This is a genomic window from Nonomuraea sp. NPDC003201, from assembly GCF_053590415.1.
In genome coordinates this window covers 1-56652 of the sequence record NZ_JBSFTC010000028.1, presented here as the reverse complement: position 1 = coordinate 56652, position 56652 = coordinate 1, and the positions used below count along the sequence as shown (strand labels likewise).

Here is a 56652-nt window from a genome sequence, read left to right as displayed (position 1 = left end):
GTCGCCCGAGGTGGAGTGGGCTCGAAGTGGCTGATCGCTTGGGGTGGTTGAGGCGTTGCGTCGCCCGGGGTGAAGTGGCTTGGGGTGGTCGATCGCTTGGGTGACTGACGCGCCGCCGCACACCCGCCCGATGGGGGCATGGTGTGCGCGGGTTGGGGTCGTATGAGAAGGGGGGCCTGCCGGGCGCAGAGCTAGCGGGGGGAGTCGAAGGGGGCGAGGAGGGTGCGGAGGAGGCCGGAGAGGGCGCGCTGATCGTCGGAGCCGAGGCCGGACAGGAGCTCGTGTTCCCGCCGCAACAAGTCCGCGAAGGCGGCGTCCACGCGGGCGAGGCCCGGGTCCGTCAAGGACACCAGGACGCCGCGCCGGTCCTCGGGGTCGGGCCGGCGGCGCACCAGGCCCGCCTGGGCGAGCCGGTCGATGCGGTTGGTCATCGTCCCCGAGGTGACGAGCGTGGCCCGCAGCAGGGTGCCGGGGCTGAGCTCGTACGGCTTGCCGGCCCGCCGCAGCGCCGTCAGAACGTCGAACTCCCACGGCTCCAGGTCGTGCTCGGCGAACGCCGCCCGCCTGGCCCGGTCGAGATGCTTGGCCAGTCGTGACACCCTAGAGAGAACCTGGAGCGGCTCGACGTCGAGGTCGGGGCGCTCCGCGCGCCAAGCCGCGACGAGGCGGTCCACCTCGTCTCTAGCATCCTCCGTCATGACACAAGAGTGTACTGTCTTGACATCGAGATATCTCTCTCGATATCAATTATCTTCATGTCAAGAGATATTTGGGACCCGGTAACGTACGCGGTCTACGCCGATGAGCGGTCGCGGCCGTTCATCGAGCTGATCTCCAGAGTGGGGGCGGTCGACCCCGATTATGTCGTGGATGCGGGCTGCGGCAGTGGTGAACTCACCGTTGAGCTGGCCAATCGCTGGCCCCGCGCGACCGTGGAGGGCTACGACTCCTCGCCCGCGATGATCACCAAGGCCCGCGGGCTGGGATCCAGGGTGCGGTTCGCGGTGGCGGACGTGGCCACGTGGCGTCCCGACCGGCCGATGGACGTGATCGTCTCGAACGCCGTCCTGCAGTGGGTGCCGGAGCATCGCGAGGTGCTGGAGCACTGGGTCGAGGATCTGGCCTCGGGGGGCTGGCTGGCGTTCCAGGTGCCGGGCAACTTCGGCGCGCCCAGCCACGTCGCCATCCGTGAGCTGTGCGCCTCCCGCGCCTGGTCCGACAGGCTTGACGGCGTCCTCAGGGCGCACCCGGTCGACGACCCGATCGACTATCTGGACCTGCTCAACCACGGCGGCGTGCAGGTGGACGCGTGGGAGACGACCTACATGCACGTGCTCCAGGGTGAGAACCCGGTGCTCGACTGGGTCTCCGGCACCGCCCTGCGCCCGGTCTTCGACCGGCTCGACCCGAACGAGCAGCGGCGGTTCAAGCAGGACCTCGCCAAGTCGCTCGCCGAGGCGTACCCGGCCAGGAGCTACGGGACCCCCTTCCCGTTCCGGCGGATCTTCGTGGTGATGCAGAAATGATCCAGGCGCTGCACCACGTCCAGCTCGCCGCGCCCAGGGGCAGCGAACCGGAGCTGAGGCGCTTCTACGAGGGCGTGCTGGGGCTGCGGGAGGTTCCCAAGCCGCCTGAGCTGGCCAAACGCGGTGGCGTATGGTTCAAGGGCGAGGGTGTGGAGGTCCACCTCGGCATCGAGGACGACTTCAGACCCGCGCGCAAGGCACATCCTGCCTTCCTGGTGGACGATCTCGACGCGTTCGCCCCCGGCATGGAGCCCGACCTTCTCTTCCCCGGCTACCGCCGGATCTATCTCTCGGACCCCGTCGGCAACAGAATCGAGCTCCTGCAAGTCGTGTGATGTTCACCTCAAAGTGGCATGATGTTCCGAAATCGGACTCTTGCGAGGTGTAGTGGGCATCGAGATCGAGGACAAATTTGACGTCCCTCCCGACTACGCGATTCCGGACCTGAGCCGTGTGGCCGAGGTCATGGGGCCGAAGAGCTATCAGCTGGTGGCTCTCTATTTCGACACCGCCGACCTGCGGCTGGCCGCCCGAGGCGTCACGCTCAGGCGGCGACGAGGCGGCGACGACGCCGGCTGGCACCTGAAGCTGCCCAAGGCCAAGGGGGTGCGACAGGAGATCACCTGTCCCCTCACCCGCAGCACCAAGGTCGTGCCCGGGGAACTGGCCGAGCTCGTCCGCGCCTACACCCGCGGCGCCCCGCTCGTGCCGGTGGCCGAGCTGGACACCCGCAGGAGCGTCACCGTCCTGCTCGACGGCGACGTCAAGCTCGTCGAGGTCGCCGACGACCGCGTCAAGGGCACGGTGTACGGGGACGAGCCCACGATCGTACGGTGGCGCGAGGTCGAGGCCGAGCTGCTCGCCCCCGATCGCCAGGCCGTTCTCGCCAAGGTCGGCAAGCGCCTCAGGAAGGCCGGCGCGACGCCTTCGGCGGCCACCAGCAAACTCGCCAAACTGCTCGAACCCGCCCCGCTCCCCAAAGCCCCCACCGAGCCGGACACGGCGGGCGAGATCGTCGTCGCCTACCTGGCCGGGCAGGTCAACGCCCTCCTCGCGCAGGATCCGCGGGTACGCAGGGCCGAGGACGACGCCGTGCACCAGATGCGCGTGGCCGCCCGCAGGATGCGCAGCGCGCTCAAGGCGTTCAAGAGCGTCATCGCGGACACCGCCCAGGTGCAGGACGAGCTGCGCTGGCTCGGGAACGTGCTCGGCGAGGCCCGCGACCTGGAGGTGATCAGGGCCAGGTTCGCCAAGGAGCTGGCCAGGCTGGAGCCCGAGCTGGTCCACGGCCCCATCCAGACCCGGCTCGGTACGGATCTGTACGAACGCGAGCAGGAGGCGTACGGCCGCATCAAGGAGGCACTCAGCGGCGACCGCTACTACACCCTCCTCAACGCGCTCGATCAGCTCGTCTCCGCCCCGAAGCTGGAGAAGGCGGCGGCCAAGCCCGCCCAGGAGAAGCTCAGCGCCATCGCGGCGGCCGGCTGGAACCGGGTGACGAAGGCCTACGAAACCGCTCAGGCCATAGAAGACCCGGAACGTCGTGAAATAGCCATGCATGACGTGCGCAAGGCCGCCAAACGCGCTCGCTACACCGCCGAAGCGCTCCAACCCACTCTCGGCGCGAGCATGGGCAAGCTGGCCAAACTCTCCGAGAACGTCCAGGAAATCCTGGGCACGCACCAGGACGGCGTGGTGGCGCAGGAGACGCTGTCGAAGGAGGCCGAGAGCGCCCGCCAGGCAGGCGAGGACACGTTCACGTACGGAGTGCTCATCGGCATCGAGCGCAGCGCGGCCGAGCGGGCGTACGCGGAGTTCCCCAGAGTCTGGGCAGAGACGGTCGGGGCGGTTATGAAGGTTCTATGAGGAACCTTCCCACCATCCCCTTCGAACGCGGCAACCCGCTGGAGGTGCCCGCCGCGTACCGCGACCTGCGGGCCGAAGCGGGCATCGCGAAGGTACGCACCCAGACGGGCGACGAGGTCTGGCTGGTCAGCGGCTACGAGGACGCGCGCAGCCTGTTCAACGACCCCCGGCTCGGGCGCTCGCATCCCGAGCCGGACAAGGCCGCCAGGCTGTCGGGCTCGGCCATACTCGGCGGCCCCCAGGGCGACATCGCCACGGAGAAGGCCGAGCACGACCGCATGCGCAAGCTGTTCATGCCGTCCTTCTCGGCCCGCAGGATGAAGGCGCTCAGCGACCACGTCGGCTCGCTCGTGGACGAGCGGCTCGACCACCTGGCCAAGCTGACGCCGCCGGTCGACCTGCACGCCGAGCTCTCCTTCCCGCTGCCCGTGCTGGTCATCTGCCAGCTCCTCGGGGTGCCGTACGAGGACAGGGAGTACTTCGGGGGCGTGTCGTTCCGCCTGGGCGACATGCTGGACCTGGAGAAGGGCCAGGCGGCGCGCGATGAGCTGAGCGCGTACATGGCCGGGCTCATCGAGCGCAAGCGGCGCGAGCCGGCCGAGGACGTGCTGTCCGACCTGGCGAACGAGCTGGACGACGACGGGAGGATCGCCGAGCTCGCCGGCGGGCTGCTGTTCGCCGGCCACGAGACCACGGTCAACCGCATCGACTTCGGCGTGCTGCTCCTGCTCGCCAACCCCGGCCAGCGCGACCTGCTCATCGCCGACCCGGGGCTGGCGCCCGGCGCGGTCGAGGAGATCCTGCGGATGGCGACGCCGAGCCTGCACGGCCTGCCCAGGTACGCCCACGAGGACATCGAGATCGGCGGCCACACGATCCGCCGGGGCGAGGCCGTGGTGCTCACCCCGGGAGCGGCCAACCGGGATGAGCGGATCTATCCGGATCCGGATGTGTTCGACATCCGCCGTCCGCCGTCCGACCCGCATCTGAGCTTCGGGTACGGCCCGCGCTTCTGCATCGGCGCCAGCCTGGCCAGGGTCGAGCTGGTGGCGGTGTTCGGCAGGCTGTTCCAGCGCTTCCCCACCCTGCGGACGGCCGTACCCGTCGAGGAGCTGCCACGCAGCGAGGGGAGGATCGCCGACGGCTTCGCGAAGCTGGAGGTCACCTGGTGAGCGGCACGGCCTCCATGCGCTCGGTCAGGCCGCGTAGCGCTCGACGCTGACGACGTGCCCGCCCGCCCGCTGCAGCACGGCGAACGCGCCCTTGCGCAGGTGCAGGTCCTTTCCGCTCAACGTCCTGATCAGGTCGGGGAGCACCTTGCGGTGGCTGCACACGGCCGCGGGCACGGTGATCTCCCTGACCATGGCGGATGTCTTCTGCGCGTCCTGCCCCTCCTCGCTGAGGAGGGGCTCCAGCTTGAGTTCGGCCCCGTACGGCTCCAGGGTCTGGACGCATCGGGCACTGGGGGAGCTGATCAGCAGCTCGGGCCGGTAGGCGGGCAGCGCGGTGGCCAGGTGCGCCGCCTGCGACCGGCCGTCGGTGTCGAGGGGGCGCAGCTCGTCGTCGCCCTGCCACTCGTTCCTGGAGCCGGCCGAGCCGTGCCGTACGAGGACGAGGGGCACGGTCTCGAGCGGCGCGGCCTTCAGCGCGCGCAGCAGCCCCACATCCCATTCGTACGTCAGCAGCCGCCTGGCCTCCTCTAACGGCAGCCAGCGCAGTTCGTCCACCTCGTCATTGGGGGAGAACCCGTCGTCGGCGGCCACCCGCGCCGTCCAGTAGTCGACCCGCTTGAGCCGCCCAGAGCTGAGGTAATGGACAGGCGGCAGCGCGCGGCCGAGCAGCACGGTCAGCCCGGTCTCCTCCAGCACCTCGCGCAGGGCGGCGGCGATCACGTGCTCGCCGGACTTCAGCTTGCCCTTGGGGAAGGTCCAGTCGTCGTAGTTGGGACGGTGGATGACGGCGACCTCGGGGCGGCTCTCCTCGCCCCTCCAGACCACGGCTCCGGCGGCGCGGAGCAGGTCAGTCATCAACGGTCCTCCAGCGGCGCGTGCTGATGAGATGACTCTGCGGGTCCTCGCCCGGGTGGCGGGCCCACGTGCCGTCGGAGTGCAGCACCCACGCGTTCGTGGTCTCGGCCATGGCCAGGTCCATCAGCTCGATGAGGTAGGCCTTGTGCTGCGGTGAGGTCACCTTGACCAGGGCCTCGACGCGGCGGTCGAGGTTCCTGCGCATGAGGTCGGCGCTGCCGATCCAGATCTCGGGCCGGCGGCCCAGGCCGAACTCGTACACCCGGGAGTGCTCAAGGAAGCGCCCCAAGACCGACCTTACGCGGATATTTTCGGACAAGTCTGGAATGCCTGGGCGGAGGCTGCAGATGCCCCGCACCCACAGGTCCACCGGGACGCCCGCCCTGGACGCCCGGTAGAGGGCGTCGATGATCGGCTCGTCCACCAGGGAGTTCGTCTTGATCCTGATCCGTGCCGGGCGCCCCGCCTCCTGGTGGGCGATCTCCCGCTCGATCCTGGCCAGCAGCCCGCTGCGCATCGAGTGGGGCGCGACCAGCAGCCGCCGGTAGGCGGAGTGGTTGGAGTAGCCGGTCAGGTGGATGAACAGGTCCGTCACGTCCTCGCCGACCAGCGGGTCGGCCGTGAGCAGGCCGAAGTCCTCGTACTGCCGGGCGGTCTTGGGGTTGTAGTTGCCGGTGCCGATGTGGCAGTAGCGGCGCAGCTCGCCCGAGGGCTCCTGGCGGACCACGAGCGCGAGCTTGCAGTGGGTCTTCAGCCCGACCACGCCGTAGACGACGTGGCAGCCGGCCCGCTCCAGCTTGCGTGCCCAGGAGATGTTGGCGTGCTCGTCGAAGCGGGCCTTGATCTCCACGACCACGACGACCTGCTTGCCCGCCTCGGCCGCGTCGATCAGCGCGTCCACGATGGGGGACTCGCCGCTGGTGCGGTAGAGGGTCTGCTTGATCGCCAGGACCCTGGGGTCGGCCGCGGCCACCTCGATGAAGCGCTGCACGCTGGTGGCGAACGAGTCGTACGGGTGGTGCAGCAGCACGTCGCGCTCGCGCAGGATCGAGAAGAGGTCGTCCTCGGCGCTGATCACCTCGGCCGGCACGAACGGCCGGTAGCTCAGCTCGCCCCGGTCCAGGTCGGCGATGGCGTGCAGGCCCGTCAGGTCGAGCGGCCCCTGCAGCCGGTAGATCTCGTGCGGCGCCAGCTCCAGCTCCTCGATCAGCGGCGCCAGCACCTCCGGGGTGATCGTGTCCTCGACCTCGAGCCGCACGGGCGGGCCGAACCGCCGCTTGAGCAGCTCCTTCTCCAGGGCCTGCATGAGGTTCTCGGTGACGTCCTCGTCGACGTCGAGATCCTCGTTCCTGGTGACGCGGAAGACGTGGTGCTGGAGGATCTCCATGCCCTTGAAGAGCTGCCCCAGATGAGCCGCGATGACATCCTCAAGAGGGACGAACCGGTCCTTCGAGGCCTGCACGAACCGCGGCAGCTGCGACGGCACCTTGACCCTCGCGAAGACCGTGTGATCGGTCGCCGGATTCCGCACCAGGACCGCGAGGTTCAGGCTGAGCCCGGAGATGTAGGGGAAGGGGTGCGCGGGATCCACGGCCAGCGGCGTCAGCACGGGCCTGATCCGCTCCCTGAACAGCTTGCGCAGCTCCGTACGCTCCTCGCGGCCCAGCTCGTCCCACCGGACGATCTCGATGCCCTCGGCGGCCAGCTGCGGGGAGATGTGGTGGTGGAAGGCCGCGGCGTGCCGGATGGCCAGATCGTCCGCGATCGTGGCGATCCTGGCCAGCTCCTCGCGCGGCTTCAACCCGCTCTTGGTACGCAGCAGCAGGCCCGTGGCCATGCGCCGTTTCAGGCCCGCGACCCGTACGCGGAAGAACTCGTCGAGGTTGCTGGCGAAGATCGCCAGGAAACGCACCCGCTCCAGGAGTGGGGTCGATGGATCTTCGGCAAGATCGAGCACACGCTCGTTGAACTGGAGCCAGCTCTCTTCGCGATTGAGAAACCGCTCCTGAGGCAGGGGCAGGTCGTTAGCGGGTTGGAACGGTTCCGCGGACATATGGCCTATATTGCCCCGTTTGGTTGAACAGAACGTTAACGCGGTCGCAACGGCTTATCCCGGAAAGTCAACCACGCTCTACCCAATCGTCACTCAAGACATCCCCCCTGTTCAAGCCCACCGCCGGACCGTCTTCCCACATCCGCACCTCCCGCCGACGCCCGCCGGACCGGGATCCTAGGGGCGGATTACTCCTGGTGGTCCGCCTGTTCGAGGCGGGCGGTGCGTTCGGCCAGGCGGGCCTCGCGCTGGCGGATCTTCTCCTCGCGCTCCCGCGCCTTCTCCGCCTCCTTCAGCACCCGCTCGCGCTCCTTCTCGGCCTCCTTGAGCAGCCGCTCCCGCTCCTTGAGGTCCCGGACCCGCGCCTTCTCCGCCTCCTTGAACTCCCGCACCCGCGCCTTCTCGGCCTCCCTGAGCTCCTTGTCCCGCGCCTTCTCCAGCTCGCGCAGCTCCTTCTCGCTCGTGCGCGGCTTGGCGGGGACGGAGACGGGCTGGTCGCGGGTCGCGGCGGTGATCGCCGGGTCGGGGTTGAGCCCGGTCAGGCCGTTCCAGGCCAGGTTGACGAGGTGGGCGGCGACCTCCTCGCGGCCGGGCTTGCGTACGTCGAGCCACCACTGCCCGGTCAGCGCGACCATGCCGACCAGCATCTGGGCGTACATCGGCGCGAGCTGGGGGTCGTAGCCCCGGGCCGCGAACTCGTCGGCGAGCACGTCCTCGACCTGGCTGGCGATCTCGCTGATCAGGCTCGCGAACGTGCCGGTGCCCGAGGCGGCGTGGGAGTCGCGCACCAGGATGCGGAAGCCCTCGCTGCTCTCCTCGATGTACTGGAGCAGCGCCAGCGCGGCCCGCTCCAGTTTGATCAGTGAATGGGACGCGGCCAGCGCCTCGGTGATCATGATGAGGAGCTTCTGCATCTCGCGGTCCACGACGACCGCGTAGACGCCTTCCTTGCCGCCGAAATGCTCGTAGACCACGGGTTTCGACACCTGTGCGGTAGCGGCGATCTCCTCGATAGAGGTCCCGTCGAACCCCTTCTCCGCGAAGAGGGTGCGGCTGATGCTGATCAGCTGCTCTCTGCGCTCGCTACCGGACATGCGCCTGCGAGATCGGGGTTCGGTCACGGTTTCCATAATGACGGCCACGGGTGCGCGGCCGCTCACCGGCTGATCTACGTCAGGCAATGCGCTTCGCCGCCAGGCGTTCGGGGGTGGGCCAGCGGACGTCGTACACCCAGCCCAGCTTCTCGAAGATCCGGATGGACCCGGCGCTCAGGTCGATCTGGCCCTTGAGCGCTCCATGCCGGGCGCAGGTCGGGTCGGAGTGGTGCAGGTTGTGCCAGGACTCGCCGAAGGACGGGATGGCCAGCCACCAGACGTTGCGCGACTTGTCGCGTACCTGGAACTCCTCCTCGCCGAAGACGTGGCAGATGGAGTTGATCGACCAGGTCACGTGGTGCAGCAGGCCGATGCGGATGAGCGAGCCCCAGAACAGCGCGGTCAGCGCGCCCTGCCAGGACCAGGTGACGAGCCCGCCGATCACGCCGGGGAGCACGATGGAGGTGAGGGCGATCGCGCCGAACCACTTGTGCAGCTTCATGACGTCGGGGTCCTTGACCAGGTCGGGAGCGTACTTCTCGCGGTTGGTCCGCTCGCTCTCGAACAACCAGCCCATGTGGGCGTACAGGAGGCCCTTGGACAGGGACTTGAAGCCGGGGCCGAACCGCCACGGCGAGTGCGGGTCGCCCTCCTTGTCGGAGAACTTGTGGTGCTTGCGGTGCGTGGCCACCCAGTCGAGTACGGACATCTCCAGCGACAGGCTGCCCGCGATGCCCAGCGCGATCTTCAGCGGCCGCTTGGCCTTGAACGAGCCGTGGGTGAAGTAGCGGTGCAGCCCCACGGTCACCCCGAGCCCGGAGATCACGTAGAAGACGAAGGAGATGACGATGTCCGACCAGCCGAGACCCCATCCCCACGCGAACGGCACCGCGGCCGCGATCGCGATCAGCGGCAGCCCGACCACGAGTGTGAAGGTGACCAGTTCTGCCTTGGATCGGGGCTCGGGTTCGAATTCGGGCTTCGGTGTCGGGGCTGAACGCTCGGCGACAACGGTCATGGACGACCTCCAACGGCATGTATGAGGATGTATGTCCGGACTACGCAACCGTAACCTACGCTAGCGTAAGTAAGGAAGCCCTAAGCCGTTAATGGGGGGAACGTGACGCTCTGCAGAACAAGGTGGGTGGGGTTCGCGCCTTGCGCCTTTTAGGGCGGTCTGTTATACGGTCGGCGTGCCGCGTACCTGCCGTTACCTGGGACTTCGCGCCCGAGCCGGGTGTGGGACGCAATTACGGGCGCGCGCCGGGGTTCGGGATCGGTATCGTAGGGATGTGTCGGACGCCACGTGTCCGATCTGTCCCGGATCGTCTAATCGGCAGGACAAGTGGTTTTGGTCCACTTTGTAGGGGTTCGAGTCCTCTTCCGGGAGCTGTGACCTGCTCCCCCGGCGAGAATGTTCGGGGTGTGTCCAGGTATCCTCACGGTGTCGGGAGGGTAGCGGTGCGGTAGACGTACCAAATGCCCTGATCCGTCCAGTCACAGGGAGCCTCAGTCCGTGAGTGTGCCGCGCCCGGCAGCCGTCATCGTCCTCGCCGCGGGCGAGGGTACCCGGATGAAGAGTCAGACCCCCAAGGTCCTGCATGAGCTATGTGGCCGTTCGCTGGTCAACCACATGCTCGCAGCCGCCCGCGACCTCGATCCGCAGCAGCTGATCGTCGTCATCGGCCACGCGCTGGAGCAGGTCGGCGGCCACCTGGCCGCCACCAGCCCCGACGCGCGCGCCGTCGTCCAGCATGAGCAGCGTGGCACCGGCCACGCCGTCCGCACCGTGCTCGAAGAGGTCGGCGTGATCTCCGGCACCGTGCTGGTCACGTACGGGGACGTGCCGCTCATGCGCCCGCGAACCCTCGCCGAGCTGCTCGAACGGCACGAGGCCGACGGCAACGCGGTCACCGTGCTGACGGCCAACGTGCCCGATCCGACCGGCTACGGGCGGATCATCCGCGACGAGAGCGGCGCCGTGCTGGAGATCGTCGAGGAGAAGGACGCCAGCCCGGAGCAGCGCGCGATCAAGGAGATGAACTCCGGAATCTACGCCTTCGACGGCTCGCTGCTCGCCGACGCCGTCAAGCGCGTGTCCACCGACAACGCCCAGGGTGAGGAATACCTCACCGACGTCCTGGCCATCCTGCGCGGCGACGGCCACCGGGTCGGCGCCTGCGTCGCGGGCGACTTCGTCGAGGTCGAGGGCGTCAACGACCGCGTGCAGCTCGCCGCCGCCCGCAAGGTGCTCAACCTGCGCCTGCTCGAAGAGCACATGCGCGCCGGGGTGACGATCATCGACCCCGGCAGCACCTGGATCGACGTCGGTGTGCGGATCGCGCCCGACGTGGTCATCCACCCCGGCACCCAGCTCCACGGCGACACCGTGATCGAGACCGGCGCCGAGGTCGGCCCCGCCACCACGCTGACCGACACCCGCGTCGGCGAAGGCGCCGTCGTCCGCAACGCCGTCTGCGACAGCGCCGACATCGGCCCCGAGGTCAGCGTCGGCCCCTACGCCTACCTCCGCCCCGGTACGGTGCTCGGCCGCAAGTCCAAGGCCGGCACGTTCGTCGAGATGAAGAACACCAAGGTCGGCGAGCGCTCCAAGGTGCCGCACCTGTCCTACGCGGGGGACGCCACGATCGGCGACGACGTCAACATCGGCGCCTCCACCGTCTTCGTCAACTACGACGGGGTCAACAAGCACCAGACGACCATTCGCGACGGGGTGTTCGTCGGCTGCGACACCATGCTCGTCGCCCCGGTGACGGTCAATGACGGCGCCTACACGGCGGCGGGCTCGGTGATCGTCGACGACGTGCCTCCCGGCGCCATCGGCGTGGCGCGTGCGCGGCAGCGCAACATCGAGAAATGGGTCTTGCGCAGGCGCGCGGGCACGAAGTCGGCCGCGGCCGCCCAGCGGGCGCTGGCCGAGCAAGAGCAGCAGGAGAGTGGCACGTGAGCAGTATCAAACAGCCGGGCGAGAAGAACCTCATGCTCTTCTCCGGCCGGGCCTACCCTGAGCTCGCCGACGAGGTGGCTCATCACGTCGGCGTCTCCCTGACCCCCACCAAGCTGATCGACTTCGCCAACGGCGAGATCTACGCGCGCTATCTGGAGTCCGTACGCGGCTGCGACGCCTTCGTCATCCAGAGCCACACCGCGCCCATCAACAAGTGGATCATGGAACAGCTGATCATGGTCGACGCGCTGAAGCGGGCCTCCGCCAAGCGCATCACCGTGGTCATGCCGTTCTTCGGCTATGCCCGCCAGGACAAGAAGGGCCGGGGCCGCGAGCCCATCACGGCCCGGCTGATGGCCGACATGTTCAAGACCGCGGGCGCCGACCGGCTCATGTCGATCGACCTGCACACCTCGCAGATCCAGGGCTTCTTCGACGGCCCGGTCGACCACCTGTTCGCGATGCCGGTGCTGGAGAGCTACCTCAAGAACAAGCTCGACCTGGAGAACACCACCGTCGTCTCGCCCGACACCGGCCGCGTCCGGCTGTCGGAGCGCTGGGCCGACACGCTCGGCACGCCGCTGGCGTTCATCCACAAGCGCCGTGACCTCGACGTGGCCAACCAGGTGAAGGTCAGCGAGGTCGTCGGACGGGTCCGCGGCCGCACCTGCGTGCTGATCGACGACATGATCGACACCGCGGGCACCATCTGCAAGGCCGCCGACGCCCTCTACGAGCAGGGCGCCACCAACGTGATCACCGCCGCCACCCACGCGGTCTTCTCCGACCCGGCCGTCGACCGGCTGAAGAACTCCCGGATCTCCGAGGTCATCGTCACCAACACGTTGCCGCTGGCGGAGGCCAACAGGTTCGACAAGCTGACGGTGCTGTCGATCGCGCCGCTCATCGCCCGCGCGATCACCGAGGTCTTCCAGGACGGCTCGGTCACGAGCTTGTTCGAGGGTGACACGTAAGCTGTGATGGATCCGCAGCGTAGTGAGGACATCCATCACAGCTACGCCGAGCAGGGCTCGGCCATGGGCGCTGTTGGATCCGCAGCGTGGTGAGGACATCCATCACAGCTACGCCGAGCGGGGCTCGGCCATGGGCGCTGTTGGATCCGCAGCGTGGTGAGGACGTCCATCACAGCCTTCCGAGCGGAGCTCGGCGGACAGCGCTGTAGACTGGCCCGGTTGCGCTCGTAACGCCTTCCGCTAGGGCGGGTGAGGGGGAGCGCCGACACCCACCGATCTCAAGCATCCCTAGGAGATGTCATGTCTGAAGTACGTATCGCCGCCGAGCCGCGCACCGTGTTCGGCAAGGGCGCCGCTCGCAAGATCCGCCGCGCCGACAAGGTGCCCGCCGTTCTCTACGGTCACGGCATCGACCCCAAGCACCTGACCCTGCCCGGCCACGAGGTGCTCCTCGCGCTCCGCACGCCCAACGTGCTGATCCGCCTCCAGGGTGAGGGCGTCGACGAGCTGGCCCTGCCCAAGGGCGTGCAGCGCGACCCGATCAAGGGCTTCGTCGAGCACGTCGACCTCCTGCTGGTCAAGCGCGGCGAGAAGGTCACGGTCGAGATCCCGGTCACCACGGTCGGCGACGTCCACACCGACGGCCTGCTCGACCAGCAGCTCGTTTCCATCGCAGTCGAGGCCGAGGCCACCCACATCCCGACCGGCGTCGAGGTCGACGTCGAGGGCCTGGAGATCGGCACCGCCATCACGGCCGCGCAGCTCTCGCTGCCGAAGGGCGCCACACTGGCCGCCGACCCCGAGGCCGTCGTGCTCCAGGTGAGCGCCAAGCCGGTCGAGGCTCCGGAGGAGGGCGAGGAGGCCGCCGAGGCCGCCGCCGAGGGCGAGACCGCCGAGGCCGCCGCCGAGTAACGGTCCGATTCGTGAACGGGGCGGCCGGACTCGAGCCGCCCCGTTCCGCTGTAAGGGGTGCAGATGGATCGCTGGCTGATCGCCGGCCTGGGCAATCCCGGGCCCGAATACGCGGGCAACAGGCACAACGCGGGCTTCATGGTGCTCGACGAGCTCGCGGCCAGGGCCGGCGGGCGGTTCAAGGCGCACAAGAGCAGGGCTGAGGTGTGCGAGACCAGCACCGCGATCCTGGCCAAGCCCCTCACCTACATGAACCTCTCCGGCGGGCCCGTCAAGGCGCTCTCCGACTTCTACAAGATCGGCCCGGAGCGGCTGATCGTCGTCCACGACGAGCTCGACGTGCCGTACGGCGCGCTCAGGGCCAAGCTCGGCGGCGGCGACAACGGCCACAACGGCCTCAAGTCGATCACCAAGGTCCTCGGCACCCGCGACTACCTGCGGGTCCGCTTCGGCATCGGGCGTCCGCCCGGGCGCATGGACGCGGCCTCCTTCGTGCTGCGGGACTTCGCCACCATGGAGCGCAAGGACCTGCCCTTCCTCGTGGACCGGGCGGCCGACGTCGTGGAGTCGCTGATGTCCCGCGGCCTCGAAGTCACCCAGAACGACTTCCACCGGTCTGATCTGCATATTTCGGGCCCTCCACGCTGATCGCCACATAGGTCCGTTCGCCGGTTCCCTGCCTCTCTCGCAGCTACCATCTGTGACTGTCCGTTCAGGAATGGTCACCTGGAGGCATGCGTGCGGGGTGAGGGCTTCATGGCCGTCGTCGGACCGGGCCATGTGGCCTCCTGGCGAGTCAGCCCACGCACGCCCACCTGGGTCCGCTCCTACCGCTTCCGCGCGGTGCTGGGCGACCTCTGCGGGGCCTGGGTGGGGTCCGGGCTCGCCTTCTACGTGCGCTTCGGCGAGCTCACGCCGTACGTGCTGCCGTACCTGCTGGTCAGCCTGGCCCTGCCGGTGGTGTGGGCGTTCGCGGTGGCGCTCAACCGCGCGTACGAGCCGCGCATGCTCGGTGTCGGCTCCGAGGAGTTCCGCCGGGTCGTGCAGTCGGGCGTCGCGCTGACCGCGGGCACCGCCATCGGCTCCTACCTCACCAAGACCGACGTCGCCCGGGGCTACGTCGTGCTCGCGCTGCCACTGGTGACGTTGCTCACCCTGCTCCTCAGGTACGCCCTGCGCCGCTCCCTGCACCGGCGCAGGGCGGCGGGGGAGTGCATGCGCAAGGTGGTCGCCGTCGGGCACGAGACGTCCGTCGAGGAGCTGGTGCGGCTGTTCCAGAAGGAGCGCTACCACGGCATGGACGTCGTGGCTGCCTGCCTGCCGGGGGGCGCGCCGGGTGACTTCGTGGGCGAGGTGCCGGTCGCCGGCGACCTCAGCGACGTGCCGATCGTGGTCGACCAGTTCCGCGCCGACACGGTGGCCGTGCTGGCCTGTCCCGAGATGGACGGGCAGGCGCTGCGGCGGCTGGCCTGGCGGCTGGAGCGCACCCACACCGATCTGGTGGTCGCCCCGGCGCTGATGGACGTGGCGGGCCCGCGCACCATGATCAGACCGGCCGCCGGGCTGCCGCTCCTGCACGTGGAGCACCCCGAGCTGGGCGGGGCCAGGAAACTGGTCAAGAACATCTTCGACCGGCTGGTCGCCACCGCGCTGCTGGTGCTGCTCGCGCCGCTGCTGGTGGGACTGGCGGTGGCCGTACGCGTGACGAGTCCGGGGCCCGCGCTGTTCAGGCAGACCAGGGTCGGCAGGGACGGGCGGCTGTTCACGATCCTGAAGTTCCGCACCATGCGGCGCGGCTCCGAGCAGCAGAAGATCACCTTGGTCAGCGACCGCGACGGCGTGCTCTTCAAGATCAGGAACGATCCCCGGGTCACGCCGCTCGGCACGCGGATGCGCCGCACCTCGCTGGACGAGCTGCCGCAGCTCATCAACGTCGTACGCGGCCACATGTCGCTCGTCGGCCCCCGGCCCCCGCTGCCGGAGGAGGTGGCGCGCTACGGCGACGACGTGCGCAGACGGCTCCTCGTACGCCCCGGGATGACGGGCCTGTGGCAGGTCAGTGGTAGATCTGACCTATCGTGGGAGGAATCCGTCCGCCTCGATCTGCGTTATGTCGAGAACTGGTCCCTCACGCTCGACCTCCAGATCCTGTGGAAGACTTGGTCGGCCGTCGCCCGCGGGCAAGGAGCTTATTGATGACGATTCGCGACGACCACGCACTTGCCGCTGACCTGGCCACCGAGGCGGGCGAGCGACTGCTGCGCATTCGCGAGCGCACCGGGTTCGGCGATTCCTCCGCCCTGCGCGCGGAGGGCGACCGGGCCTCCCACGTCTTCCTCATGGAGTCGCTGGCCAGGCTCCGTCCCAGTGACAGTGTGCTGTCGGAGGAGGCCACCCGCGAGGAGCGGCTCGACCCGCGCCGGCTCAGCGCGTCCCGGGTGTGGATCGTGGACCCGCTCGACGGCACCCGCGAGTTCGCCGAGGAGGGGCGGTCCGACTGGGCCGTGCACGTGGCGCTGTGGGAGGGCGGCAGGCTGACCGCGGGCGCCGTGGCGCTGCCCGCCCAGGGCCGCACGCTGGCCACCGCGGAGCCTCCCGGGCCGCGCTCCTTCGACGGGGGGCGGTTCCGCATCGCGGTGAGCCGCACGCGCCCGCCGGAGTTCGTGCAGAAGCTGGCCTACCTCCTCGGAGCCGACCTGGTCCCCATCGGGTCCGCCGGGGCGAAGATCTCGGCGGTGCTCACCGGCGAGGTCGAGGCGTACGTACACGCCGGGGGGCAGTACGAGTGGGATTCGGCCGCGCCGGTCGCCGTCGCCCAGGCCGCCGGGGCCCACGCGAGCCGGATCGACGGCTCCGAGCTGACCTACAACCAAGCCGACCCGTCACTACCGGATATCCTGGTTTCCCTACCTGAGCTAGCGACATCGCTGCTCAGCGGGATTCGGGACCTGCACCGCTAAAACCGCCGGAGGAAGCTCCCATGCTCCAGCGCGACTACACGACGTCGCAGCTCGACGTGCTCGAAGCCGAAGCCATTCACATCATGCGCGAGGTGGCGGCCGAGTTCGAGCGTCCCTGTCTGCTCTTCTCCGGAGGCAAGGACTCGATCGTCATGCTCCGCATCGCGGAGAAGGCGTTCTGGCCCGCGGCCATACCGTTCCCGCTCATGCACGTCGACACGGGCCACAACTTCGACGAGGTCATCGACTTCCGCGACCGCCGCTCCACCGAGCTCGGCGCGCGGCTGATCGTGGCCAGCGTGCAGGACTCCATCGACGCCGGACGCGTGGTCGAGGAGACCGGGCGGCGCGCCTCGCGCAACCGCCTGCAGACCACCACGCTGCTCGACGGGATCGAGGAGCACGAGTTCGACGCGGTCTTCGGCGGCGCGCGCCGCGACGAGGAGAAGGCCCGCGCCAAGGAGCGGGTCTTCTCCTTCCGCGACGACTTCGGCCAGTGGGACCCGAAGAACCAGCGCCCCGAGCTGTGGAACCTCTACAACTCGCGCATCCGCAAGGGCGAGCACATCCGCGTCTTCCCGCTGTCCAACTGGACCGAGCTCGACGTCTGGGACTACATCAGGCGCGAGGGCATCGAGATCCCCTCCATCTACTTCGCCCACACCCGCAAGGTGTTCGAGCGCGACGGCATGTTGCTGCCCGACTCCGAGGTCGTGCAGCGGGGTGACGACGAGCCGCTGTTCGAGGCCGTGGTGCGCTATCGCACCGTGGGCGACATGACGTGCACGGGCGCCGTGCAGTCCACGGCCGCCACGGTCGAGGAGATCATCGAGGAGATCGCGGCCACCCGGATCACCGAGCGCGGGGCCACCAGGGCCGACGACCGCGCGTCGGAGGCCGCGATGGAGGACCGGAAGAGGGAAGGCTACTTCTAATGGACATTCTTCGCTTTGCCACAGCGGGAAGTGTCGATGACGGTAAGTCCACCCTCATCGGACGGTTGCTCTTCGACTCCAAGGCGATCTTCGAGGACCAGCTGGAGGCGGTCGAGCGCACCTCGCGCGACCGGGGCACCGAATACACCGATCTGTCGCTGCTGACCGACGGCCTGCGGGCCGAGCGGGAGCAGGGCATCACGATCGACGTGGCGTACCGCTACTTCGCGACGCCCCGGCGGAAGTTCATCATCGCCGACACGCCCGGCCACATCCAGTACACCCGGAACATGGTCACCGGCGCCTCCACGGCCGACCTGGCGATCATCCTCATCGACGCCCGCAAGGGCGTGCTGGAGCAGTCGCGGCGGCACGCGTTCCTGACCACGCTGCTGCGGGTGCCCCACCTGGTGCTGGCCGTCAACAAGATGGACCTGGTGGGCTACTCCCAGGAGCGGTTCGACGAGATCAAGGAGGAGTTCACGGCGTTCGCGTCCAAGCTGAACGTCGCCGACCTCACCTTCATCCCGATCTCCGCGCTCAACGGCGACAACGTGGTCTCGCGCTCCGAGAACATGCCGTGGTATCTCGGCACGTCCCTGCTGCACCACCTGGAGAACGTCCACATCGCCTCCGACCGCAACCTGGTCGACGTGCGCTTCCCGGTCCAGTACGTGATCCGCCCGCAGCGGGCCACCGAGCAGGCCTTCCACGACTACCGCGGCTATGCGGGCCAGGTCGCGGGCGGCGTGCTGAAGCCGGGCGACGAGGTGGTGCACCTGCCCTCGGGGCTCACGACCCGCATCGCCTCGATCGACACCTTCGACGGGCCGGTGGAGGAGGCGTTCCCGCCCATGTCGGTGACGCTGCGCTTCGAGGACGACCTCGACATCTCGCGCGGCGACATGATCGCCCGGCCCAACAACCAGCCGCAGGTGGCGCAGGAGCTGGAGGCGATGGTCTGCTGGATGGCCGACGGGCTCAAGCTGACGCCGCGCTCCAAGCTGACGATCAAGCACACCACCCGTACGGCCCGTGCCATGGTGCGTGACCTGCACTACCGGCTCGACGTCAACACCCTGCACCGCGACGAGGAGGCGACCTCCCTCGGCCTCAACGAGATCGGGCGGGTGTCGCTGCGGATCACCCAGCCGCTGTTCGTGGACGACTACGCGCGTAACAGGCTCACCGGCGGCTTCATCCTCGTGGACGAGTCCACGAACGGCACCGTCGGCGCCGGCATGGTCATCGACGCCCGTTAGGTAGATCTTTCCGGGTTCCCCGACCCTCGGTTACTCTCCGCGATAGGGTCTTCGCGTTCCGTGTTCACGACGTGAAGGCCCTTTTTCGTGACCGACCGCGAAAGCACCACCCGGGTCATCTACCTGGGCGGCCTCGGGCGCAGTGGCACCACACTGCTCGAGCGGCTCCTGGGCGAGCTGCCGGGGGTGGTCGCGCTCGGTGAGGTCGTGCACCTCTGGGAGCGGAGCGTGCTCGCGGGGGAGCTGTGCGGGTGCGGCGTGGCCTTTCCCGACTGCCCCTTCTGGCGGCAGGTGGGGGAGCGGGCGTTCGGCGGATGGAGCCCGGCGCTGGCCGGGAAGGTCCTGACGCTGCGGCGCCGGGTCGACCGCACGCGCAGGATCGCGCGGATCGCGCATCCCGACCTGGCCGAGTACGTGCAGGCGTACCGGCTCCTGTACGAGGCCGCGGGCGCGCCGGTCGTGATCGACTCCAGCAAGCACGCGTCGCTGGCCTGCTGCCTGGTGGCCGCCGGGGTGGACGTACGGATCGTCCACGTGGTCAGGGACCCGCGCGCCGTCGCCCACTCCTGGGCCAGGACGGTGCGGCGCCCCGAGGACGGGCGGCCCATGACCCGGTGGCGGCCCGCCCACACGGCCGTCCACTGGACGGCCCAGAACGCCGCGCTGGAGCTCCTGCCGGGACGCGGGGCCCGCGTCACCAGGGTCCGTTACGAGGACCTCCTCGCCGCGCCGGGGCCCACGCTCAGCTCCCTGGCGCTCGGGCTCGGCCTGGCGGAGCCGGAGCTGCCGTTCCTGGACGGTCGCACGGCCTGGCTCGGGCCCTCCCACACCGCGTCCGGCAACCCGATGCGCTTCCACGTGGGGCGGATCGAGCTGCGCCGGGACGACACGTGGGTGACGGGCCTGCAAGAGGGCGACCGCCGGGTGGTCAACGCCCTCACGTGGCCGCTCAGGGCCCGCTACGGCTATCGGGGGTTCGCGTGACTCCCTCCGTAGGGGTGGTGATCCCGACCCGGGGCGACCGTCCGGCGCAGTTGCGCGAGGCGGTGGAGTCGGCGCTGGCCCAGGACTATCCGGGTCACCTGTTCGTGGTGGTGGTCGCCGACGGCGCCGCCCCTGGGGACATCGAGGTGCCGGCCTCCGTTCCGGTCCTGCCGAACACGCTCACCCCTGGCCTCCCCGGCGCCCGCAACACCGGCATCGCGGCCTGCGACACCGACCTCGTCGCCTTCTGCGACGACGACGACGTGTGGCTGCCCGGCAAGCTCGCCGCCCAGACGCGGGCGCTCGGCGAGCGCGGCGGCGAGTTCGCGAGCTGCGGCATCGAGGTGGAGTACGGGCACCGCCGCGTGGCCCGCCTGGCCGGCTGCGACACGGTGACGGCGCACGACCTGGTCCGCTCGCGCATGGTGATGGTGCACTCGTCGACGTTCCTGTTCGAGCGCGGCGCGCTGCGGGTGGACGAGAGCGCCCCGGGCGGCCAGAACGAGGACTGGGACCTGGCCCTGCGCGCCGCCGGACGCCGGCCGATCACCCATGTGGACCGCCCGCTCGTCCGGGTGCGCTGGGGTGGATCCCACTATGTCGCCCGATGGGCGGACCGCATTGCCGGGCTCGACTGGATGCTCGCCCGGCACCCCGAACTGGCCGTGGACCCGCGCGGCGCGGCACGGGTCTACGGCCAGCTGGCCTTCGGCCACGCGGCGCTCGGCCACCGCCGCGAGGCCGTCCGCTGGGCCGTGCGCGCCATGGGGGCCCGGGCCGGGGAGCCGCGCGCCCCGATCGCCCTGGCGGTGGCGGCCGGCCTCATCTCCGCGCCGGCGGTTCTTTCCGCACTTCACCGTAGGGGGCACGGCATTTGACTCGCACCGAGACCACCACTCCGCACGTACCGCTCCAGCGCCTCCCCGAGGCCCCGCGCCAGGACGCCATCCCGTCTCCACCCACCCTCCCCGACGGGCCGCCGCGCGCGCGGGCGGCGGCGTCCGTCCGCTGGTGGGATCGGGTGCGGGTGGGCGGGATCGGGGTGGACGCGCTCACCGAGGACGAGGTGGTCCGGTGGGTGGAGGCCGAGCTGGAGGCCGGCAGGGGCGGCCGCATCGTCACCCCGAACGTCGACATCTGCCGCGCCGCCGCCACCGACCCCGCACTCCGGGAGCTCGTGTGCACCGCCGAGCTGGTGGTGCCCGACGGGATGCCGCTGGTGTGGGCGGCCAGGCTGCTCGGCACCCCGGTGCCCGAGCGGGTCACGGGCGCGGACCTCATCTGGTCGCTCAGCAAGCTCGCCGCCCGCCGGGGCTGGCCCGTCTACCTGCTGGGCGGCCCTCCCGGCGTGGCGCGCAGGGCCGGCAAGGAGCTCACGAGCTGTCATCCCCGACTGCAGGTGTGCGGGGTGCACGCGCCGCCGTACCACTTCGACACGACCCCCGCGGGGAGCGCGCGCGTCCGGAGGATGGTGGCCGCGGCCCGGCCGAGGGTGGTGTTCGTCGGGCTCGGGTTCCCCCGGCAGGACCGGCTCATCGCCGACCTGAGGGAGGAGCTGCCGGAGGCGTGGTTCGTGGGGTGCGGGGCGGCGATCGCGTTCGCCGCCGGCACGGTCTCCAGGGCGCCGGAATGGATGCGCAGGGCCGGGCTGGAGTGGGCGTACCGGCTGGGCTGCGAGCCGGGGCGGCTGGCGCGCCGTTATCTGGTCGACGACCTGCCGTTCGCGGTACGGCTGCTGGGAGGCAGCCTGGTCACCCGCCTCATGAGGTGAGGGCGCGGACCCGGGCCGCGTCCCGCGGGCTGAGCCCCCGGGCGGCGTCGTCGAGCGCGCGGCGGGAGTCCATGGGGCGGTAGGCCGTGCGGGACAGGCCCGACCAGGCGAACCCCGTGCCCGCCCCGGACGGGCCCGTGCAGGCTCGCGTGATGCGGCGTTCGGCCGCGGGCGTCCATGGCAGGCCGGCGTAGGCGTACAGGCCGCGGAAGCCGGTCAGCGGGTCGGCGGCCAGCGACTCGTACGAGGTGACGCGGACGCCGGGCGTGCGGTCCAGGATCGCGCGGGTCGCCCGCCACAGCGCGGCCGCCTTGGCGAGGCGGTCCTGGGAGCCGACGAGCGCGCGCAGCTCCAGCAGCTCGGGGTGGTCGCGGACCAGGAGCGGCTGTTCGAGCAGCTCGTGGAAGTAGACCGTCCAGCCGAGCCGCTGCCAGCTCGCCACGAACGACACCGGATCCCGCACCAGCGCGATCACCCGGCAGCCCAGGGAGGCGGCGAACCAGCCCGCGCTCAGCACCGCGAACGGGTCGTCCAGCAGCGCCCGGCGGCCCGTCAGGCGGCCGACGGCGAAGGCGGTGCCGTAGCGGAGCAGGCGGGCCAGGTCGTACGGGGAGCGGTTGGCGCGCAGCTCGGAGAGCCAGCGGTAGCGCAGGGCCACCGTGTCGCGGAAGGCGGGCAGCCAGTCGGCGGCGTTGTCGTCGCAGATGTACTGGAACCGGTGGGTCACGGTGGCCCTGAGCACGCCCGGGCAGCGGCCGGGCGGGTGCTGCGGGTTGAGCGGCTCGTTGACGTAGACCAGGTCGCCGCCGGCGGCGAGCATCTTGCCTGTCCAGCTCGTACCGCTCCTCGGCAAGCCCGTCACCAGCACCGTCATACGGTCCTCCGGTGAAGGAGGGCGGGCAGGGTGTGGCGGCCGAAGGGGTGGAGGCCGTAGCGGCGGTGCAGTTGCCACAGCGGGAGGAGGTTCTTGACGAGCACGCCGCCCGACCAGCCGATGACCGCCCCGAACGCGCCGTGGACGGGGATCAGGGCCACGTCCAGCGCCACCGTGCAGGTGATCGCCGCCACCAGGTTGAGCAGGCTCGTTCCCGTGTGCCCGGCGGCCGTCAGCACGACGTCCACCATCCCGCAGGCCGTCGCCACCATCATCGTCCCCGCCAGCACGAGGGCCACCGGGACCGCGGACCCGTACGTGGGGCCGAAGAGCCGCAGCAGCCACGGCGCCAGCGCCGCGTACGCCAGCCACACCGGCCACGTCAGCAGCACCAGCCAGATCGTGGCGGTCTGGTACAGCTCACCGGCGCGCGCCCGCTCGCCGTCCGCGAGCGCGCTCACCAGCCGAGCCTGTACGGCCTGTGCCAGCCCCTGGCTCGCGAGCTGCCCGACCACCTTGAACCGGGTGGCGGCCGTGTAGACGGCGGCCTGCGCGGGCCCGCCGAGCAGCGCGACGACCACGATGTCCAGCCGCTGGAACACCGCCTGGATCGCCCCCGCGACCGACCGGGGAGCCGTGTGCCGCCACAGGTCGCGGGTCGTCCCCGGCAGGTACGGGCTCCGCGGCACCCGCCCCCGCAGCTCCGCCCAGGCGATGACCGCCACCAGCGCGTACGGCGCCCCCCACGCCACCGGCAGCCACGAGACCGCCCCCGACAGCGCGGCGCAGGTGACCAGCGCGAGCTGCGAGAAAGGCACCAGCAGCCCGTCCACGAGCACGGTGGGCCGCATGGCCCCGAACCCCCGGGTGGCGGCCAGCAGCACGTCCCCCACCACCATGACGGGCAGGATCGCGGCGAGCGGCCCCAGCCGCGGGTAGAGGACGACCCCCGCCACGCAGGCGGCCACCATACAGGGCACGAGCGCCGCCCGGATATATCCGGATATGCCGAGATAGTCGTACGTCTTCGCCCGCGCGATGAAGAACACGAGCCCGTTCCCCGCGTCCAGCTTGGCGATCCCCGCCGCCATGAGGGCCATCGCGGTGACCGTGAAGAACGCCCCGGCCTCGGCCGGACTGAACGCCCTGGTCACGACCATCACGAGGACGAACTGCGCGACCGCCCCGCAGCCCGCCCCCAGCACCCCCGCGATCCCGCCACGCCGCAGCCGCCGGTCCGCGACCGCGGTCACCGCCGCCACGAAGGCTCCCCGCCCAGCCACCGCACCAGCCGGGCGTCGTACGGCTCGAAGTGGTCGCGCAGCTCCCGCGCCAGCACCCGCGGCACCGGCCTCGGGAGGGGGCGGCCGTTGTGCCGCTCGAACAGCGGATAGCCGAGATGCGGCACGCCCAGGAACGCCAGCACCCGGTCGTACGCGGTCTCCGGCTCGGCGAAGAACCGATGGCTGTCGAGCACCAGGATCCGCTCGCGGCCGACCAGGGCCTCCAGCCGGTCGAGCTGGTCGGCGTAGCGCCCGCGGGCCATGTACGCGTGGTGGCGGTGGGAGTGGTGCAGGGAGAAGGGCGACTCGCGCAGCGCCTCCTCGGCCCCCGCCAGCCGCTCGGGCTCCAGCTCGATCGCGTGCTCGAGCAGCGACTCCGTCTCGTAGCCCCTGGCCAGCTCGTGGGCGTGGGCCGAGCAGGCGCGTTCGACCGGATCGCGTACCAGCACGATCAGCCGCACCTCGGGCAGGTCGGCGGCGATCCGCTCCCCGGCCAGCGGATGGAACAGGTAATAGGGGGACGACTCGAACGCCAGCGCCCGCGAGCCGTACCGGTGCTCGACCAGCCCTGCGCTCATCCGCAGCGGGAAGTGCGCCTGGTACCAGTGCTGTCCCCGCGCGTAGCCGACGTCGAAGTAGTGCACCCCCTTGTGCAGCACCGGCTTGAGCAGCAGCGGATGCTGGGCCAGCGCCCGGTACAGGGAGGTGGTGCCGCACCGCTGCGCCCCCGTGATCAGGAACGACGGCAGCACCCGCACCCCCGACGTGATCCTCCCCGTGGCGCGTGACAGCGACAGGACCGACCGTTTCATGGTCTTCACGTGAGCAGCTCCTCGTGGTCGACGACCGGGTTGAGCCAGGTGTCCGGGGGCCCGAGCGGCGCGTGCCCGTCGGCGGCGTGCCGGTCGGCCAGCGCGATGAGATAGCGCAGCGCGGTCTGCCTGGCCACCACGGCCGACACCCCCAGAGGCGCCAGCTCGCGGAAGGCCCGCGCCACGCACGCCCGCGCCGCGACCTGCGGGGACATCCTGCGCAGGGCCCGCTGGAAGAAGTGGTGCACGGCGTCGAAGCCGTAGGGCACGCCGAGCTCGTACCGCTCCCAGTCCCACACCAGCAGCCGGCCGTCGGGGGACTGGCACATGTTCCACGGCGCGAGATCCCCGTGCCAGGCCGCGCGCGGCCCGCCGGTGTCCGCGATCTCCCTGACCGCGTCGACCAGCAGCGGCCGCGGCACCCGGCCGCGCCGCACCGGCAGCGGCGACAGCGCCAGCACCGCCAGCCCCCGCCAGCTGCCGTGGTGCAGCACGGCGGGCGGCACCACCGTGTCCAGCTCCAGCCCGGCCAGCCTGCGCAGGGCCGCCGCCTCGGCGGTGATCAGCGCGCGCGCCCGCGCGCTGTCGCCGATCTTCACGAACGCCAGCAGCCGCCCGCCCGAGCGGGCCTCCAGGACGGGCTTGCGGTTGGCCCGCGCGGCCGGCCGCACGTGCAGGACGGTCTCGACGGGCTGCCCGAAGACCTCACCCAGGTACGTGGCGATGGACCCCTCACCCGGCACGACGACCCGGGACCAGGGGTGCCACCAGCGGCGCGGCACCATGCGGCGGGGTACGGCGGGGTGCGGCAGCACGGTGTACGCCCGGGGCGACCCCGGCCCCGGATACAGCAGCCGCACGGTCTTCTCGAGATAGTCGAGCCGGATGGCGGCGTCGCTCACGTGACTTCCCCTCGGCTGTTGCGCCACAGCAGGGCGAACGAGATGAGATAGAGGCTGAGAGGGGTGACCAGGCCGTCGTAGACGAACATGTAGAGCAGCACCAGCCCCATCACCAGCACCCCGGCCAGCCCGATCGGGCTGCGGTCGGCCCAGTGGCGCCGGATCGCGCCCGCGAAGAACGCCACGTAGAGCACGGCCCCGGTGAACCCCTGCGTGATGATCAGCAGCCAGAGCTGGCCGTCGCTGCCCAGCGGCGGGTGCCCGCAGCCCTCGCACCACTCGGTGCGGCCCGTGGTGATCGTGCGATGGTTGCCCGTGGCGTTGCGCGTGTTGCCGTACCCGATGAGCGGCGAGTGGCCGGCGGCCGCGACGGTGGCCGTCACGGTGAAGGCCCTGATGTCGTTGGAGTGCGGCCGGTCCAGCCGCTGGGCCACCAGCGGCGCGAGCGGGCTCAGCGCGAACGCCACCGCCGCCACCGCGACGGCCCCGCAGAGCGCTGCCCTGGTCCGGCCGCGCACCCGGACGATCAGGTACGCCACGGCCAGGCCGAGCCCGATCCACAGGCCGCGGTTGAGCGAGTAGACGACGGGGATCGCGGCCAGGGCGACCACGGCGGCCACGAAGGCCTTCCGCCGCCGCCCCCCGTACACCCACCACCCGACCACGAACCACACCAGCAGCACCGACACGTTGCTGCCCCACGCGTTGGCCCACTCGAACGGCGCCTCGGGCCTGGGGGAGGCGAAGCCCAGCACCTTCTGCGTCTGGGCGGCGGTGGGGTGGATGAGGTTCTGCACGAACGAGTTGGAGGCCACCCAGTCGGGCAGCAGCAGCTCCACCGGCGAGGTGAACGCGAACGACGGGACGAACACGCCGAGCAGCCCGCCCGCGACCGTCGTGACGAACAGCACGCCGAGCATCCGCACCAGCCGTAGCTGCGGCAGCTCGCGCTCGGTGAGGTTGCCCAGGTAGAGCACCATGATCAGGATGGCGGTGTAGAGCGCCAGCCGCATGACGTAGCCGACGATCCGGCCGGGCCCGATCTCGCCGTACGTGCCCGGTGGCATCTCCGACAGCATGAGCCCGCTCACCAGGTAGCCGGCGATCAGCAGCAGCCACAGCCCGAACCCGCGCGGCACCCTGATCGGCCGGCGCCGCCACAGGATCACCGCCATCGGCACCGCCACCACGATCACCGACAGCCCGCCGAACCCCAGCGCCCACCACACCGGATAGCCGACGAGCAGCGCCGCGATCGGCCACGCGGGCCCTCTCACGTCGGCTGGCCGGGGCGCCGCGGGTGCATGGGCATGGGGGTGGTCTCGCCCAGGTCCAGCTCTCCCGTGGCGACGAGCTTGCCGAGCGGGGTGTGCGTGCGCGGCTCCAGCAGCGGCACGAACGACGGCAGCGCGTCGGTCACCGTCACCACGCCGATGACGGGTACGTCGTGCCGGGCGAGCCGTCGTACGGCGGCCGCGACGTGGATCGAGGTGGCCCGGCCGAGCCCCACCAGCAGCAGCGCCGCGTCGGCCCTGGACAGGTCGCGTACGTCGCAGCCGTCGAGCACCGTCAGGGGCATGTTGACGGCCACCGGGTCGGCGGACTCCTCCAGGTCGGGCGGCAGGATCCGGACCAGCAGCCGCTTGCCGGGACACGCGGCCACCGCGGCGCAGGCCAGCTCGTGGGCCACGCCGGGCTCGCGCGGGCTCGACAGGTCGCCCAGCACGGGCAGGCCGGTCAGCCGTTCGACGTCGGCGACCGTGCGCAGCCGCCGGTCGAGACGGTCACGGGCGTAGGCGGCGGCCGAGCCCGCGAGCAGGCCCGCCATGAGCCCGGTGCCGAGGTAGAGGGGCAGGCTGGGGGAGCTGGGCGCGGTCGGCGGGGCGGCCTGGCTGATGATCGTGCCGGGGGTCACCGCGACCGTCCTGAGCCCGTCGTACCTCAGCGCGAGCCCGGCGGCCTGCCGGTTGAGCACGCTCTCCCGCTGGGTGGCGATCGTGTGCTCGGGGGTGCCCTTGGTCAATCCGGCGAGCTGCTTGATCACCGCGTCGAGCGCGGTGTTGACCTGCTTGAGCTTGCCCAGCACCACCTGCTGCTGGGCGGTCAGCGCGGCCAGCGCGCTCTCGCGGCGGTTGGCCAGGTACGCCTGGGCGTACGCGCGGGACTGGGCCGCGGCGACCCCGGCGTCGGCGGCCGTCACCGAGATCCACAGCACCGCCGAGTTGGGCGGCACCGAGACCTCGACGGGCTCCGGGATCTCGACCCGCAGCGTCCTGGCCGCCCGCGCCGCGACCACGGCGGACTGCGCGACCTGGGCCTCGGTGTCGAGGTTGAGCGCCTCGCGCTGGCGGCTGGTCACCTGGTTGGCCGGCTCCTGCGGGCCTACCGGCATGACAAGCACCTGCGTGGTCGCGGTGTAGGCGGACGGCGTGAGCCGCATGAGCGCGAGGCCGGCGGTGCCGCCGAACACGACGCAGCCCACCAGCAGCAACCATCGCCTGCGCAGCAGCGAGAGATGCTCGTCCAGGTCCGTGCCGGAGCTCATTGGGGAGGGTCTCCTGGAATTGCGTCGAGATGTGCGCCCACTATAGGGCGGACGATTATCAGCCAAGCCTAATACCCAAGATTTTCTGCAGAACGGCACAAGGTAAAGGCAGCTATAAAAGGAAATGTCCGGAAAATTCCTTGGGTCATATACCCATCGCGAGCTGCCGAGACACGGCACACTTGCTGAAGTTCCCGGAACGGCATGGCAAGGATCCGGTTTGATAGGCGGGGGTCGTTCGACGAGGGGGTTGAAAGGCTTTGCAGCTACGGGGAATTTCTCATAACACCACCAACGCGGTGCTCATTCTGGCCGTGATCGTGATGCTGGCCGCCTGTTCCACGGCGGAGGGCTCCAACGCGCGCGCGCCCGTGGCGATCAAGGAAGCCTCGGGTTCGCCCTCCTGCACGGCCACCTCCAGGCTCATCCCGTCCTGCGGCGCCTGGTGGGGCCTCGCGCCGGAGGTCTTCAGCGGCGCCCCGCTGGACCAGGCCCTGCACAGCGCCGAGTCGCGCATGAGCGCCGCCGCCGACGTGGTGCACGTCTACCACCGGGGCAGCGAGCTGTTCCCCACGCCCGCCGAGATCAGGCTGGCCCGCGACCCGGCCAGGCCCCGGCTGCTCATGGTCAACTGGAAGCCCTCGCTCGACCACACCTGGGCCGAGATCGCCGACGGGGCGCTCGACGCCCGGATCGACCGGCTGGCCGGATACCTCAGGCGCACCTTCCCCGAGCGGTTCTTCCTCACCCTCCACCACGAGCCGGAGAACGACGTGGACGAGTCGTCGGGCTCGGGCATGCAGGCCACCGACTACGCGGCCATGTTCCGGCACGTCGTGGCCAGGCTGCGGGCCGAGGGGGTGAAGAACGCCGTCATGGTCATGACGTACATGGGGGCGCCCAACTGGGCGGCCGAGCCGTGGTTCGAGGACCTCTACCCGGGTGACGACGTGGTCGACTGGGTGGCCATGGACCCGTACGCCGACGGCAAGGTCGAGGACTTCGAGGGGCTGGTGAACAAGACCCGAAAGGAATATCCGGACTGGCCGGGGTTCTACCGGTGGATGCAGGCCCGCTTCCCCGGCAAGCCGGTCATGGTGGCCGAGTGGGGGGTGTTCGAGCGGAGCGACGACCGGGGGTTCAAGCGGGCGTTCTACGAGTCGGTGCGGCGGCAGATCAAGCGATATCCGCAGATCAAGGCGCTGCTGTACTTCGACTCGCCGCAGGCGCCGCGCGGCGACACCAGTTTCGACACCGGCTCGGGGGCCGACCGGGCGTTCACCGAGCTGGCTCGGGATCCTTACTTCCGCTCGACACCCGTCCCCCGGCCGTGATTATGGCCTCTGCTCCGCAGAGGCGGCTCGGTCGCTGGGGGGCCGTCGCCTTCCCTCGTCGCTCTGGTCGCTACGCTCCCGCCGCTCCTCAGTCCAGGCGACGGCGCTCCCTCGCACCCGCCAGCCGACGACGGTGACGACCGTGGCCGCCACGAGGGCCCAGACCGTGAGGGTGTTGCTCACGTTGAGCAGCTTGAGCGCGGAGGCGAGCAGGACGATGGCCAGCAGCGCCCGGATCAGGCCGCCGGGGGCGCGCGAGGAGATCCGGGCGCCGAGGTAGACGCCCGGGATCGAGCCGATGAGCAGCGACAGCGTGAGGTCCAGCTGGAAGTCGCCGAACAGCAGGTGCCCGAGCGCGGCGGAGGCCACCAGTGGCACGGCCTGGACGAGGTCCGTGCCGACGAGCTGGTTGGCCTTGAGCGCCGGGTAGAGGACGAGCAGGGCCACGATGATCAGCGATCCGGATCCGACGGAGGAGACCCCCACGACCAGTCCGCCCACCGTACCGACCAGTAGGGTCGGAATTGGGCGCACGACGATCTCATGGGCGCTCGACGTGCCTCCCCGCGCGCCGAGCCAGCTCTTGAGCGCCATGCCGGCCACGGCCAGCAGGAGCGCCACGCCGAGCGCGTACTTGACCGCGTCGGTGACCGCGAACGCGCGGGCCAGGAACACCCCGCAGAAGGCGGCCGGCACCGAGCCCGCGCACAGCCAGCCGACCAGCCGCAGGTTGACCGTGCCCCGCCGCAGGTGCACGGCGCTGCCGACCGGCTTCATGACGGCCGAGGCGACCAGGTCGCTGGAGACCGCGGCCAGCGGCGGGACGTTGAAGAACAGCATCATCATCGGCGTCATGAGCGCCCCGCCGCCCATCCCGGTCAGCCCGACCACGATCGCGACGAGGAAGGACCCGAGGATCAGGGGGAAGTCGATCACCGAACCCAGCCTCCAGACCGCAGCGTCCCCAGGACCTGGGAGACGGCCGCGTCGATCGAAATGTGCGTGGTGTCGATCACCAGCTCGGCGTCGTCCGGCTCCTCGTAGGGGTCGGAGACGCCGGTGAACTCGGGGATGAGGCCGGCGCGCGCCTTGGCGTACAGGCCCTTGCGGTCGCGCCGCTCGCACTCCTCCAGCGGCGTCGCGACGTGCACGAGCAGGAAGTCGGCCCCGACCGACTCGACCATCTCGCGCACCTCCTCGCGGGTGGCCGCGTAGGGGGCGATGGGGGCGCAGATGGCCAGGCCGCCGTGGCGGGCGGTCTCGGCGGCGACGAAGCCGATGCGGCGGATGTTCAGGTCGCGGTCGGCCTTGGAGAAGGTCAGGCCCTTGGACAGCAGGTGGCGTACGACGTCGCCGTCGAGGTAGGTCACCGTGCGGCTGCCGAGCTCCAGCAGCGCGTCGCGCAGGCCGCGGGCGATCGTGGACTTGCCGGAGCCGGACAGGCCGGTGAAGAAGACCACGAGGCCGCGGCGGTGCGGCGGGCCCGGAATGTGCACGGGGTCGGGGCCGGCCAGGTGCTCGGCGGCGCCGTAGGCGGTGGCGACGTGCTCGCGCAGCTCCAGGTCGATCTCGGGCTCCTCGCGGGGCGCCAGGGGCACGGAGACGACGATCGTGTCCTCCGGCAGCTTCTCCTTGGCCCGGAGCGCGGCGCGTACGACCGCGGGGCCCGGCTCGCCGTACGAGAGGGGGAGCAGCATGATGAGCGCGTCGAGCTCCTTGGCGGTGGCGACGATCTCGGAGAGGTCGTCGAGGGGCCCCCGCATGGTGACGGCGAGCGCGGGACGCCCGCCGAGCTCCGCCCTGACCTCGGCCGGAGTGCGTCGCAGGCGCGCGAACGGGCCGTGTTCGGGCGTGCCGAGGCCCTTGACCGGCCCCGAGGTCAGTCCGTCGGGCTCCTGGGCGGCCACCGTGAGGGCGGCCAGCGGCAGGCCCTCGGGGTCGAGCAGCGTGACCTCGTCGCCGGGTGAGAGATCGGCGGACACGTGGAGCGTGACGGATGCGGGCCACGGCGTGCCGTCGGCGAGAGTGCCCCGCTCGTGCACCGCGTGCAGGTCATCGTGGCCCAGGAACCCGGTCAGCGGCTCGAAGGCGCCGGAGAGCAGCAGCTCGAGGTCGGCCAGCTCGCGCGCATCGGGGGTCCACTCCACGGCTCCAACATCCCAACTATTCCGATTGAATTGGTAGGGATGGAGTCTACCGATTGATGCAAGTGTGCCGCTAGAGGACCCGGGCGAAGTGGTGTTGCGGCTTCCTGATCACCATGGTGATCTCGTCATGGGTGGCAGGGTAGCGGCCGTTGCTCAGCTTGGAGGCCAGCGCGACCGCGGCGACGGTGAGCTTGCGCCGGCGGGCCGGGCCGCTGGTGTTGCGCTGGTCGTCGGTGATCATGAGGCCCCGGCTGAGGCAGAAGGCGTAGATGCCGTCGCTCGACGCCAGTGGCTCGTACACGCTGGGCAGCGGACCCGGGGTGCCCGGGGTGACGAGCATGCGCCAGAACACGCGGCGCAGCAGCGACGGCGTGATCCGGTCGAGCAGCCCGTAGGCCGACTTGCGGTCGCGCATCCGCAGCAACACCAGGCCGCCCGGGCGCAGGGACTGCAGCAGCCGGTCGAAGACCAGCTCCGAATGCTTGATGCGCTCCAGCAGGAAGGACAGCTGGATCACGTCGTACGACCTGGGCGGCAGTGGCACGCAGCGCAGGTCGCCCAGCGACCACGACACCAGGTCGGCCCGCTCCTCGAGCACCGCCCGGATGGCGGGGATCTCCTCGTCGGCCCCGGTGGCCCTCGTCTCGATCTCTTCCAGGTTGAGCGGTTCGTCGTGCGCGCACCCGGCGACCAGCACGTCGAGCCGCCTGCCGGGCAGCCCGGACCAGTGCTCGCGGACCCGTTGACCGAAGACGTCGCCCCGCTGGGCGACCGATCGCACCTCAGACATGTCACCTACAGTAATCACTCGAACGGTTTCAGTGAGCCATTTCCTCGCTAGCATCCTTCCCCGTGAACGGCGAGGTTTACGTAGGAAATGCGGGCGTAGATGCGGCCATGGACCGGGGCTGGTTGCTGGGTCATTTCAAACCCCTCGGCGACCCAAGGCACAGTGACGACGTGGAGATCAAATGGGGGGTGCACGCGCCCGGCGAGGAGCGCGCGGAGTGGGTCAAGGGGGAGGCGCGCACGGCCCTGCTGGTCCTGATCAGCGGCCGGTTCCGGGTGGAGCTGCCGGGCCGCAGCGTGCTGCTGGCCGAGCCGGGTGACTACGTGGTCTGGGGCAAGGGCGTCGACCATTCGTGGCGCGCGGAGGAGGCCTCGACCGTGCTCACCGTCCGCTGGCCGTCCGTGGCCGGCTACCGGGTCGGCTGAGCTGCGCCTGCGAGTACCCTTGGAGAGAACCCCCGCGACCTGACCCGGCCGGGGGTAGTCGTGTTGCCGTCGTGGGGCTGTGGGCGTATCTGATGAGTCTTTCCGGGCTACTTGACCTTGTTCGCGCCGACCCGAAACTGACCGCCGCTCTCGAAGAGGGCGGCGATGTCGCGCTGGTCGCGCCCGTCGCGCTGCGGCCGTTCGGCGTGGCCGCGCTGGCCACGCACGACCAGCGGGCCGTGCTGGCGGTCACCGCTACGGGCCGTGAGGCGGAAGACCTCGCCGCCGCGCTGACCAGCCTCATCGAGCCCAGCTCGGTGGCCGTGTTCCCGGCCTGGGAGACGCTGCCGCACGAGCGGCTCTCGCCGCGCAGCGACACCGTGGGGCAGCGGCTGGCGGTGCTGCGGCGGCTGGCGCACCCGATCAAGGGTGACAGCGCGGCCGGGCCGCTCAGCGTGATCGTGGCGCCGATCAGGGCGCTGCTGCAGCCGATCGTGAAGGGGCTCGGCGACCTGGAGCCCATCAGGCTGCGCGCGGGCGACGACGCCGACCTCGACGAGGTCGTCGACCGCCTGGTGACCAACGGTTACCACCGCGTCGACATGGTGGAGAAGCGCGGCGAGGTGGCCGTGCGCGGCGGGCTGCTCGACGTGTTCCCGCCGACCGAGGAGCACCCGCTGCGGCTGGAGTTCTGGGGCGACACGGTCGAGGAGATCCGCTGGTTCAAGGTGGCCGACCAGCGCTCGCTGGAGGCGGCCGAGGAAGGGCTGTTCGCTCCGCCGTGCCGCGAGCTGCTGCTGACCGACGAGGTCAGGGCCCGGGCGGCGGAGCTGGCCGAGGAGCACCCGGCGCTGGCCGAGGTGCTCGACCAGCTCGCCGAGGGCTCGTCGGTCGAGGGCATGGAGGCGTTCGCGCCCGTGCTGGCCGGCGAGATGGACCTGCTGCTCGACCACCTGCCGGTCAGGTCCGCGGTGTTCGTGTGCGACCCCGAGCGGATCAGGGGGCGGGCCGAGGAGCTCGTACGCACGTCGCAGGAGTTCCTGGAGGCCTCCTGGATCAACGCGGCGGCCGGCGGCGAGGCGCCGATCGACCTGGGCGCGGCGGCGTTCCGCACGCTTGAGGAGATCCGCGACCACGCCGACGCGCTGGGCCAGCCGTGGTGGACGATGGCGCCGTTCGGCGGCGGGGTCGAGCTCGACGCGCAGGACTCCGAGGCCTACCGGGGCGACACCGCCAAGGCGCTGGCCGACATCAAGGGCTGGCTGGCCGAGGACAAGGCCGTCGTGCTGCTCAGCGAGGGTCATGGGCCGGCCGAGCGGATGGTCGAGCTGCTCAAGGGCGTCGACGTGCCCGCCAGGCTGCGGCAGTTCCTGGACAAGGCGCCCGAGCCCAAGGTCGTCCACGTCAGCACGGGCCTGATCGAGCACGGCTTCATCACGTCCAACCTGGCCGTGCTCACCCACCTCGACCTGGTCGGGCAGAAGGCGTCCACCAAGGACATGCGGCGCCTGCCGTCGCGCCGGCGCAACATGGTCGACCCGCTCCAGCTCAAGGTCGGCGACCACGTGGTGCACGAGCAGCACGGCGTGGGCCGCTACATCGAGATGGTCCAGCGCACGGTCCAGGGCGCCACCCGCGAATACCTGGTCATCGAATACGCCAAGGGCGACCGGCTCTACGTGCCGACCGACCAGCTCGACGAGGTCACCCGCTACGTCGGCGGCGAGGCGCCCACGCTCAACCGCATGGGCGGCGCCGACTGGGCCAAGGCCAAGTCCCGGGCGAAGAAGGCGGTCAAGGAGATCGCGGGGGAGCTGATCAGGCTCTACTCCGCCCGCATGGCCTCGCCGGGCCACGCGTTCGGGGACGACACGCCGTGGCAGCGGGAGATGGAGGACGCCTTCCCGTACGCCGAGACCGGCGACCAGCTGGAGGCCATCGACGAGGTCAAGCGCGACATGGAGCGCGGCGTCCCGATGGACCGGCTGATCTGCGGCGACGTCGGCTACGGCAAGACCGAGATCGCGGTGCGGGCGGCGTTCAAGGCGGTGCAGGACGGCAAGCAGGTGGCCGTGCTGGTGCCGACGACGCTGCTGGTCCAGCAGCACATGTCCACCTTCACCGAGCGGTTCTCCAGCTTCCCCGTCACGCTCAAGCCGGTCTCCCGGTTCCAGACCGACGGCGAGGTCAAGGGCACGCTCGAAGGGCTCAGGTCGGGCGCCGTCGACGTCGTGATCGGCACCCACCGGCTGCTCAGCCCCGAGGTCCGCTTCAAGGACCTGGGGCTGATCATCATCGACGAGGAGCAGCGGTTCGGCGTCGAGCACAAGGAGGCGATGAAGCACCTGCGCACGCAGGTCGACGTGCTGGCCATGTCGGCCACGCCGATCCCGCGCACGCTGGAGATGGGCCTGACCGGCATCCGCGAGATGTCCACGATCCTCACGCCGCCGGAGGAGCGGCACCCGATCCTCACGTTCGTGGGGCCGTACGAGGAGAAGCAGATCGGGGCGGCGATCAGGCGCGAGCTGATGCGCGACGGGCAGATCTTCTTCGTGCACAACCGGGTGGCCTCGATCAACCGCGTGGCCGCGCGGCTGCGCGAGCTGGTGCCCGAGGCGCGCATCGCGGTGGCGCACGGGCAGATGAACGAGCACCAGCTCGAGAAGATCATGGTGGGCTTCTGGGAGCGCGAGTACGACCTGCTGGTCTCCACCACGATCGTCGAGTCCGGGCTCGACGTGCCCAACGCCAACACGCTGATCGTCGACCGGGCCGACAATTACGGCCTGTCGCAGCTGCACCAGCTCCGCGGGCGCGTCGGCCGGGGCAGGGAGCGCGGTTACGCCTACTTCCTCTACCCGCCGGAGAAGCCGCTGACCGAGACCGCCCACGAGCGGCTGGCCACGATCTCGCAGCACACCGAGATGGGCGCGGGCATGTACGTCGCCATGAAGGACCTGGAGATCCGCGGCGCGGGCAACGTGCTGGGGGCCGAGCAGTCCGGGTTCATCGCGGGCGTCGGCTTCGACCTGTACGTGCGGCTGATGGCCGAGGCCGTGCAGGAGCAGAAGGCCAAGCTCGAAGGCGGCGAGGCGCAGGAGGAGCAGCTGGACGTCAAGGTCGAGCTGCCGATCAACGCCCACATCCCGCACGACTACGTCACCTCCGAGCGGCTGCGGCTGGAGGCGTACAAGCGGATCGCGGCCATCGCCGCCCCCGCCGACATCGACGAGGTGCGCGCCGAGCTGACCGACCGTTACGGCAAGCCGCCCGCGGAGGTGGGCAACCTGCTGGAGGTGGCCAAGTTCCGGATCAAGGCGCGCCAGGCCGGGCTCACGGACGTGACGCTGCAGGGCCAGAACATCAAGTTCGGCCCGGCCCGGCTGAGGGAGTCGCAGCAGGTCCGGCTCGACCGGCTGTACAAGAAGGCGATATACAAGCAGGCGGCCGAGACGCTGCTGGTGCCGGTGCCCAAGACCAAGCCGCTCGGTGGGCAGCCGCTCCGTGATCTCGACCTGCTCAAATGGTGCGGTGACCTGGTCGAGGCGATGTTCCTCGAGCCAGCGCGGGTAAGCTAGCGGCGGTTTTCGGTCGGAAAGGGACGCACGTGAAGTCGATACGAGTGGCTGTGGCCGCTGCCGCGGTGGGCATCGCGCTGACCGCCTGCTCTTCCCCCATGCAGGCCGGCGCCGCGGCCGTGGTGGGCAAGGAGCGCATCTCGACGGGTCAGCTCAACAGGGACGCGGAGGCCTACAAGGCCGCGCTGAAGCAGAACAAGCTGGACGAGACGGCGCTCGGCGTGCCGGTCAGCCAGTACGTGCTCCAGCGGCTGGCCGACATCAGCGCCGCCAAGCAGCTGATGGCGCGCAACAACGTCCAGGTGACCGACAAGGAGATCGACGCCAAACTCCAGGACCCCGGCCAGTACCAGTCGCCCCAGATCAACCTGCTGGCCCTGGGCGTCGCGCCCAGCTACGCCCGCGAGTACGCGCGCACGGCGGTCGGGATGGCCAAGCTGCAGCAGCAGGCCGGCCAGGGCGGGCTCGACAAGCTCCGCCAGGACTTCGCCTCGATCAAGACGATCTTCAACCCCCGCTTCGGCGTGGTCAACGCCAACCCGTCGCAGGAGAACCCGTCGCTGTTCGTGGACGCCGGCAGGTTCGGCAAGGCCACCCCGCAGCAGGCGCCGCAACAGCAGCAACAGCAGCAGGGCTGAGCCGTGCCGCTGACCGTCGTCACCACCTCGCCCAGGGTCCCGCCGGGCCTGCTGAGCCATCAGGCCTGGCAGGTGCTGCGCTCGGGTCCGGGTCCGGTGCTGACCGGGTCCGCCGCGCATCCGCAGCTGCCCTACCTGTCGGAGGCGGGGGTGACGGTCGAGGTCGTGGAGCCCGACCCGCGCGGGCTGGCCGCGCGGGCCGTCGGCGAGAGCGTGGTGTGGCTCGCCTCGGCCTCCGAGAAGGAGGACGAGGAGTTCATGCGCGCGGTCGGGCACGCCGCGATCGCGCTGGAGGAGCCGCCGCTGATCGAGGTGGTGCCGGGCTCGTACGACCTGCCGGGGGCGCGGGTGCTCGACCTGGTCGCCGTGATGGACCGGCTGCGGACCGAGTGCCCGTGGGACCGCAAGCAGACGCACGAGTCGCTGGTGCCGTACCTGCTCGAAGAGGCGTACGAGGTGCTGGAGACCATCGAGCAGGGTGACTACCCGGCACTCCGCGAGGAGCTGGGCGACCTGCTGCTCCAGGTGGTCTTCCACGCGCGGGTGGCCGCGGACTTCGACATGGACGACGTGGCGGCCGGGATCGTCGAGAAGCTGGTGCGCCGCCATCCGCACGTCTTCGGCTCGGTACGTGCGGAGAGCGCCGACGAGGTCAACGACAACTGGGACGCGATCAAGGCGGCCGAGCGGGCCGCCAAGGGCCGGGAGTCGGTGCTCGACGGCGTGCCCATGGGGCAGCCCGCGCTGTCGCTGGCCGCCCAGCTGGTGCGCCGGGCCGAGCGGGCCGGGGCGCCCGACGCGCTCGCGGCGGCCGTCGGGCAGGGGGTGGCCCGGGAGCTGTTCGACCTGGTCCGCCGGGCCGCGGAGGCCGGTCTCGACGCCGAGGCCGAGCTGCGGGCGGCCGCCCGTACGTACCGCGACCGGGTGCGCGCCTGGGAATCGGCCTGACCCTGCGGGTGCGCGGTGACCGTGCGGCCCCGCGTCCGGGTGTACCGATAGGCTCTGATGGCATATCGCCTTTCACTTAGGAGCGCAATCCCGTGGCTACCATCGAGGTCGTATACGCCCGCGAGATCCTCGACTCCCGAGGCAACCCCACGGTCGAGGTCGAGATCGTGCTCGACGACGGCAGCACCGGCCGCGCGGCCGTGCCGAGCGGGGCCTCCACCGGCCAGTTCGAGGCGGTCGAGCTGCGTGACGGCGGCAAGCGTTACGGCGGCAAGGGCGTGGAGAAGGCCGTCCTCGCCGTGACCGACGAGATCTTCGAGGAGATCAACGGCATCGAGGCCGAGGACCAGCGCATCATCGACCAGATCATGATCGACCTGGACCGCACGCCCAACAAGGCCAAGCTCGGCGCCAACGCCATCCTGGGCGTCTCGCTGGCCGTCGCGAAGGCCGCCGCCGACAGCGCCGACCTGCCGCTCTTCCGCTACGTCGGCGGCCCCAACGCCCACGTGCTGCCCGTGCCGATGATGAACATCCTCAACGGCGGCGCCCACGCCGACACCAACGTGGACATCCAGGAGTTCATGATCGCGCCGATCGGGGCGGAGACGTTCCGCGAGGCCGTGCGCGTGGGCACGGAGGTCTACCACGCGCTCAAGGGCGTGCTCAAGGAGAAGGGCTACGCCACGGGCCTGGGCGACGAGGGCGGCTTCGCGCCCAACCTGCCGTCCAACCGCGACGCGCTCGACCTGATCCTGGTCGCCATCGAGCGGGCCGGCTACGTGCCGGGCGAGGACGTGGCGCTGGCGCTCGACGTGGCCGCCTCCGAGTTCCACAAGGACGGCGTCTACACGATCGACGGCAAGGGCCTGTCGGCGCAGGAGCTGATCGAGTTCTACGCGGACCTGGTCGCCAACTACCCGCTCGTCTCCATCGAGGACCCGCTCGACGAGGAGGACTGGGCCGGCTGGAAGGCCATCACCGAGGCGCTCGGCGACAAGGTGCAGCTCGTGGGCGACGACCTGTTCGTCACCAACCCCGAGCGGCTGGAGCGCGGCATCAAGGAGGGCACCGCCAACGCCCTGCTGGTCAAGGTCAACCAGATCGGCACGCTGTCGGAGACCCTCGACGCCGTGGACCTGGCCCACCGCAACGGCTACAAGTGCATGATGAGCCACCGCTCCGGCGAGACCGAGGACACGACGATCGCCGACCTCGCGGTCGCGGTCAACTGCGGCCAGATCAAGACCGGCGCCCCGGCCCGTTCGGACCGGGTGGCCAAGTACAACCAGCTGCTGCGCATCGAGGAGCTCCTCGACGACGCCGCCCGCTACGCGGGTCGCGCCGCCTTCCCGCGCTTCCGGCGCTAGGTTTTTTGCGAGGGAGCGCCGTCGTTTTCCTCGCCATGGAGGGAGCGAAGCAACCGGAATGGTGAGGAAAACGACGGCTCCAGGGCGACCGAGCCCGCCTCACGAAGTGAGGCCATAGGCAGGGGGTGCAGCAATGGCGAAAAGGCCGCAGTTGACCGGGCGGGCCGCCATCCTGGCCGTCGTGGTGTGCGCGATCGCGATGAGCCTGGCCTACCCTGTCCGCGAGTACATTAGCCTGCGCCGCAGCATCGCCGAGCATCGGGCGGAGAAGGCCAGGGTCGAGGCGGAGAAGCAGACGCTGCTGGAGCGCGACCGGCAGAGCGACGATCCCAACTGGATCAAGAAGACGGCCAAGGAACGGCTGCACTACTGCGGGCCCGGCGAGAAGTGCTACGTGGTGATGGACCAGCAGCAGATCAAGGAGCCGGCGACCGTGCAGCAGGCGCCGGCGCCGCCGCCGTGGTACGAGACGCTCTGGGAGTCGGTGGAGGCCGCCGACAAGGGCACCGGCCGCCGGGCCGTGACGGGGAAGGAAAGTGTTGGACGGTAAAGACGTCGAGACGGTCCGACTGCAGCTCGGGCGGCCGCCCAGGGGGCTGCGCGGGGTGGCGCACCGCTGCCCGTGCGGCAACCCCGACGTGGTGGAGACCGCGCCGAGGCTGCCCGACGGCTCGCCCTTCCCGACTCTCTACTACCTGACCTGCCCGAAGGCGGCCTCGGCCATCGGCACGCTCGAAGGCTCGGGGCTGATGCGGGAGATGCAGGCCCGGCTGGCCACCGATCCCGAGCTGGCCGCCGCCTACCGCGCCGCGCACGACGACTACGTCGCCAGGCGCGACGAGGCGGCGAAGGAGGAGGGCATGGAGCCGCTCCCGCGCGACATGCAGAGCACGGGCGGCATGCCGCTGCGGGTCAAGTGCCTGCACGCGCTCGTCGCGCACGAGCTGGCGGCGCCGGGGAGCAACCCGTTCGGCAGGGAGGCGCTCGACGCCCTCCCCGACTGGTGGAGTGACGGACCATGCGTGTAGCCGCCGTCGACTGCGGCACCAATTCCGTACGCCTGCTCATCGCCGACGTGGGCGACGATCTCATCGACGACGTCGAGCGGCGGATGGAGATCGTCCGCCTCGGCCAGGGCGTCGACAGGACGGGCAGGCTGGCCCCTGACGCCCTTGAGCGCACGTTCAAGGCCATGAGGGTCTACCGGGAGCTGATCGACCGGCACGGCGCCGTCAGGACCCGTGTGGTGGCCACCAGCGCGACCCGGGACGCGGCCAACAGGCAGGAGTTCGTGGACGGGGTCCGCGAGATCTTCGGGGTGGAGCCGGAGGTCGTGTCGGGGGCGGAGGAGGCCGAGCTCTCGTTCGTGGGGGCGACCAAGGGGCTGGTCCGGCTGTCGCCGGAGACCGAGATGCCGCAGGGGCCGCTGCCGCCGTACCTGGTGGTGGACATCGGCGGCGGGTCCACCGAGTTCGTGGTCGGCTCCGAGCACGCCGAGGCGGCGCTGTCGGTGGACATCGGCTGCGTGCGCCTGACCGAGCGGCACCTGAAGGACGCCGGCGACCCGCCCTCCGCGCCCGCGCTGGAGGCCGTGGTGGCCGACATCGAGGCGGCGCTCGACCGGGTCGAGGCGGAGGTGCCCGTGCAGCGGGCCCGCACGCTGGTGGGGCTGGCGGGTTCGGTGACGACGGTCGCGGGGATGGTGCTCGATCTGCCCGCTTACGACTCGGCCAGGATTCACCACTCGCGGATTTCGGCCGGGCAGGTTCATGAGGTGACGCGGCGGCTGCTGGCGATGACCCATGGTGAGCGTGCCGAGGTTCCGGTGATGCACCCGGGAAGGGTCGACGTGATTGGCGCCGGCGCGCTTATTCTTGACCGGATCGTCCGTCGTTTCGCGTTTTCGCAGGTCGTGGTCAGTGAACACGACATCCTTGACGGTATCGCCTGGTCTATCGCCCGATAGCTGAAGAAATCCGGACATTTCAGGTCTATGGCCTGTGTTGAGCGTGCAATCAGTATTGTGGTTAGGTAAAGGGGCATTACGGGGGCTTTGCCATATTGCTGTGCACGGAAGGTGCCGGCGTGGCGACCGTTCCCGAGCGCGTCTCTTCCCTCAAAGGAATGGAGCACTCTCACATGAAGTCTGTTGGGTTAGCACGTAAGGCGGCGGCGTTCGGCGCGTCCGCCGCGGTGCTGGCCGCCCTGGCCGCGGGCCTGGTCGCCAGCCCCGCCCAGGCGGCGACGGCCGCCACCGCCAAGGCCGCTCCCAAGGTCTCGGTGTCGACGCCCGCGGTGTCCGCGGGCGACTACGAGGGAGCCTGCCCGGTCAAGGTCAACTTCTCGGCCAAGATCAAGGTTCCCGTCAGGGGCAAGACGGAGCTGGCCTACCGCTGGCTCCACGGCGACGGGTCCAAGGGCAAGGTGAAGGTGCTCAAGCTCTCGGGCAAGGGCACCAAGTCGGTGACGGTCAAGCAGTCCATCACCTTCAAGGAGAACGTCAAGGGTTGGGAGGCCGTCCAGGTCCTCGGTCCGAAGAAGGTCACCTCCAAGAAGGGCTACTTCTCCGTCTCCTGCCAGGAGCCGAAGGAGGTGCGTTCGCACCTCGACGTGTCGGTGTCCGCCCGCGCATGGGCCAGCCCCGACTCGTACTCCGGCGTCTGCACGCCCGGCGACAAGATCGACTTCGTCGGCCTGATCGAGGCCAACCGCCCGACGTGGGTCCGCTACCGCTGGATTCTCAACGGTGAAGTGGCCGACTACGGCAGGGTCAAGGTCTACGACACGCGCAAGGTCGGCTTCGGCATCTCCCCGCGTCACAGCCAGCGCGGCTGGGCGCAGCTCGAGATCCTGAGCCCCGAGGGCACCTCCTCCAACCGGGCCTACTACAAGGTCTGGTGCAAGGACGAGGCTCCGACTCCGGCTCCTGCTCCCAAGGTCTCGGTTTCGAGCGCGTCGGTCACCGGTGTCCGGAACGACATGTGCGCCGACAACCGTGGCCCCGGGGTGGACTTCAAGGCCACGCTGACCAGCACCGGCCCCACCACCGTGCAGTACTACTGGGTCGTCGACGGCGTCCGTGACCACAACACGCTTGAGCGTACGGTCAACGGCAGCCTCGACGTGACCTGGGGCATCGGCGGAGCGCAGAACTCCACCAAGACGGAGGGCACCGTAGAGCTCGTCGTCACCAGCCCGAACGCCGCGTCCTCGGGCGTCGCCTCCTACTCGGCGACCTGCCCGCCTAAGGCCGCAGCCTAGGCTGACCGGACCGGGTGGCAGCCCTCGCGGGCGCCACCCGGTTTTCTCGTTGCCACTACTGTGCTTTGCACAGTAGTGTGCATTACGTGGATAGCAGCCAGCTCCTCAAGGGCGTGCTCGACCTGGCCGTGCTCGCCGTGCTCAACGAGCGCGACGGCTACGGCTACGACGTCGTGCGCCGGCTGAGGGAGGCCGGCCTGGAGGAGGTGGGCGACGCCTCGGTCTACGGCACGCTGCGCCGCCTGTTCAAGGCCGGGGCGCTGACGTCGTACGTGGTCGCCTCGGACGAAGGGCCGCACCGCAAGTACTACGGACTCAACGAGGTCGGCCGGACCATGTACGCCACCTCGGCCAAGACCTGGACCTCGTTCTCGGCGACCATGGCATCCCTGCTCAAGGAGGGACCAGCATGACCCCCGAACAGTACGCACAGGCCGTACGGGATGCCCTGGCAGACCATCCCGAGCGCGGCGAGTTACTCGAAGACCTCGACGACCACCTGGCCGAGATCGCGGCCGAGTCGGAGCTGCCGCTGGAGGACAGGCTCGGCCCGCCCGAGGTGTACGCCGAGGAGCTGGCGGCCGCGTACGGAGACCGCCCCGAGAGCGGCGGGAAGCGCCGCATCGACCCGCGGGCGTGGGCGCTGGGCGCGCACACCCGGCTGATGGGCCAGGGGCCGTACCGGAGCTTCGTGGGCTTCCTGCCGGAGCTGCGCCCCGGGTGGTGGGTGCTGCGCGGCTACCTGCTGGCCCTGCTGCTGCTGGCGCTGACAGGCGAGGGCGGCATCGTCCCGTCCGACCTGGCCGGCTGGGCGCTGGTTGCGGCGGGCGTCTGGATCTCGGTCTGGATCGGCCGGCGGCGCAGGGGACGGCTGGCCGCGGGGCTCGTCGGGGCGCTCAACCTGGTCGCGGCGCTGACGTTGTTCGCCGGGATGGTGGAGGCCGCGTCGTACGGCTCCGAAGGGCCGCGCGTCGCCATGGCGAACCAGGAGCCGGTGTGGGTGGACGCGGCGTCGTCCAACAACGACGTCTACAACATCAAGCCGTACGCCAAGGACGGCACCCCGCTGAGCGACGTCTACCTCTACGACCAGGACGGCAAGCCGCTGACCACCAGCCCCGAGGACTTCGGATACACGGTCGACAGGTCGTGCGGGGAGCCCATACTCAACCGCTACCCGCTGCCGCTGATCCAGCAGGACGGGATGGCCGATCCGGACGCCGCCACCACGACGAGGTCCGCCTGCCCGACCCCCGCACCCACTCCCACGCCGAAGCCCGCCAAATGATCGGGCACCATCGGTGTCATGAGCTTCGTACCTCCTGGCACCGGCTGGCCGGAAGACCCGGCGACCGCTGACACGCCGGTCGCCCACGACCCCGCGGACGTGCGCCGCCTCGCCGCCACCAGTGACACCCTCGCGGAGCTCACGGCGGGACAGTCCGTCTGCCGTGCCTGTCCCCGCCTGGTGGAGTGGCGCGAGCAGGTCGCCGAGGCGAAGCGGCGCGCGTTCGCGGACGAGACGTACTGGGGCCGCCCGGTCCCCGGCTGGGGCGCCGAGCGCCCGCGGATCCTGCTGGTCGGCCTGGCCCCGGCGGCCCACGGGGGCAACCGCACCGGGCGGATCTTCACCGGCGACCGCAGCGGCGACTGGCTGTTCGCCTCGCTGCACCGCACCGGCCTGGCCGCGCAGGCGACCAGCACGCACGCCGGGGACGGGCAGCGGCTCATCGACACGCGGGTGGTGGCCTCGGTGCGCTGCGCGCCGCCCGCGAACAAGCCGCTGCCTTCGGAGAAGGCCGCCTGCTTCCCGTGGATGGCCAGGGAGGTGGCGCTGGTGGCGCCGTACGTACGGGTGGTCGTGGCGCTCGGCGGGTACGCCTGGCAGGCCGTGTGGCCCGCGCTCAAGGACGCCGGCTACGAGCTGCCGCGCGCCAGGCCGCCGTTCGGGCACGGGGCCGAGGTGGAGGTCCGCCACGCCGGCGCCCCCGTCACGCTGATCGGCTGCTACCACCCCAGCCAGCAGAACACCTTCACCGGCCGCGTGACCGCCCAGATGCTCGACGACGTCTTCACCAGGGCCAGGTCACTGGCTGTGTGACGCGTTCCACCACCCCCGGGTTGGATTCATCAAGCGCGCTTGACGTAAGCTTGTGAATGCTTTCACAAGCACTCCACGAGGGATGGGGCCTCAGGATGAACAAGCACATCTTGATCGTCGGCGGTGGATACGTCGGCCTGTACACAGCGCTTCGGCTGCAGCGCAAACTCCAGCGGGAGCTGCGCGGCGGCGAGGCACGCATCACGATCATCGACCCCCAGTCCTACATGACCTACCAGCCCTTCTTGCCTGAGGCGGCGGCGGGTAACCTCTCGCCCCGGCACGTGGTGGCCCCGCTGCGGCGGATCCTGCCCAAGGTGCGGATCCTCAACGGCAGGGTCACCGAGGTCGACCACGACGAGCGCACCGTCACGTTCCAGCCGCCCGAGGGCGCGCCGCGCCAGGTGGCCTACGACGTGATCGTGATGGCCGCCGGATCGATCTCGCGCACGCTGCCCATCCCCGGCCTCACCGACATCGGCATCGGCTTCAAGGCCGTGGGCGAGGCCATCGCCCTGCGCAACCGCGTGCTGCACCTGCTCGACGTGGCCGAGTCGACCGACGACCCGGACGTGCGGCGCAAGGCGCTCACGTTCGTGGTGGTCGGCGCCGGGTTCGCGGGCGTCGAGGCGCTCGCGGAGCTGGAGGACATGGCCAAGGACTCGACGCGCTACTACCGCAACATCAAGCCGTCGGACCTCCGCTGGGTGCTCGTGGAGGCCTCGAACCGGGTGCTGCCCGAGGTCGGCCCCGAGATGGGCAAGTGGACCCTGGAGCAGCTGCGCGAGCGCGGCATCGACGTCAAGCTCGAGACCCGCCTGGAGTCCTGCACCGACGGGCACGTGATCCTCTCGGACGGCTCGGAGTTCGACGCGGAGACGCTCGTGTGGACCGCGGGCGTCAAGCCCAGCCCCGTGGTCAACGACAGCGGCCTGCCGCTCGACGAGCGCGGCCGGATCAAGTGCACGGCCATGCTCACGATCGCCGGCACTAACGACGCCTTCGCGGCGGGAGACGCCGCGGGGGTGCCCGACGTCACGAACCCCGGCCAGTACTGCGCCCCGAACGCCCAGCACGCCGTCCGCCAGGCCAAGGTGCTGGCCGACAACATCGTCCGCCACCTGCGTGGCCAGCAACTGGTCGAATACCGCCACAAGTATGTCGGATCGGTTGCCGGTTTGGGCCTGCATCAGGGCGTCGCCAATGTCTATGGCGTCAAGCTTCGCGGATTCCCTGCGTGGTTCATGCACCGGACCTACCATCTGTCGCGGGTGCCGACGCTGAACCGCAAGGTCCGTGTCGTCGTCGATTGGACCCTGGCCCTGTTCTTCAAGCGCGAGACGATCTCGCTGGGTGAGATGGAGCACCCGCGTGAGGACTTCAGGGCCGCAGTCGCGACGACCCGTCGCTAGCCCAGGAACGGCAAGCGCCCCGGCGAACCTCGCCGGGGCGTATTCGGCACCCCTGGTCGCAAGCGGAAGGGGTACCACGGGTGGGGCTCTCAGCGGTGACCGTGCTCGGCGTCGACCGGCCCGGCGTGATCGCCGCGGTCACCGGTTCGCTCGCCGACTGCGGAGCGAACATCCAGGACTCGACGATGACGTTGCTCGGCGGCCACGTGGCGATGATGCTGCTGGTGTCGGGCGATCTGGACTCGGCCGAGCTGCTGAAGCGTCTGTGCGCGCCCGATCTCGTGGTGACCGCCTCCGCCATCGAGGCCCGGCGGCACTTCTGCGAGGAGGGCGGCGGTCTCGGTTACGTGCTGACCGTGCACGGGCCCGACCGGCCCGGGATCATCTCGGCCATCAGCGCCGTGCTCGCCGCCGACCGAGGCAACATCACCGGGATGAGCACCAGGCTCACCGGCCGTCTCTACGTGCTGATCGCGGACGTCGAGCTACCGAAGGAGGTGGACGTGGCGGCGCTCATGCGCAGGCTGGCGGCCGTCGGCGCCGGACTCGACTCGGAGATCACCTTCCGCCCCGTCGAACCGGACCTGCTGTGAACGTGCAGGAGGACAGATGAACGGATGGGGCGGCGAGCCTTGGGGGGCGCCCGGCGGCCGTGATGTGCTCGGCGGCCGCGTGGGGACCCCGCGCGAGGTCCTCGGCGCCCCGCACCCGCTCCTGTCCGCCGCCGCCGAACCGGTCGATCCCACCGACCCCGAGATCGTGGCCGCCGCCGCCGATCTCCTGGCCACCCTGCGCAGGGAGACCGCCACGACCGGGCTGGCCGCCCCCCAGATCGGCCTGAGCTGGCGCCTGATCGCCTTTGATGCCGGACTCCACCCCAGGAGCCGTTCGTGGGCCGGAGAGCTCGTTCTGGCCAATCCACGCCTCGCCAGAGCGTCCCACTGGGACCCGGGGCGCGAGGGCTGCACGTCCATCACGGGACTCACGGCAGATGTCCTCCGCGCCACCCGTATCACCGTACGTGGGCATTTGCCAGGTACGGGGGAGCCCGTCACCATCGAAGCGGACGCCTTCGAAGCCCGCTGCATTCAGCACCAACTCGACCATCTGGACGGTCTACTCTTCTTGGACAGAGTGCCTGGAGCCCTCTCACTTCACCGCAGACTTCACAGTTGTGACGCCTGATGCGAAGTTGTGCTCCTCTTAACCATGGTCTGTTTCGTATGATTGCGGCGCCCCCGTAGCCCAATGGCAGAGGCAAACCCCTTAAAAGGGTTGACGTGCGGGTTCGAATCCCGCCGGGGGCACTTGCCGTCTTCATCGCCTTTGGGTTCCTGACCTGGAGGTTTACCGCGATCGTCGGACGGGCCTGTTGCGGCCGATGTCGAGTTGTTACGGTGTCGCGCCGCCTGCGGGCGCTTCGCCCCTGCTGGAAGGGCCTGTGGGCGCCGACGCCGGACCGGTTGAGGCCGACCTGGAGCGGCCGAGTAAGCTCAGGTGGGCGTCGTTTACTTTTCGCCTTCGGCATATTGACAACGGGCTGTCTTTCTGCCTCTCCGGGCTTCTCCCGAACGTTTCTTTCTGTGAATGCTTGACTACGCCATTACTGCCGGTCTTTTGTCGTGGACGCACAGTAAATAGGACGCGCCGAGGCCCTGGGCGCGGGGCTGCGGATGATCTTGAAGGGCGAGCTCGATGACCTTGGGAACTCTGGGCCGGGCACGTTCGTTGGGAAGCTGCCGAAGTCCCGAATGAACATCGATCTAACACGTCAGTTGACCAAGGTGTCGCCGCGCCCCATAGGCTCGGCGTCACAGGAGGCAGCGATGGAGAGCAAGAACCCCGTTTTCAGCAGGTCGCGGCAGCAGTCCGCGGGCTGGGCCGGGCCGTCCCCGTCCCCCGACCAGCTGCAGAACATGTACGACGCGCCGTCGTACGCGCAACCCACTCGGCCCGCGTACCGCACCATGACGCTAGACGACGTCGTCGTGCGCGGGTTTCTCACCCTCGGGGCTCTCGTCGCGGCCGCCGCCGCGGCCTGGGTCCTCAACGTCCCGCCAGGGGTCGCCATCGGCGCCGCGGTCGTCGCGCTGATCCTCGGGCTGATCGCCTCGTTCACGCAGAGCACCAACCCGGCGCTCATCCTGGGGTACGCCGTCTTCGAGGGCGTGTTCCTGGGCAAGATCAGCTCTGTCTTCGAGGGCATGATCAGCGGCATCGTGCTGCAGGCCGTGCTCGGCACGGCGTTCGCGTTCGGCGCGGTGCTGACGGTCTACTCGTTGCGGATCATCCGCGTCACACCCAAGCTCGTGAAGTTCGGCCTGGCGGCCGGCATCGCGGCGCTCGGGCTGCTGCTCGTCAACCTGATCCTCGGCTTCTTCGTCGACGGCGGCCTCGGCCTGCGCACCGACAGCCCGATCGGCTGGGCCTTCAGCATCGTCATGATCCTGATCGGCTGCTTCTTCCTGCTGCTCGACTTCGACTCGATCGAGCAGGGCGTGCGGGAGGGGGCGCCGGAGAAGTTCGCCTGGCAGTGCGCGTTCGGTCTGACGCTGAGCCTCGTCTGGATCTACCTCGAGGTGCTGCGGTTCGTCAGCTATTTCACCAGTAGTGACTGATCGTTAACGTCTGCGTCACCCCCGAGGGCTCCGCCGTTCCGGCGGGGCCCTCTCCTTGTGTGACCGAAAATCTACGTGCCGTCACAAAATGATGCCTGGTTGGGGGCTTGCCATTCGGACGCTGGTGTTGCAGGGTCGAGCAAAGGACCCTTATTCGCGGAGGTGCCCATGTCCTTGAACCACTCACCGGAGACGCAGACAAAGCTGATCGCCAGAGTCCCGTCCATAACGGGGCGCGAACTCCCAGAGTGGTTCCAAGCCATCGACAACGGCCCGGCTTTCCTGAGGTGTGACGAGCGGGCCAACTGGCTTGCCGACGAGCACGGGCTATCCCACGGCTACGCTGCCGCGATCGTGCACGAACACGAGCGGCACCGCCGTAACCGCATGGGCTTCATCTAAGCCCATCCATCCTCGCGCCCGTGCCCCAGGCGCGGGCGCGTCCTCATGGCCGTCATCATGAGGAGATGGACCTCGACAAGGCACTCGCCTTCCTCCGCACCCACCACCGCGCCGTCCTGCTCACCAGGCATCGCGACGGGCGCCCGCAGATGTCCCCGGTGACCGCCGGCGTCTCGGGCGGCCAGGTCATCGTCAGCACCCGCGAAACGGCCGTCAAGGTCCGCAACGCCCGCCGCGACCCGCACGTCTCGCTGTGCGTCTTCACGGACGGCTTCTACGGCGAATGGATCCAGGTGGACGGGACGGCCGACATCCAGTCGCTCCCGGAGGCCATGGAGGGCCTGGTCTCGTACTATCGCGACATCTCCGGCGAGCACCCGGACTGGGACGACTACCGCGCCGCCATGACCCGCGACCGCCGCGTCCTCCTCCGCATCACCCCCCACCACGCCGGCCCGGACACCCACGGCTGACCACCACCCCGGCGATGGGGACGCCGCCGACCGGGCCCCGGGGTCTCCGGGGCCGGGTACGGCGGGGCGCGTGGCTTGCGGTGGGCGGCGTGGCGGGTCGTTCGGGCGCCGGGTCGGCGGGGCGTTGTGCGGTGGTGCTCGGCGCAAGACGGGCGGTGGGCAAGGCGGGGGAACGTAACCGGGCAACCATGGGCTCGCGTAGCGGCGCTCAGCCGGTGAAGGGTCAGAGGCCGTTTCCCTGGAGGGCCCTCAGTCGGAGTATGGCGGGTGGTTGCCCGGGCAGCGCGTAAAAAACGGATGGGAAGTGGTGGTCAGAGGCGCTCGAGGATCATGGCCATGCCCTGGCCGCCGCCCACGCACATGGTTTCGAGCCCGATGCTCTTGTCGTGGTGCTGCAGGCTGTTGATCAGCGTGGACGTGATCCGCGCCCCCGTCATCCCGAACGGGTGCCCCACCGCGATCGCCCCGCCGTTGACGTTGAGCCGGTCCAGCGGGATCCCCAGATCCCGGTAGGACGGGATCACCTGGGCGGCGAACGCCTCGTTGATCTCCACGAGGTCGACGTCCTCGATCGCCATCCCCGCCCGCGCGAGCGCCTGCTTCGAGGCCTCCACCGGCCCCAGCCCCATGATCTCCGGGGACAGCCCGGTGACCCCGGTCGAGACGATCCGGGCCAGCGGTGTGATCCCGAGTTCGGCGGCTTTGACGTCGCTCATCACGATCACGGCCGCCGCCCCGTCGTTCAGCGGGCAGCAGTTGCCGGCGGTCACGGTCCCGTCCGGCCGGAAGACCGGCTGGAGGGTGGAGACCTTCTCGTACGTCGTCCCCGCCCGCGGCCCGTCGTCCTTCTCCACCACCGTCCCGTCCGGCAGCGTCACCGGCGTGATGTCCTTGGCCCAGAACCCGTCGGCCAGCGCCTTCTCGGCCAGGTTCTGCGAGCGCACCCCGAACTCGTCCTGCTCCTGGCGGGTGACCCCCTTGAGTTGGGCGAGGTTCTCGGCGGTCTGCCCCATCGCGATGTAGATGTCAGGGACGACGCCGTCCTCGCGCGGGTCGTGCCACACCTTCCCACCCTCGGCGAAGGACTTGGTGCGTGTTAGAGCGTCCAGGAAGACGGGGTTGTGCGTGTCGGGCAGCGAGTCGGAGTTGCCCTTCGTGAACCGGGACACCATCTCCACCCCGGCCGACACGAACACGTCCCCCTCGCCCGCCTTGATCGCATGGAAGGCCATCCGCGTGGTCTGCAGCGACGAGGAGCAGTAGCGCGTCACGGTCGTGCCGGGCACGTTGTCCAGCCCGAGCATCACCGACACCACCCGGGCCATGTTGAACCCCTGCTCGCCCCCGGGCAGCCCGCACCCCAGCATGATGTCGTCGATGGACGAGGGATCGAGCTGGGGCACCTTGGCCAGCGCCGCCTGGATCATCTGCACGGTCAGGTCGTCGGGGCGGATCTCCTGGAGCGAGCCCTTGAAGGCCCGGCCGATCGGGGAACGCGCGGTCGCGACGATGACTGCCTCGGGCATGGCCCCTCCTTTGTCGGGTGCTACAGATAGAACTATATTCCGGTCCTATCCGTACATGCCGGGCGCGGTGGAGGTTTGGTCGTTGATGGCGTGGATGGCCCCCGTCTCGTCGCGCCACAGCCGCCACCCGTCCTGGCTGCCGGTGAACCAGGGAGGCGGCACGACCGCGCCCTTGACCTGCTTGCCGGTGGCGAGGTCGTACTCGCAGACGGCCGCCGTCGAGTAGAAGCCCGGCGCCTGCCCGCGCAGCGGCAGCGGCTTGGGGTCGGTGACGCAGAAGGACCAGCCGTGCTGCTCCTCCACCGGCACCGGCTTGCCCGAGACCAGGTCGAACGCCGTGCCCTTGGCGTCGTGCTTGAGGAAGCCCAGCTTGTCCATCCGGTCGGGGAAGGCCAGCCACCAGCCGGACCCGGGCACGTCGGCCGCGGTGACCTGCCCGACCACCCGGCCGCTCTCCGAGTCCAGCCGGGCGAAGCCGCCGTAGGCCCCCTGGCGGTCGACGGGGCGTACGACGGGGGCGTAGCCGGGGCTGCCGCTCGGATAGACGCGTACGACCGAGGGCCGCATCCAGTTGATCGTCCCGTTGGCGATCTTGACGGAGAAGAGGCCGAAGGCGGAGACCTTCTTCGTCTGGGGGTTCGTGTAGGGGGCGACGTAGCCGACCAGATTGTCGCCGGTCGCCCCGAACGCCCACCCGCCCGACATGTCGATCCCCGGGCCGAGCGCCTGCTCGATCGGTTGCTGCCACTGCAGCTTGCCGGTCTTGAGCTCGTACGACTCGATCATCGGGCTGGCGGCCAGTCGGAGCAGCAGGACCCGGCTCGGGTCCGACCACTCCACCTCGGAGATCCCCGGCAGCTTCCACAGGGTCTTCCCGGTGGCCGGGTCGAGCACCACCATGCGGGCCTTGGCCAGGGCCGTGTGCTCCGACACGCAGACGTACGGCCCGCACCGCTGCGGCCCGAACGTCGAGTGCACCGGCCTGCTCCACTTCTGCGCCCCCGAGTGGGCGTCGCGGGCGATGAGCGTGGCGTTCCAGTGGCCGCTCTTGGCCGGGTCGAGCGCGACGACCACGCCCTGGCCCGGGGACGTCTCGACGACCGCCGGGGCCGAGACGCCCATGCCGGGCAGGCGGCCGGCGATCGTGGCCGGGTAGGACCACAGCCGCTTGCCGTCCCGCAGGCCGACGGCGACGGTCTCCAGCGAGCCGTCGGGCTTCATGGAGGTGGCGGCGACGACCCCGCCCGCCACCGCCATCCGGCTGACGGCGTTGACCTGGGTGTTCTGCCAGGTCGGGAAGTTCGGGGTGGTGGCCGCGTCGCTGCCGGAGCAGGCGGCCGCGGAGAGGACTCCGACGAGGGTTCCGGCGAGGGCTACGGTCGGTTTCCAGAGGGGTCGCTGCACGGGCAATCCACTCCAAAGGGGACGAGGAGTGGCGACGCGGGCGCGCAGAGTAACCGACACTGGCACTCGGCGGGCCTTGACGGGGGACGTCAGGCGTCGTCGAGCGTCTCGCCGAGCCGGGACGTCAGACGCCGGGCGTCGTTGAACGTCTCGCCGAGCCGCCGGCGGAACAACGTCGCCCACTTTCCGTGCAGGCCCGTCGCCCGTCCGTCGACCCGGGTCGCGGTGACCTCGGTGCCGGGCTCCTCCGCGGCCGTAGCCGCCGCAAGGTAGATCGGTTGTAGTGCTTCGCCGCGTGCGGGGCGCGGCTCAGGCCACAGCCCCAACGCAGCGCACACTGACGGTAGCACCGCGTAAGCGGCCTGCGCGTAACCTCGGGCAGATGGATGGAAACGATCCGGTCCGAACATTTCTGCCGGATTTGTTGCGAACTCGGGGCCCAGGAGGTCGGCGAACGCCACCGTACGGCCGCCCGCGTCCACCACCGCCACCGTCTGCGCCGCGGCGAGCTGGCGGCTCCACCGCCGCGCCACCCAGCGCAGCGGCTGCCCGATCGGCCGCACCGTGCCGAGGTCGGGACAGGTGCCCACGACCACCTCGACCCCCGCGTCCCGCAGCCGCCGCACGGCCTTGGCCAGATGGCGTACGGCGACGGCAGGCGGCGTCTGCGTGATGATGTCGTTGGCCCCCACGAAGATCACCGCGATGTCGGTCTCCATGGCCAGGGCCTTGTCCACCTGGTCGCCCAGTTCGGACGAGGGCGAGCCCGACTTGCCGACGACGAGCAGGTGTACCGGGCGTTCGGCGACCGAGGCCAGGCCGTGCGCGAGCAGCGCGCCGGGGGTCTGGGCGGGGTCGGTCATGCCGAGCCCGACCGACGTGGAGTCGCCGAGCATGGCGATCTTGAGCGGTTCGCCGGGAAAGTCGCCGTACGTGCCGTCGGAAGGCGGCCCGTCCAGGCCGTGCGGCTGCCCGATGGCCCGGCGCGCGAGCAGCCCTTCAGCGACCAGCAGCCCGTACGCCGTCGCGCCGAGGGCCGTCAGCCCGCCACCTCCGAGCGCCGCGGCCGTGGCGATCTTGCGTGCCGCGCGCGCCATACCAGCTGGCCAGACCACCGTACGTGCCCTCCTAGTCGAACTCAGCGGTAGCGTTTGCTTGAAAACTAGCCGAGTGCCGGCCACCCCCACTGGATCTCGGCCACTGGCAAGCTGACCAAGCTTCGGTAAAGAAGGTGAACACCGCGGTGCGCGTTTACGATTCCCTGGTTGATCTCATGGGGAACACTCCGCTCGTCCGGCTGCACAAAGTCAACGCGGGGTTGTCCGCACAGGTGCTGGCCAAGGTCGAATATTTCAACCCGGGCGGCTCGGTCAAGGACCGCATCGCCGTACGGATGATCGAGGCCGCGGAGGCGTCCGGCGAGCTGCGTCCGGGAGGCGTGATCGTCGAGCCGACCTCCGGCAACACGGGGGTCGGCCTGGCGATCGTGGCCCAGCAGAAGGGTTACCGGTGCCTGTTCGTGGTGCCGGACAAGGTGGCCCAGGACAAGATCTCGGTCCTGCGGGCCTATGGGGCCGAGGTCGTGGTCTGCCCGACAGCCGTCTCGCCCGACCATCCCGACTCGTACTACTCGGTCTCCGACCGGCTGGCCCGCGAGGTGCCGAACGCCTGGAAGCCCGACCAGTACTCCAACGTCAACAACCCCGACTCCCACTACCACTCGACGGGTCCGGAGATCTGGGAGCAGACCGAGGGCCGGATCACCCACTTCGTCGCGGGCATCGGCACCGGCGGCACCATCAGCGGCACCGGCCGCTATCTCAAGGAGGTCTCCGGCGGCCGCGTGAAGATCATCGGGGCCGACCCGGAGGGCTCGGTCTACTCCGGCGGCAGCGGCCGGCCGTACCTGGTGGAAGGGGTGGGCGAGGACATCTGGCCCGCCACGTACGACACCAAGATCTGCGACGAGATCATCGCGGTGTCCGACAAGGACTCCTTCACCATGACCCGTAGGCTCGCCCGCGAGGAGGGACTGCTGGTCGGCGGCTCCTGCGGGATGGCGGTCGTGGCGGCGCTGCGGGTGGCGGCCACGGCCGCGCCCGACGACGTGATCGTCGTGCTGCTTCCCGACGGCGGGCGCGGCTACCTGTCCAAGATCTTCAACGACGACTGGATGGCCGACTACGGCTTCCTGACCACGTCGTCCGAGGAGGGGCTGGTCGCCGACGTGCTGGCGCGGAAGGGGGCCGGGCTGCCGGAGTTCGTGCACGCGCATCCGCACGAGTCGGTGGGCACGGCCATCTCGATCATGCGGGAATACTCGGTGTCCCAGCTCCCGGTGATGAAGGAGGAGCCGCCGGTCATGGCGGCCGAGGTGGTCGGCTCCATCGTCGAACGCGATCTCCTCGAAGCCCTCTACCACGGCAGGCTCTCCTCCGACGACCAGATCGGTGATCACATGTCGGCGCCACTACCCATGATCGGTAGTGGTGAACCTGTGGCCCGTGCGGTCGAAGCGCTGGAGAAGGCCGATGCGGCCGTTGTGCTGGAAGACGGCAAGCCCTCGGGCATGATCACCCGCCAGGACCTGCTCGCCTTCCTCGCCAATCATTAGGGCTTTCTGATCGACTCGATCACGGTGCCGAGCCCTTCGTGGCCCCGGCCCTCGGCGTCGGCGCGCTCGAACAACGCCTTGAGCGCGCCCGGGACCGTGGTCTCCAGCCCGGCATCGGCCAGCGCCTCCACGGCGTGGCCGATGCCGACGGCCTGCATGTGCAGGGAGTTCAGCTCGCCCGGATACTTCCCGGCCGCGAACTCCTCGGCCAGGATCTTGGCGTACCCCATGGGCCCGTCCCCGCCCAGCTGGGTGAACAGGTCCCGGGCGAACGGCAGGAACTCCGCAGGCGCGGTCCCCGCCGTGCGCAGCATCGCCATGGCGTGCATGAAGCTGGTCAGGCTCGACCAGAAGATCAGGAGCTGGGCCTGGTAGTACATCATCGCCAGCGCCCGGTCCGCCCCGACGTAGGTGACCTCGCTCAGCGCCTCCAGCGTCCCGGCGTGCCGGTCGAGGACGTCCTTGGGGCCGCTGTAGAAGGTGTACGCGCCCGGCTGCCCGATCCCCGGCGGCGGCACCATGATGCCCGCCGTGATCAGCGTGCCGCCGCGCTCCTCCACCCACCGGGCCGCTGCGCGCAGTGCCTCCGGGGTGTCGGAGCTGAGGTTGACCACCACCTTCCCGTCCAGCCTGGCGTCGCCGAAGCTGTCGTACATCGCCTGGTAGCTGATCTGGCTGACCACCAGCAGCTCGCCGTCCGCCGCGCTCGCCGCCTGCCTGGCGCCCTGGGCGACCAGCGGTGCCGTCCTGCTCGCCGTACGGTTCCAGACCGTCACCTCGTGCCCGGCGGCCAGGAACGTCTCGGCCATCTTCGAGCCCATCGGGCCCATTCCCACGACTGTCACTTGACTCATGCCCGCCACCCTCGGACACGCCGCTACGGAAATCCTTCGGCCCCGCCACGGGTTGAATACTGACGTGGTGCGATTCGGGGTGCTGGGACCGCTGGAGGTCCGGGCCGAGGACGGCAGGCCCGTCCCGGTGGCCGAGCCCAAAGTACGCGCGCTCCTGGCCGACCTGCTGGCCCACGGGGGCGGGCCGGTCTCGGCGGACCGGCTGATCGACGACCTCTGGGGCGCCGCGACCGGCCGCAACCCGGTCGGCACCCTCCAGGCCCGCGTCTCCCAGCTGCGCCGGGCCCTCGGCGACCCCGGCCTGGTCGTGCACGGCCCCGCCGGCTACCGGCTGGCCGCCCACGACTGCGACGCCGGGCGATTCCGCTCCCTCGTGGAGCGCCGGTCCCCTGATCCCCGCACGCGTGCGGGTGAGCTGGAGCAGGCGCTGGCGCTGTGGCGCGGGCCCGCGTACGCCGACTTCGCCGACGCTGCCTTCGCGCTCCCGGAGGCCGCGCGCCTGGAGGAGACGCGCCTCGCGGCGCTGGAGGAGCAGGCGGAGGTACGCCTGGAGCTGGGCCGGCCCGTGGACCTGGGCGACCTGGTGGCCCGCCACCCGCTGCGCGAACGGCTGGTCGCCGCCCACATGACGGCGCTCTACCGGGGCGGGCGGCAGAGCGAGGCCCTGGCCGCGTACGAGGGCCTGCGCAGGCGGCTGGGGGAGGACCTGGGGCTCGACCCGTCACCGGCGCTGGCCGACCTCCACCAGGCCATCCTGCGCCAGGACCCCGGCCTGACGCCCGCCTCCTCGGTGGCGCCCGCCACCAACCTGCCCGCGCCGCTCACCGGCCTGGTCGGCCGGGAGGGGGAGCTGGCCGAGGTCCGTGCGCTGCTGGCCGCCTCCCGCCTGGTGACGCTCACCGGGCCGGGCGGCGTCGGCAAGACCCGGCTCGCCCTGGCCGCCGCCGCCGACGCGGGGCCCGACTTCCCCGACGGGGTGTGGCTGGCCGAGCTGGCGGGGGCGGCC

54 protein-coding genes and 2 tRNA genes are annotated in these 56652 nt (G+C 70.3%); 38 read left to right on the top strand and 18 right to left on the bottom strand.

Annotated elements, in window-relative coordinates; all coding sequences use genetic code 11:
• Positions 1–191 precede the first annotated feature (191 nt).
• Positions 192–698, bottom strand: coding sequence for a MarR family winged helix-turn-helix transcriptional regulator (locus tag ACWDX9_RS14070; RefSeq protein WP_449953157.1), 507 nt, complete (start codon positions 696–698; stop codon positions 192–194).
• Positions 699–755: 57 nt separating this feature from the next.
• Between ACWDX9_RS14070 and ACWDX9_RS14065 the strand changes: the two genes are divergently transcribed.
• Genes ACWDX9_RS14065 through ACWDX9_RS14050 form a run of 4 tightly spaced genes read left to right on the top strand, consistent with a single transcriptional unit; the run spans position 756 to position 4564 of the window.
• A complete protein-coding gene (locus ACWDX9_RS14065) occupies positions 756–1526 on the top strand; it encodes a trans-aconitate 2-methyltransferase (protein WP_449953154.1) in 771 nt (256 codons plus the stop codon).
• Positions 1523–1861 (top strand): glyoxalase, encoded by a 339-nt coding sequence (locus ACWDX9_RS14060; protein WP_449953151.1) that lies wholly within the window; start codon positions 1523–1525, stop codon positions 1859–1861. Before ACWDX9_RS14065 ends, ACWDX9_RS14060 begins: the two co-directional genes overlap by 4 nt.
• Before the next feature lie 40 nt (positions 1862–1901).
• Positions 1902–3392 (top strand): CYTH and CHAD domain-containing protein, encoded by a 1491-nt coding sequence (locus ACWDX9_RS14055; protein WP_449953148.1) that lies wholly within the window; start codon positions 1902–1904, stop codon positions 3390–3392.
• Positions 3389–4564, top strand: coding sequence for a cytochrome P450 (locus ACWDX9_RS14050; RefSeq protein ID WP_449953145.1), 1176 nt, complete (start codon positions 3389–3391; stop codon positions 4562–4564). The genes ACWDX9_RS14055 and ACWDX9_RS14050 overlap by 4 nt, the downstream gene beginning before the upstream one ends.
• Positions 4565–4588: 24 nt before the next feature.
• Here ACWDX9_RS14050 and ACWDX9_RS14045 read toward each other — a convergent pair whose 3' ends face one another.
• From ACWDX9_RS14045 to ACWDX9_RS14030, 4 genes are all read right to left on the bottom strand, one after another.
• Positions 4589–5419 carry an NUDIX hydrolase gene (locus tag ACWDX9_RS14045; RefSeq protein ID WP_449953143.1) on the bottom strand — a complete coding sequence of 277 codons (831 nt, stop codon included), beginning with the start codon at positions 5417–5419 and terminating at the stop codon, positions 4589–4591.
• Positions 5412–7472 (bottom strand): RNA degradosome polyphosphate kinase, encoded by a 2061-nt coding sequence (locus tag ACWDX9_RS14040; RefSeq protein WP_449953140.1) that lies wholly within the window; start codon positions 7470–7472, stop codon positions 5412–5414. Before ACWDX9_RS14040 ends, ACWDX9_RS14045 begins: the two co-directional genes overlap by 8 nt.
• Before the next feature lie 188 nt (positions 7473–7660).
• Positions 7661–8602, bottom strand: a complete 942-nt coding sequence (locus ACWDX9_RS14035) for a TetR family transcriptional regulator (RefSeq protein WP_449953137.1) — start codon at positions 8600–8602, stop codon at positions 7661–7663.
• A gap of 43 nt (positions 8603–8645) precedes the next feature.
• Complete coding sequence (locus ACWDX9_RS14030; protein WP_449953135.1) at positions 8646–9584, bottom strand: acyl-CoA desaturase; 939 nt, start codon at positions 9582–9584, stop codon at positions 8646–8648.
• Between the two features lie 300 nt (positions 9585–9884).
• Here ACWDX9_RS14030 and ACWDX9_RS14025 point away from each other — a divergent pair.
• The 12 genes from ACWDX9_RS14025 (at position 9885) to ACWDX9_RS13970 (ending at position 21332) form a co-directional block, all read left to right on the top strand.
• Positions 9885–9956: transfer RNA gene (locus ACWDX9_RS14025), tRNA-Gln, on the top strand.
• 126 nt (positions 9957–10082) lie between these two features.
• On the top strand, positions 10083–11534 hold the full coding sequence (gene glmU, locus ACWDX9_RS14020) for a bifunctional UDP-N-acetylglucosamine diphosphorylase/glucosamine-1-phosphate N-acetyltransferase GlmU (RefSeq protein ID WP_449953132.1): 1452 nt from the start codon (positions 10083–10085) through the stop codon (positions 11532–11534).
• Positions 11531–12508 carry a ribose-phosphate diphosphokinase gene (locus ACWDX9_RS14015; protein WP_364242425.1) on the top strand — a complete coding sequence of 326 codons (978 nt, stop codon included), beginning with the start codon at positions 11531–11533 and terminating at the stop codon, positions 12506–12508. The genes glmU and ACWDX9_RS14015 overlap by 4 nt, the downstream gene beginning before the upstream one ends.
• Before the next feature lie 300 nt (positions 12509–12808).
• Positions 12809–13420: a 50S ribosomal protein L25/general stress protein Ctc gene (locus ACWDX9_RS14010; protein ID WP_449953129.1), complete on the top strand. Its 612-nt coding sequence runs from the start codon at positions 12809–12811 to the stop codon at positions 13418–13420.
• A gap of 63 nt (positions 13421–13483) precedes the next feature.
• The gene (pth, locus tag ACWDX9_RS14005; protein ID WP_350725826.1) at positions 13484–14068 is read left to right on the top strand and encodes an aminoacyl-tRNA hydrolase; all 585 of its coding nucleotides are present in this window, start codon (positions 13484–13486) and stop codon (positions 14066–14068) included.
• 108 nt (positions 14069–14176) lie between these two features.
• Positions 14177–15616 carry a sugar transferase gene (locus ACWDX9_RS14000; protein WP_449953125.1) on the top strand — a complete coding sequence of 480 codons (1440 nt, stop codon included), beginning with the start codon at positions 14177–14179 and terminating at the stop codon, positions 15614–15616.
• The gene (locus ACWDX9_RS13995) at positions 15616–16380 is read left to right on the top strand and encodes a 3'(2'),5'-bisphosphate nucleotidase CysQ (protein WP_355197436.1); all 765 of its coding nucleotides are present in this window, start codon (positions 15616–15618) and stop codon (positions 16378–16380) included. The genes ACWDX9_RS14000 and ACWDX9_RS13995 overlap by 1 nt, the downstream gene beginning before the upstream one ends.
• 20 nt (positions 16381–16400) lie before the next feature.
• On the top strand, positions 16401–17315 hold the full coding sequence (cysD, locus tag ACWDX9_RS13990; protein WP_350725820.1) for a sulfate adenylyltransferase subunit CysD: 915 nt from the start codon (positions 16401–16403) through the stop codon (positions 17313–17315).
• On the top strand, positions 17315–18577 hold the full coding sequence (gene cysN, locus ACWDX9_RS13985) for a sulfate adenylyltransferase subunit CysN (RefSeq protein WP_449953122.1): 1263 nt from the start codon (positions 17315–17317) through the stop codon (positions 18575–18577). The genes cysD and cysN overlap by 1 nt, the downstream gene beginning before the upstream one ends.
• An 87-nt stretch (positions 18578–18664) precedes the next feature.
• Positions 18665–19561, top strand: a complete 897-nt coding sequence (locus tag ACWDX9_RS13980) for a sulfotransferase (protein WP_449953119.1) — start codon at positions 18665–18667, stop codon at positions 19559–19561.
• Positions 19558–20439 (top strand): glycosyltransferase family 2 protein, encoded by an 882-nt coding sequence (locus ACWDX9_RS13975; RefSeq protein ID WP_449953117.1) that lies wholly within the window; start codon positions 19558–19560, stop codon positions 20437–20439. The genes ACWDX9_RS13980 and ACWDX9_RS13975 overlap by 4 nt, the downstream gene beginning before the upstream one ends.
• On the top strand, positions 20436–21332 hold the full coding sequence (locus ACWDX9_RS13970; protein WP_449953114.1) for a WecB/TagA/CpsF family glycosyltransferase: 897 nt from the start codon (positions 20436–20438) through the stop codon (positions 21330–21332). The genes ACWDX9_RS13975 and ACWDX9_RS13970 overlap by 4 nt, the downstream gene beginning before the upstream one ends.
• Here ACWDX9_RS13970 and ACWDX9_RS13965 read toward each other — a convergent pair.
• The 6 genes from ACWDX9_RS13965 to ACWDX9_RS13940 are packed head-to-tail and all read right to left on the bottom strand — an operon-like array spanning position 21322 to position 27748.
• A complete protein-coding gene (locus ACWDX9_RS13965; RefSeq protein ID WP_449953111.1) occupies positions 21322–22194 on the bottom strand; it encodes a sulfotransferase in 873 nt (290 codons plus the stop codon). The genes ACWDX9_RS13970 and ACWDX9_RS13965 overlap by 11 nt on opposite strands.
• Positions 22195–22202: 8 nt before the next feature.
• Entirely contained in the window at positions 22203–23468 is a 1266-nt protein-coding gene (locus ACWDX9_RS13960; protein ID WP_449953108.1) for a lipopolysaccharide biosynthesis protein, read from the bottom strand.
• Positions 23456–24301 (bottom strand): sulfotransferase, encoded by an 846-nt coding sequence (locus ACWDX9_RS13955; RefSeq protein WP_449953189.1) that lies wholly within the window; start codon positions 24299–24301, stop codon positions 23456–23458. Before ACWDX9_RS13955 ends, ACWDX9_RS13960 begins: the two co-directional genes overlap by 13 nt.
• A 5-nt stretch (positions 24302–24306) precedes the next feature.
• Positions 24307–25203: a hypothetical protein gene (locus ACWDX9_RS13950; protein WP_449953106.1), complete on the bottom strand. Its 897-nt coding sequence runs from the start codon at positions 25201–25203 to the stop codon at positions 24307–24309.
• On the bottom strand, positions 25200–26480 hold the full coding sequence (locus ACWDX9_RS13945; protein ID WP_449953103.1) for a hypothetical protein: 1281 nt from the start codon (positions 26478–26480) through the stop codon (positions 25200–25202). The genes ACWDX9_RS13950 and ACWDX9_RS13945 overlap by 4 nt, the downstream gene beginning before the upstream one ends.
• Complete coding sequence (locus ACWDX9_RS13940) at positions 26477–27748, bottom strand: Wzz/FepE/Etk N-terminal domain-containing protein (protein ID WP_449953101.1); 1272 nt, start codon at positions 27746–27748, stop codon at positions 26477–26479. Before ACWDX9_RS13940 ends, ACWDX9_RS13945 begins: the two co-directional genes overlap by 4 nt.
• A 299-nt stretch (positions 27749–28047) precedes the next feature.
• On the opposite strand from ACWDX9_RS13940, the gene ACWDX9_RS13935 reads away from it, so the two are divergent.
• Positions 28048–29082, top strand: a complete 1035-nt coding sequence (locus ACWDX9_RS13935) for a glycoside hydrolase family 26 protein (RefSeq protein WP_449953099.1) — start codon at positions 28048–28050, stop codon at positions 29080–29082.
• On the opposite strand, the gene ACWDX9_RS13930 is transcribed toward ACWDX9_RS13935, so the two are convergent.
• The 3 genes from ACWDX9_RS13930 to ACWDX9_RS13920 all read right to left on the bottom strand — a co-directional run bounded on the left by ACWDX9_RS13930 (position 29083) and on the right by ACWDX9_RS13920 (position 32019).
• Positions 29083–30018: a sulfite exporter TauE/SafE family protein gene (locus ACWDX9_RS13930; RefSeq protein ID WP_449953097.1), complete on the bottom strand. Its 936-nt coding sequence runs from the start codon at positions 30016–30018 to the stop codon at positions 29083–29085. It lies immediately after the preceding gene.
• A complete protein-coding gene (cysC, locus tag ACWDX9_RS13925; RefSeq protein ID WP_449953094.1) occupies positions 30015–31229 on the bottom strand; it encodes an adenylyl-sulfate kinase in 1215 nt (404 codons plus the stop codon). Before cysC ends, ACWDX9_RS13930 begins: the two co-directional genes overlap by 4 nt.
• Positions 31230–31299: 70 nt before the next feature.
• On the bottom strand, positions 31300–32019 hold the full coding sequence (locus ACWDX9_RS13920; RefSeq protein WP_449953091.1) for a class I SAM-dependent methyltransferase: 720 nt from the start codon (positions 32017–32019) through the stop codon (positions 31300–31302).
• Between the two features lie 170 nt (positions 32020–32189).
• On the opposite strand from ACWDX9_RS13920, the gene ACWDX9_RS13915 reads away from it, so the two are divergent.
• The 19 genes from ACWDX9_RS13915 (at position 32190) to ACWDX9_RS13825 (ending at position 49248) form a co-directional block, all read left to right on the top strand.
• Positions 32190–32444 carry a cupin domain-containing protein gene (locus ACWDX9_RS13915; RefSeq protein WP_350725795.1) on the top strand — a complete coding sequence of 85 codons (255 nt, stop codon included), beginning with the start codon at positions 32190–32192 and terminating at the stop codon, positions 32442–32444.
• A gap of 92 nt (positions 32445–32536) precedes the next feature.
• Positions 32537–36025, top strand: a complete 3489-nt coding sequence (gene mfd, locus ACWDX9_RS13910; protein WP_449953089.1) for a transcription-repair coupling factor — start codon at positions 32537–32539, stop codon at positions 36023–36025.
• A 29-nt stretch (positions 36026–36054) separates the two neighbouring features.
• A complete protein-coding gene (locus ACWDX9_RS13905) occupies positions 36055–36663 on the top strand; it encodes a SurA N-terminal domain-containing protein (protein ID WP_449953086.1) in 609 nt (202 codons plus the stop codon).
• A 3-nt stretch (positions 36664–36666) separates the two neighbouring features.
• Positions 36667–37611 carry a MazG family protein gene (locus ACWDX9_RS13900; RefSeq protein WP_449953083.1) on the top strand — a complete coding sequence of 315 codons (945 nt, stop codon included), beginning with the start codon at positions 36667–36669 and terminating at the stop codon, positions 37609–37611.
• Positions 37612–37703: 92 nt separating this feature from the next.
• Positions 37704–38981 carry a phosphopyruvate hydratase gene (gene eno / locus ACWDX9_RS13895; RefSeq protein ID WP_364844666.1) on the top strand — a complete coding sequence of 426 codons (1278 nt, stop codon included), beginning with the start codon at positions 37704–37706 and terminating at the stop codon, positions 38979–38981.
• A gap of 133 nt (positions 38982–39114) precedes the next feature.
• Positions 39115–39531: an FtsB family cell division protein gene (locus ACWDX9_RS13890; RefSeq protein ID WP_449953079.1), complete on the top strand. Its 417-nt coding sequence runs from the start codon at positions 39115–39117 to the stop codon at positions 39529–39531.
• Positions 39521–40009 (top strand): DUF501 domain-containing protein, encoded by a 489-nt coding sequence (locus tag ACWDX9_RS13885; protein WP_355197405.1) that lies wholly within the window; start codon positions 39521–39523, stop codon positions 40007–40009. Before ACWDX9_RS13890 ends, ACWDX9_RS13885 begins: the two co-directional genes overlap by 11 nt.
• Positions 40000–40947: a Ppx/GppA phosphatase family protein gene (locus tag ACWDX9_RS13880; protein ID WP_350725782.1), complete on the top strand. Its 948-nt coding sequence runs from the start codon at positions 40000–40002 to the stop codon at positions 40945–40947. Before ACWDX9_RS13885 ends, ACWDX9_RS13880 begins: the two co-directional genes overlap by 10 nt.
• A 173-nt stretch (positions 40948–41120) precedes the next feature.
• Positions 41121–42242 (top strand): hypothetical protein, encoded by a 1122-nt coding sequence (locus ACWDX9_RS13875; protein ID WP_449953076.1) that lies wholly within the window; start codon positions 41121–41123, stop codon positions 42240–42242.
• A gap of 86 nt (positions 42243–42328) precedes the next feature.
• Complete coding sequence (locus ACWDX9_RS13870) at positions 42329–42655, top strand: PadR family transcriptional regulator (RefSeq protein ID WP_449953073.1); 327 nt, start codon at positions 42329–42331, stop codon at positions 42653–42655.
• On the top strand, positions 42652–43530 hold the full coding sequence (locus ACWDX9_RS13865) for a hypothetical protein (protein ID WP_449953070.1): 879 nt from the start codon (positions 42652–42654) through the stop codon (positions 43528–43530). The genes ACWDX9_RS13870 and ACWDX9_RS13865 overlap by 4 nt, the downstream gene beginning before the upstream one ends.
• Positions 43531–43548: 18 nt before the next feature.
• Positions 43549–44343: a uracil-DNA glycosylase gene (locus ACWDX9_RS13860; RefSeq protein ID WP_449953067.1), complete on the top strand. Its 795-nt coding sequence runs from the start codon at positions 43549–43551 to the stop codon at positions 44341–44343.
• Between the two features lie 95 nt (positions 44344–44438).
• Positions 44439–45755, top strand: coding sequence for an NAD(P)/FAD-dependent oxidoreductase (locus ACWDX9_RS13855; protein ID WP_449953064.1), 1317 nt, complete (start codon positions 44439–44441; stop codon positions 45753–45755).
• An 80-nt stretch (positions 45756–45835) separates the two neighbouring features.
• A complete protein-coding gene (locus tag ACWDX9_RS13850; RefSeq protein ID WP_449953061.1) occupies positions 45836–46348 on the top strand; it encodes a glycine cleavage system protein R in 513 nt (170 codons plus the stop codon).
• A gap of 16 nt (positions 46349–46364) precedes the next feature.
• Positions 46365–46940, top strand: a complete 576-nt coding sequence (locus ACWDX9_RS13845; protein WP_449953059.1) for a peptide deformylase — start codon at positions 46365–46367, stop codon at positions 46938–46940.
• A 49-nt stretch (positions 46941–46989) separates the two neighbouring features.
• Positions 46990–47062: transfer RNA gene (locus ACWDX9_RS13840), tRNA-Leu, on the top strand.
• 519 nt (positions 47063–47581) lie between these two features.
• Entirely contained in the window at positions 47582–48373 is a 792-nt protein-coding gene (locus tag ACWDX9_RS13835; protein ID WP_449893345.1) for a Bax inhibitor-1/YccA family protein, read from the top strand.
• Positions 48374–48541: 168 nt separating this feature from the next.
• Complete coding sequence (locus ACWDX9_RS13830) at positions 48542–48775, top strand: DUF4287 domain-containing protein (protein ID WP_185068609.1); 234 nt, start codon at positions 48542–48544, stop codon at positions 48773–48775.
• Positions 48776–48840: 65 nt separating this feature from the next.
• Positions 48841–49248, top strand: coding sequence for a PPOX class F420-dependent oxidoreductase (locus tag ACWDX9_RS13825; protein ID WP_449953056.1), 408 nt, complete (start codon positions 48841–48843; stop codon positions 49246–49248).
• Positions 49249–49559: 311 nt separating this feature from the next.
• Here the strand turns inward: ACWDX9_RS13825 and ACWDX9_RS13820 are convergent, their stop codons facing one another.
• The 3 genes from ACWDX9_RS13820 to ACWDX9_RS13810 form a co-directional block, all read right to left on the bottom strand.
• Positions 49560–50774 carry an acetyl-CoA C-acetyltransferase gene (locus ACWDX9_RS13820; protein WP_363970712.1) on the bottom strand — a complete coding sequence of 405 codons (1215 nt, stop codon included), beginning with the start codon at positions 50772–50774 and terminating at the stop codon, positions 49560–49562.
• A gap of 45 nt (positions 50775–50819) precedes the next feature.
• The gene (locus tag ACWDX9_RS13815; RefSeq protein ID WP_449953052.1) at positions 50820–52178 is read right to left on the bottom strand and encodes an outer membrane protein assembly factor BamB family protein; all 1359 of its coding nucleotides are present in this window, start codon (positions 52176–52178) and stop codon (positions 50820–50822) included.
• 89 nt (positions 52179–52267) lie between these two features.
• Positions 52268–53275, bottom strand: a complete 1008-nt coding sequence (locus ACWDX9_RS13810; RefSeq protein ID WP_355197389.1) for an SGNH/GDSL hydrolase family protein — start codon at positions 53273–53275, stop codon at positions 52268–52270.
• Between the two features lie 146 nt (positions 53276–53421).
• Here ACWDX9_RS13810 and ACWDX9_RS13805 point away from each other — a divergent pair, with 146 nt between their 5' ends.
• On the top strand, positions 53422–54792 hold the full coding sequence (locus tag ACWDX9_RS13805) for a cystathionine beta-synthase (RefSeq protein ID WP_350725759.1): 1371 nt from the start codon (positions 53422–53424) through the stop codon (positions 54790–54792).
• On the opposite strand, the gene ACWDX9_RS13800 is transcribed toward ACWDX9_RS13805, so the two are convergent.
• Complete coding sequence (locus ACWDX9_RS13800; protein WP_449953047.1) at positions 54789–55646, bottom strand: NAD(P)-dependent oxidoreductase; 858 nt, start codon at positions 55644–55646, stop codon at positions 54789–54791. The genes ACWDX9_RS13805 and ACWDX9_RS13800 overlap by 4 nt on opposite strands.
• A gap of 64 nt (positions 55647–55710) precedes the next feature.
• Here ACWDX9_RS13800 and ACWDX9_RS13795 point away from each other — a divergent pair.
• Positions 55711–56652 (top strand): AfsR/SARP family transcriptional regulator (locus ACWDX9_RS13795; RefSeq protein WP_449953044.1); only part of this gene is annotated, 942 nt, incomplete at its 3' end.

Bases quoted from the DNA above. Each gene is read 5' to 3' on its own strand.
- ACWDX9_RS13830 (WP_185068609.1), top strand. From the start codon at position 48,542: ATGTCCTTGAACCACTCACCGGAGACGCAGACAAAGCTGATCGCCAGA.
- ACWDX9_RS14045 (WP_449953143.1), bottom strand. From the start codon at position 5,419: ATGACTGACCTGCTCCGCGCCGCCGGAGCCGTGGTCTGGAGGGGCGAG.
- ACWDX9_RS13835 (WP_449893345.1), top strand. From the start codon at position 47,582: ATGGAGAGCAAGAACCCCGTTTTCAGCAGGTCGCGGCAGCAGTCCGCG.
- ACWDX9_RS14070 (WP_449953157.1), bottom strand. From the start codon at position 698: ATGACGGAGGATGCTAGAGACGAGGTGGACCGCCTCGTCGCGGCTTGG.
- ACWDX9_RS13880 (WP_350725782.1), top strand. From the start codon at position 40,000: ATGCGTGTAGCCGCCGTCGACTGCGGCACCAATTCCGTACGCCTGCTC.
- ACWDX9_RS13940 (WP_449953101.1), bottom strand. From the start codon at position 27,748: ATGAGCTCCGGCACGGACCTGGACGAGCATCTCTCGCTGCTGCGCAGG.
- ACWDX9_RS13890 (WP_449953079.1), top strand. From the start codon at position 39,115: ATGGCGAAAAGGCCGCAGTTGACCGGGCGGGCCGCCATCCTGGCCGTC.
- pth (WP_350725826.1), top strand. From the start codon at position 13,484: ATGGATCGCTGGCTGATCGCCGGCCTGGGCAATCCCGGGCCCGAATAC.
- ACWDX9_RS13855 (WP_449953064.1), top strand. From the start codon at position 44,439: ATGAACAAGCACATCTTGATCGTCGGCGGTGGATACGTCGGCCTGTAC.
- ACWDX9_RS13860 (WP_449953067.1), top strand. From the start codon at position 43,549: ATGAGCTTCGTACCTCCTGGCACCGGCTGGCCGGAAGACCCGGCGACC.
- ACWDX9_RS13865 (WP_449953070.1), top strand. From the start codon at position 42,652: ATGACCCCCGAACAGTACGCACAGGCCGTACGGGATGCCCTGGCAGAC.
- cysN (WP_449953122.1), top strand. From the start codon at position 17,315: ATGGACATTCTTCGCTTTGCCACAGCGGGAAGTGTCGATGACGGTAAG.
- ACWDX9_RS14060 (WP_449953151.1), top strand. From the start codon at position 1,523: ATGATCCAGGCGCTGCACCACGTCCAGCTCGCCGCGCCCAGGGGCAGC.
- ACWDX9_RS14035 (WP_449953137.1), bottom strand. From the start codon at position 8,602: ATGGAAACCGTGACCGAACCCCGATCTCGCAGGCGCATGTCCGGTAGC.
- ACWDX9_RS14030 (WP_449953135.1), bottom strand. From the start codon at position 9,584: ATGACCGTTGTCGCCGAGCGTTCAGCCCCGACACCGAAGCCCGAATTC.
- ACWDX9_RS13875 (WP_449953076.1), top strand. From the start codon at position 41,121: ATGAAGTCTGTTGGGTTAGCACGTAAGGCGGCGGCGTTCGGCGCGTCC.
- ACWDX9_RS13800 (WP_449953047.1), bottom strand. From the start codon at position 55,646: ATGAGTCAAGTGACAGTCGTGGGAATGGGCCCGATGGGCTCGAAGATG.
- ACWDX9_RS13820 (WP_363970712.1), bottom strand. From the start codon at position 50,774: ATGCCCGAGGCAGTCATCGTCGCGACCGCGCGTTCCCCGATCGGCCGG.
- mfd (WP_449953089.1), top strand. From the start codon at position 32,537: ATGAGTCTTTCCGGGCTACTTGACCTTGTTCGCGCCGACCCGAAACTG.
- ACWDX9_RS14065 (WP_449953154.1), top strand. From the start codon at position 756: ATGTCAAGAGATATTTGGGACCCGGTAACGTACGCGGTCTACGCCGAT.
- ACWDX9_RS13810 (WP_355197389.1), bottom strand. From the start codon at position 53,275: ATGGCGCGCGCGGCACGCAAGATCGCCACGGCCGCGGCGCTCGGAGGT.
- ACWDX9_RS14050 (WP_449953145.1), top strand. From the start codon at position 3,389: ATGAGGAACCTTCCCACCATCCCCTTCGAACGCGGCAACCCGCTGGAG.
- ACWDX9_RS13955 (WP_449953189.1), bottom strand. From the start codon at position 24,301: ATGAAACGGTCGGTCCTGTCGCTGTCACGCGCCACGGGGAGGATCACG.
- ACWDX9_RS14040 (WP_449953140.1), bottom strand. From the start codon at position 7,472: ATGTCCGCGGAACCGTTCCAACCCGCTAACGACCTGCCCCTGCCTCAG.
- ACWDX9_RS13995 (WP_355197436.1), top strand. From the start codon at position 15,616: ATGACGATTCGCGACGACCACGCACTTGCCGCTGACCTGGCCACCGAG.
- ACWDX9_RS13920 (WP_449953091.1), bottom strand. From the start codon at position 32,019: ATGTCTGAGGTGCGATCGGTCGCCCAGCGGGGCGACGTCTTCGGTCAA.
- ACWDX9_RS13825 (WP_449953056.1), top strand. From the start codon at position 48,841: ATGGACCTCGACAAGGCACTCGCCTTCCTCCGCACCCACCACCGCGCC.
- cysD (WP_350725820.1), top strand. From the start codon at position 16,401: ATGCTCCAGCGCGACTACACGACGTCGCAGCTCGACGTGCTCGAAGCC.
- ACWDX9_RS14000 (WP_449953125.1), top strand. From the start codon at position 14,177: ATGGCCGTCGTCGGACCGGGCCATGTGGCCTCCTGGCGAGTCAGCCCA.
- ACWDX9_RS14010 (WP_449953129.1), top strand. From the start codon at position 12,809: ATGTCTGAAGTACGTATCGCCGCCGAGCCGCGCACCGTGTTCGGCAAG.
- ACWDX9_RS13845 (WP_449953059.1), top strand. From the start codon at position 46,365: ATGAACGGATGGGGCGGCGAGCCTTGGGGGGCGCCCGGCGGCCGTGAT.